General features: G+C 45.1%; 37 protein-coding genes (1 of these 37 cut by a window edge). 15 read left to right on the top strand and 22 right to left on the bottom strand.

The window, feature by feature from the left end; genetic code table 11:
- Positions 1–517: 517 nt before the first annotated feature.
- The 5 genes from FS373_RS24340 to FS373_RS24320 all read right to left on the bottom strand — a co-directional run bounded on the left by FS373_RS24340 (position 518) and on the right by FS373_RS24320 (position 8,068).
- Positions 518–1,960: a phosphomannomutase gene (locus tag FS373_RS24340; RefSeq protein WP_144048401.1), complete on the bottom strand. Its 1,443-nt coding sequence runs from the start codon at positions 1,958–1,960 to the stop codon at positions 518–520.
- 121 nt (positions 1,961–2,081) lie between these two features.
- Positions 2,082–3,521, bottom strand: a complete 1,440-nt coding sequence (locus tag FS373_RS24335; RefSeq protein WP_152830806.1) for a mannose-1-phosphate guanylyltransferase/mannose-6-phosphate isomerase — start codon at positions 3,519–3,521, stop codon at positions 2,082–2,084.
- A gap of 501 nt (positions 3,522–4,022) precedes the next feature.
- Entirely contained in the window at positions 4,023–4,820 is a 798-nt protein-coding gene (locus FS373_RS24330; protein WP_144048399.1) for a substrate-binding periplasmic protein, read from the bottom strand.
- 45 nt (positions 4,821–4,865) lie between these two features.
- On the bottom strand, positions 4,866–6,566 hold the full coding sequence (locus tag FS373_RS24325; RefSeq protein WP_152830805.1) for a ShlB/FhaC/HecB family hemolysin secretion/activation protein: 1,701 nt from the start codon (positions 6,564–6,566) through the stop codon (positions 4,866–4,868).
- Between the two features lie 281 nt (positions 6,567–6,847).
- Positions 6,848–8,068 (bottom strand): threonine/serine ThrE exporter family protein, encoded by a 1,221-nt coding sequence (locus tag FS373_RS24320; protein WP_144048398.1) that lies wholly within the window; start codon positions 8,066–8,068, stop codon positions 6,848–6,850.
- Between the two features lie 161 nt (positions 8,069–8,229).
- Here FS373_RS24320 and FS373_RS24315 point away from each other — a divergent pair, with 161 nt between their 5' ends.
- The 3 genes from FS373_RS24315 to FS373_RS24305 all read left to right on the top strand — a co-directional run bounded on the left by FS373_RS24315 (position 8,230) and on the right by FS373_RS24305 (position 11,908).
- Complete coding sequence (locus FS373_RS24315) at positions 8,230–8,646, top strand: MAPEG family protein (protein WP_144048397.1); 417 nt, start codon at positions 8,230–8,232, stop codon at positions 8,644–8,646.
- 265 nt (positions 8,647–8,911) lie between these two features.
- A complete protein-coding gene (locus tag FS373_RS24310; RefSeq protein WP_144048396.1) occupies positions 8,912–11,212 on the top strand; it encodes a YgiQ family radical SAM protein in 2,301 nt (766 codons plus the stop codon).
- A gap of 348 nt (positions 11,213–11,560) precedes the next feature.
- Positions 11,561–11,908 carry a YkvA family protein gene (locus FS373_RS24305; protein WP_144048395.1) on the top strand — a complete coding sequence of 116 codons (348 nt, stop codon included), beginning with the start codon at positions 11,561–11,563 and terminating at the stop codon, positions 11,906–11,908.
- A gap of 19 nt (positions 11,909–11,927) precedes the next feature.
- On the opposite strand, the gene FS373_RS24300 is transcribed toward FS373_RS24305, so the two are convergent.
- Entirely contained in the window at positions 11,928–12,869 is a 942-nt protein-coding gene (locus FS373_RS24300) for an isochorismatase family protein (protein ID WP_152830804.1), read from the bottom strand.
- A gap of 87 nt (positions 12,870–12,956) precedes the next feature.
- On the opposite strand from FS373_RS24300, the gene FS373_RS24295 reads away from it, so the two are divergent.
- The gene (locus FS373_RS24295) at positions 12,957–13,883 is read left to right on the top strand and encodes a LysR family transcriptional regulator (RefSeq protein WP_227993212.1); all 927 of its coding nucleotides are present in this window, start codon (positions 12,957–12,959) and stop codon (positions 13,881–13,883) included.
- 18 nt (positions 13,884–13,901) lie between these two features.
- On the opposite strand, the gene FS373_RS24290 is transcribed toward FS373_RS24295, so the two are convergent.
- The 6 genes from FS373_RS24290 to FS373_RS24265 form a co-directional block, all read right to left on the bottom strand.
- A complete protein-coding gene (locus FS373_RS24290) occupies positions 13,902–14,960 on the bottom strand; it encodes a porin (protein ID WP_152830803.1) in 1,059 nt (352 codons plus the stop codon).
- 161 nt (positions 14,961–15,121) lie between these two features.
- Positions 15,122–16,087 carry a formate dehydrogenase subunit gamma gene (locus FS373_RS24285; protein ID WP_144048392.1) on the bottom strand — a complete coding sequence of 322 codons (966 nt, stop codon included), beginning with the start codon at positions 16,085–16,087 and terminating at the stop codon, positions 15,122–15,124.
- A 109-nt stretch (positions 16,088–16,196) separates the two neighbouring features.
- Entirely contained in the window at positions 16,197–16,814 is a 618-nt protein-coding gene (locus FS373_RS24280; protein ID WP_322619559.1) for a molecular chaperone TorD family protein, read from the bottom strand.
- Complete coding sequence (locus FS373_RS24275) at positions 16,811–17,356, bottom strand: 4Fe-4S dicluster domain-containing protein (protein ID WP_144048391.1); 546 nt, start codon at positions 17,354–17,356, stop codon at positions 16,811–16,813. The genes FS373_RS24280 and FS373_RS24275 overlap by 4 nt, the downstream gene beginning before the upstream one ends.
- A 10-nt stretch (positions 17,357–17,366) precedes the next feature.
- Entirely contained in the window at positions 17,367–19,583 is a 2,217-nt protein-coding gene (locus FS373_RS24270) for a molybdopterin-containing oxidoreductase family protein (protein WP_152830802.1), read from the bottom strand.
- A 267-nt stretch (positions 19,584–19,850) separates the two neighbouring features.
- Positions 19,851–20,816 (bottom strand): LysR family transcriptional regulator, encoded by a 966-nt coding sequence (locus FS373_RS24265; RefSeq protein WP_152830801.1) that lies wholly within the window; start codon positions 20,814–20,816, stop codon positions 19,851–19,853.
- A gap of 527 nt (positions 20,817–21,343) precedes the next feature.
- Between FS373_RS24265 and FS373_RS24260 the strand changes: the two genes are divergently transcribed.
- The 4 genes from FS373_RS24260 to FS373_RS24245 all read left to right on the top strand — a co-directional run bounded on the left by FS373_RS24260 (position 21,344) and on the right by FS373_RS24245 (position 26,842).
- The gene (locus FS373_RS24260; RefSeq protein WP_144048388.1) at positions 21,344–22,039 is read left to right on the top strand and encodes a 4Fe-4S dicluster domain-containing protein; all 696 of its coding nucleotides are present in this window, start codon (positions 21,344–21,346) and stop codon (positions 22,037–22,039) included.
- Positions 22,040–22,048: 9 nt separating this feature from the next.
- On the top strand, positions 22,049–25,087 hold the full coding sequence (locus FS373_RS24255; RefSeq protein ID WP_152830800.1) for a molybdopterin-dependent oxidoreductase: 3,039 nt from the start codon (positions 22,049–22,051) through the stop codon (positions 25,085–25,087).
- 112 nt (positions 25,088–25,199) lie between these two features.
- Positions 25,200–25,790: a hypothetical protein gene (locus tag FS373_RS24250; protein ID WP_152830799.1), complete on the top strand. Its 591-nt coding sequence runs from the start codon at positions 25,200–25,202 to the stop codon at positions 25,788–25,790.
- Positions 25,791–26,395: 605 nt separating this feature from the next.
- Positions 26,396–26,842, top strand: a complete 447-nt coding sequence (locus FS373_RS24245; RefSeq protein WP_152830798.1) for a hypothetical protein — start codon at positions 26,396–26,398, stop codon at positions 26,840–26,842.
- Between the two features lie 658 nt (positions 26,843–27,500).
- Here the strand turns inward: FS373_RS24245 and FS373_RS24240 are convergent.
- The 4 genes from FS373_RS24240 to FS373_RS24225 form a co-directional block, all read right to left on the bottom strand.
- Entirely contained in the window at positions 27,501–28,067 is a 567-nt protein-coding gene (locus FS373_RS24240; RefSeq protein WP_152830797.1) for a YSC84-related protein, read from the bottom strand.
- Between the two features lie 167 nt (positions 28,068–28,234).
- Positions 28,235–30,298: an alpha/beta hydrolase family protein gene (locus FS373_RS24235; protein ID WP_152830796.1), complete on the bottom strand. Its 2,064-nt coding sequence runs from the start codon at positions 30,296–30,298 to the stop codon at positions 28,235–28,237.
- Between the two features lie 111 nt (positions 30,299–30,409).
- Positions 30,410–31,324 carry a hypothetical protein gene (locus tag FS373_RS24230; RefSeq protein ID WP_144048383.1) on the bottom strand — a complete coding sequence of 305 codons (915 nt, stop codon included), beginning with the start codon at positions 31,322–31,324 and terminating at the stop codon, positions 30,410–30,412.
- 377 nt (positions 31,325–31,701) lie between these two features.
- Complete coding sequence (locus FS373_RS24225) at positions 31,702–32,097, bottom strand: nitrous oxide-stimulated promoter family protein (RefSeq protein ID WP_144048382.1); 396 nt, start codon at positions 32,095–32,097, stop codon at positions 31,702–31,704.
- 381 nt (positions 32,098–32,478) lie between these two features.
- On the opposite strand from FS373_RS24225, the gene FS373_RS31655 reads away from it, so the two are divergent.
- The 6 genes from FS373_RS31655 (at position 32,479) to FS373_RS24190 (ending at position 36,865) form a co-directional block, all read left to right on the top strand.
- Positions 32,479–33,342, top strand: coding sequence for a hypothetical protein (locus FS373_RS31655; RefSeq protein WP_194165928.1), 864 nt, complete (start codon positions 32,479–32,481; stop codon positions 33,340–33,342).
- Between the two features lie 101 nt (positions 33,343–33,443).
- Positions 33,444–33,743 (top strand): hypothetical protein, encoded by a 300-nt coding sequence (locus FS373_RS24210; RefSeq protein ID WP_144048380.1) that lies wholly within the window; start codon positions 33,444–33,446, stop codon positions 33,741–33,743.
- A gap of 132 nt (positions 33,744–33,875) precedes the next feature.
- Positions 33,876–34,169, top strand: a complete 294-nt coding sequence (locus tag FS373_RS24205) for a DUF3630 family protein (RefSeq protein ID WP_144048379.1) — start codon at positions 33,876–33,878, stop codon at positions 34,167–34,169.
- The gene (locus tag FS373_RS24200; protein ID WP_144048378.1) at positions 34,166–35,170 is read left to right on the top strand and encodes a serine/threonine protein kinase; all 1,005 of its coding nucleotides are present in this window, start codon (positions 34,166–34,168) and stop codon (positions 35,168–35,170) included. The genes FS373_RS24205 and FS373_RS24200 overlap by 4 nt, the downstream gene beginning before the upstream one ends.
- A 135-nt stretch (positions 35,171–35,305) precedes the next feature.
- Positions 35,306–35,917: a thiol:disulfide interchange protein DsbA/DsbL gene (locus tag FS373_RS24195; RefSeq protein WP_144048377.1), complete on the top strand. Its 612-nt coding sequence runs from the start codon at positions 35,306–35,308 to the stop codon at positions 35,915–35,917.
- A 735-nt stretch (positions 35,918–36,652) separates the two neighbouring features.
- Entirely contained in the window at positions 36,653–36,865 is a 213-nt protein-coding gene (locus tag FS373_RS24190; RefSeq protein ID WP_077753430.1) for a DUF1107 domain-containing protein, read from the top strand.
- 49 nt (positions 36,866–36,914) lie between these two features.
- Here FS373_RS24190 and FS373_RS24185 read toward each other — a convergent pair whose 3' ends face one another.
- From FS373_RS24185 to FS373_RS24160, 6 genes are all read right to left on the bottom strand, one after another.
- Positions 36,915–37,118, bottom strand: a complete 204-nt coding sequence (locus tag FS373_RS24185; protein ID WP_144048376.1) for a cell division protein ZapB — start codon at positions 37,116–37,118, stop codon at positions 36,915–36,917.
- Between the two features lie 236 nt (positions 37,119–37,354).
- Positions 37,355–37,639: a Rho-binding antiterminator gene (locus tag FS373_RS24180; protein WP_144048375.1), complete on the bottom strand. Its 285-nt coding sequence runs from the start codon at positions 37,637–37,639 to the stop codon at positions 37,355–37,357.
- Between the two features lie 171 nt (positions 37,640–37,810).
- Positions 37,811–38,377 carry an outer membrane beta-barrel protein gene (locus FS373_RS24175; protein WP_144048374.1) on the bottom strand — a complete coding sequence of 189 codons (567 nt, stop codon included), beginning with the start codon at positions 38,375–38,377 and terminating at the stop codon, positions 37,811–37,813.
- 372 nt (positions 38,378–38,749) lie between these two features.
- Entirely contained in the window at positions 38,750–39,292 is a 543-nt protein-coding gene (locus FS373_RS24170) for an outer membrane beta-barrel protein (RefSeq protein ID WP_229381025.1), read from the bottom strand.
- Positions 39,293–39,406: 114 nt separating this feature from the next.
- Positions 39,407–39,982 carry an outer membrane beta-barrel protein gene (locus tag FS373_RS24165; RefSeq protein ID WP_144048372.1) on the bottom strand — a complete coding sequence of 192 codons (576 nt, stop codon included), beginning with the start codon at positions 39,980–39,982 and terminating at the stop codon, positions 39,407–39,409.
- A 257-nt stretch (positions 39,983–40,239) separates the two neighbouring features.
- The gene (locus FS373_RS24160; RefSeq protein WP_185976914.1) at positions 40,240–40,410 is read right to left on the bottom strand and encodes a hypothetical protein; all 171 of its coding nucleotides are present in this window, start codon (positions 40,408–40,410) and stop codon (positions 40,240–40,242) included.
- Positions 40,411–40,634: 224 nt separating this feature from the next.
- Here FS373_RS24160 and FS373_RS24155 point away from each other — a divergent pair, with 224 nt between their 5' ends.
- On the top strand, positions 40,635–41,809 hold the 5' portion of the coding sequence (locus FS373_RS24155; protein WP_144048371.1) for an esterase/lipase family protein. Its footprint extends 184 nt past the window's final position; 1,175 of the gene's 1,359 nt are visible here — the first part of the coding sequence; it begins with the start codon at positions 40,635–40,637; the stop codon falls past the right edge of the window.

Genomic DNA, 41,809 nt, shown 5'->3' with positions numbered 1-41,809 from the left:
CGCCTAATAAACGATAAATCCCCAGCACCTAGTGTTGGGGATTTTTTCGTTTAACAGCTTTTGAAATGAGCTTCTCACATGGGGAATATAGATAGCGCATGCGCAGCATGCATCCTTTTATGTGATAGTAGGGTGATATCGCTGCGTTCAGCAAACGAAGTTTGATGCTGCGGTAGAACGCGGAGGATTTATCCGAAGCTGGGCTATTGGAAGGCGCCTCCGCTTTTTGCGTCTGGATATTTTTAAATATAAATTCTATTGCCCATATCCAACGTCAATATAGGCAGGTGGCTTATCCACTTAAGCACGTACGTGCAATGCCTACTCCCCATGTGTTCGGCCTTCGGCAAGTATCATGACCATTTCAAGCTGGGCCATTGGAATTTGAAGGCACCTTGGTTGCAGGCTACAAAGGAACTAGCCTCGATATTCAATATCGACACTTCCGTATCTGTCCCATAGGGATACGAAGAATGTCTTTGAAGCGTAGGGAATGCTTATACCAATCGGTATAGGTTTATTCGGATAAGAGATCTACAAACCCATTAACGCTGACCTTGCTTAAACAAGAATGTACTAGGAATTTTGCCATGTCGACGGTATCAGCTTCAGCGTAGCATCTGAGTTCAGGCGCATTTCCGGAGGGGCGTAAGTGGATTATTCTGTTGTCGTTGAGGGTCACTCGTAAGCCATCGGTACAATCAAGGGTCTGAATTGATACTTCTTCAAATCCTAAGGCCTTGAGTAGTCGGTTAGGATTGTCTTGGCCTAGAGTCAAAATTATTTGGCTACGTTCCGTGGCAAAGTTTTTTATACGGTCGCTGTATGTCACTCTTTTGGGGAGGGAGTCGACTACGGCTGAAATAGTTTTATATTTAGCCTCTGCAAAAAGCATTAATGCTGGTAAGAGGGCATCTCGAGTCGGCAGGGCTTTAAGTGTATTTTGCTTGAGTCTTACATCACTGCCGAGCAAGAAGCCCCCGTTTGCTTCAAAACCTGCGATTGTTTCATAATTTTCTGCTAGAGCAGAAAACTCAGCAATAACATAGGGCGAGCCAATCTTTGTTCGTTTCACATGAGAGAAGTATGCACAACTCTCGATGGCCGTATTGCTATTAACAGGTATTGAGAGTGCCTCTATGTGTAATGCATTGGCACAGAGTAAGCCTAAAATATCACCCCGTAACCAAGTGCCATTCTCATCGGCAACGAGGGGACGGTCGCCATCGCCATCGGTTGAGAATATGGCATCGAGAGCATATTGTTTTGACCACTTGTTCGCTTTAACTATATCCTCATCGGATACTGCCTCGGTATCGATAGGCACAAAATCATCACTTCTCTCTAAAGCTATGACTTCGGCGCCCAGGGCCGAGAATATCTCAGAATATAAGTCTCGCCCAGCACTTGAGTGCTCATAAATACCAATACGCTTGCCTGTGAGAAGCGAAGCATTAAACAATGATATGTAGCGTTGGACATAAAGCCTTGCAGCACGCGGGTTAACAGCAAGGTTAGGGATGTCTTCTAAGGGGGAAAACTCTGCCCGAGTACACAAGATCTCTTGTTCATCAGATTTGCTTATTTCTCCATCGGGGCGATAGAACTTCAAGCCATTACGGTCAAATGGAATGTGGCTTCCGGTGACCATGATACTAGGTATATTATCTTGCATTGCAGCATATGCTAGTGCGGGTGTTGGAACTACGCCATAGTAAATAGCTTTGATACTCAAGTGTTCCAGTGCCTTGGCACAGGCCATTGCCATCCGAAAACTACTAGGGCGATTATCAATAGCGATGGCGACATGGTTGAAAGTGAAGGTTTGCCGCTGAGTCGCGACAAATGAGTGGGTGAAAGCCGCACAAACTTCATTGGTAAATTGAGTGACCAGCCCACGAGCACCGCTGGTGCCAAAGGCTATACCACTACTTTTAATTACATTTGAACTCAATAACATCAAAAATCCTATAGGTGAGAGTAAGCACTCTCCCATGAAGATGGTATGACTATTTCTTTATTTAGCGTCAATACTAGAGATTCAAATATTGAAGCTAAAGCTTAGAAAGCTGGCCTGTCGTTTACTCCTGCTCATCTTTGCGGCCGTAGCGGTCTTCAAGGCGGACAATATCATCCTCGCCAAGATAGGACCCCGACTGTACTTCGATCAGCTCTAATGGGATTTTACCGGGGTTTTCAAGGGCATGGGTAGTGCCAATGGGTATGTATGTTGACTGATTTTCTGTTAGTAAGATCTCTTGATCACCGTTAGTCACTCTTGCAGTGCCGGATACCACGATCCAATGTTCGGCCCTGTGATGGTGCATCTGAACTGACAGTTTAGCGCCTGGGTTTACCGTGATATGTTTCACCTGAAAACGCTGACCGTAGTCGATGGAGTCATATTTCCCCCAGGGGCGATATACTTCACGATGGTGCTGCCATTCACTTCGTTGGTTTTCTTTTAATTGCTCAACAATCTGTTTAACTTGCTGAACTTCGGTCTGTTTTGAAACTAAAATAGCATCTTTTGTTTCAACGATTATCACATCTTCCAAGCCTACGGTAGCCACTAGCTTGTCGGTAGCGTGAACATAGGAATTTCTGGTGTCTATGCTTATCACATCGCCTTGAAAGGCATTACCGTTACAGTCCTTGTCTTTCACTTCCCAAAGCGCAGACCAGCTACCTACGTCACTCCAGCCACAATCCATGGGAACGACCACAACTTTATCTGAATCTTCGCTATTGCACAGAGGCTCCATTATTGCGTAATCGATAGAGTTATCCGGGCATTCCTCAAATGCGGCCTTATCCACTCGTAAAAAGTCGAAGTCATGGGCAGTATTAGAGATAGCTTTTTCACATGCTGCATAGATCTCCGGGCTATGAGTTTTAAGCTCATCTAAGTAGCGACTGGCTTTAAATAGGAACATACCACTGTTCCAATAGTAGTTCTTGCTATCCATATAGGCCTGAGCCCTTGCTAGATTCGGTTTCTCCACAAACTTTGCCACACAATAGCCTGCGCCTTTACCATAGGTATCGCCGCGTTTTATGTAGCCATAACCGGTTTCTGGCGCCGTGGGCACTATACCGAACGTAACCAGCTTGCCAGCTTGAGCAAATTCAGTGGCCGTTTTAACTGACTGACGAAACGCTCGTTCATTTTTAATCAGGTGATCGGCAGCTAACACTAACAATAAGGGATCATCATTATTTTTAATCGCGGTTAATGCCGCCAGAGCGATAGCCGGAGCCGTGTTGCGCCCTACAGGTTCAAGAATAATCCCGCTATTGGGGATCTTGTTGGCTCGAAACTGCTCTGCAACTGAAAACCTATGTTCTTCATTACAGATCACCATGGCAGGAGCATGTTCAATCCCCTTGAGACGCATAGCCGTGCTTTGTAGCATAGAGCTATCACCGTTTAAGGTGAGAAACTGTTTGGGGTACATTTGTCGCGACAAGGGCCAGAGCCGTGAACCTGCTCCACCTGCCATGATTACAGGTAAAATCATTCTTTCTCCAAAAATAATAATTAAATCTGTTTAATTAGAGTCACATGTTAAATTTATTATAGTTGCAGCATATTTTTTTTAGCATGCTTATTTTCATTTTTCGTCGCTAATATCTCACCAAGTGAGAAGCAGTGATTAATCTATCACTCAGTTTACTCTGCTTTAAGATTAGATTAATTAGAATCGAAGAATATGCGGGCCTGTATGGGCCATGTCCTATGGGTAAAGCAATGGCACCTCTATTATCTAACGGGTTACCGATGGTTTTACTGGTCAACATCCTTGATCTAGCTGTCATAGGCTGTGTGTAATTCATATTGAGGTGGATTAATTAAATTGTGACTATGAAGTATTGACCCTAAAAAGTGGAGTCGAGGCCGAAATGGTACGTGTGCATTATGTTATTCGCAAAGAGACGGTACATGAGCATGTATTCGAGTTCGAGGAGGTGAATGTGATATTGAGAAAACAGCAACAATGAATTTATTCAAGCATAGGTTTTTAGAAAGGAATGTTGAGACTCGGGTATTGCGATGGGTTTAGCTTAGGTGTTTTCACATGCCAATGCTTAAACAGCGGATCGAATACGCCTTGATGTAACAGTGTTGCTAGATGGTGATTGAATGATTTTATGGTGTCGTAGTCGTTGTACTGCATTTTAAAGCCAAGATAATAATGGGTCTTCTCATTACTGCTTAAGTAATCTAGATCTGAGATATTTAGTTGGATGGCGTAGTAAGCACCTACGTCTCTATTGACGAAGTAAGCATCGAAACGTCCAATAGCTAACATTCTTAGAGGTTGTTGATTTGCAGAGTTAAGCATGATGATTTTCATCGGTTCCAGCCCTAGTTGCTGTTGGTTAAGATCTATATTTAGCAAGGATTGGTAAGTATTTGAGGGGGCAAGGACACCTATGGATTTACTTGATAACTGATTTATTTTACTGAGGTTACTTTGCTTGAGAGAGTAAAATCCGTATTCAGTCTCAAGCATTGGTACTGAGAACCATATGGAGGTGGCACGCTCTTCATTCCAGCCCAAAAAATGTCCATTGGCTTGTCCGCTGTGAAAGGCTTTCTTCGCTCGTTTATTCGGGAGTAATTCAATCTCGCAGCCTTGCTGCCAGCTTTTACAAGCGAGTCTGGCTATTTCGACGAGAATGCCAGTGATCTGATTGTTCGAGTCCTGAAAGCTGAAAGGCGCAAATTCATGGCAGACGATCTTCAAAGGCTTAGCATCGACATTGGCGAGCAAGCTGGTGAGAGAGACAAGGAATATGAGGAAGTAGCGAAACATAGATAGCCAAATGATGAGCCTTAACTATCAGTTTAGTCCTTCTCTCTAGAAACGGTTTCTTACCTGGAAGCGCCATTCCCAGCTGTTTACTTCTACTCCTGAGGTGAAAGGGAGGGTGAGGTCTATGTGAGCCACGTTACCGTAACTCGAACGAGATGAATAGATTCTTGCGCCTATGCCTATGCTGCCTATTGGACCCGATACTTCATTATTTTCATCGGGTCCGCCAAAGGCTTGCCCTACATCGACAAAAGCAGCCCAGCCGAGTTCGGCGAGTTGATATAGGTTAATATTCGGGTAGTTACGCAGCTCTGTAGTAAATAACCATTGATTATCACCATGCTGGTAATTGTTAGGGTAGCCACGTATGCCCGTGTCATCGCCCAGGGCAAAGGTCTTATCTAAATAGTTATTTCTAGATGTACTGAGCCTGGTCTTAACGTAAACCGTCCACTTTGGATCTATCTGATAGAAGTATTCCGCCATCATGTTGACCTTATAGAAGTCTTCTTGGCTGGTAGCAAACACCCCCGAACCGTCAAACTCCAGCAAGAGAAGCTCTGCATCGGCCTGATAGCCGTGGGTCGTTTTCCAGTTAAGGTGGTAGCCAAGGGCAGAACCGTCCCCGGTATCTTGGGTTTCCAGGCCCAATTTAAAGTAATGATGCCAGCCTAAGTTAAAGTCTTCGTTATAGTTGATGAGGTGGACATTGTTCAACACCTTGAAGTCATCTTGCAAATACTCATAGGCGAGCCAGGGGTAGAGGAAGTCCCGGTCTTGGGGGATCTCTGAGTCGGGGTATTTTTCTGTGATGGCAAACAAGCTTTGATCTTGGGTGATACCTGTGATGATACGAGTGCGAGAGTTGTCACTCTTGCTCACCCGCCAGCCATACATCAGACTATTGAAGTCATGTTGCTGTTCAAACTCATTGATGTCCATGCCATTTTGCCTAAGGGTATCGATTCTGAGGTCGTCACTGTAGATAGCCGAATACATATCTTGGGTATCTAAGGTATAGAAGGGCTTGTTGAAGTAAAGCTGTGTCGCCTCCCCGTCACTATTGTCTTGATAGTTAAAGGCGACTTTTGAGTGTTTGATAAAACTATCCAGAGGGGCTTCCAGTGAGATTTTATAGCCGCTTCTATCGGCGTCAGATTTGTACTTAATCCGGGTACGTATACCGTAGCCAAGTAAGTTATCTTCCTTAATGCCTATGGAATATTTACTTTCACCGCCGCTATGACTCAGACTCATAGTCGGTAACAGTGACCAGTTATCCCAAGTTTCAACCAAGAGTGTATCCCCTTCTTCGGCAATATCTGAATCGGGACCTTTTTCTACCAGACTGACTTTTGCATCGCGTATGTAGGGCTCGTATCTCAGTAGTCTTTGAGCCTCATCGAGGTCTTTCTGTGTGACACGATTGCCAGCCTCGAAGTTTAACTTGTTGAGAATGATAGATTCACGGGTATTAATATGAAGATAGTTAGCCCAGCGATGGATAAAGAAGGCATCGGGAGCTGACTCATCGAAGATGGGATTACTGGAGACCACTATTTTGCGGATGAGTTTCTTCTGGGTGATCTTTGGGCTGGTGTCCTCTCGAGCAAAAGCCTCATCGTCAGCCAGTATTGAAGGTTCATCTGATGATGTTTCAGTTAACGTCGAATCGTCTCCTCTGCCAGGCATACTGGCCATAAAGCAGACAATAAACAGAGATAAATTCGACGTGCATCTCATCATATAGAGGCCTTTTATAATCTTTTCGTGTGTTTGATTACCTAATAGAATTTTTTGGGCTACAAGTTAATAACACACGCCAGACAGGAGTTAGTCAAGGTTAAAGATGAAATATGTGAGTGATTTAACATAGGTAGAATGGTGGGTTACAAGTGTTAAAAAGGCATAGGTACTGGGAAAAGTCCTACTGGCGGGGCTTGAACTGATTGCGGAAAACCTCTCAGCGCTAAATGCTAGTTTTAACGCTGAGTATGGTAGCTGGATGAGCGAGTGGTGACAGACTTCTAGAGTGTTCTTCGCGGAGGCACGGCAACATTGGCGAAGATGAGTCCGGCAATGAGCGACATAAAGATCAGAAAGACCTGGCTGCCTATGTGTGATTGATTAAGCATGGTCTCACCTAAGATAAGTGTATTCAGGCCTATGTAAGTTTTACTGCCGGGCACTAAGATCACTATGCCTTGTAGCAAGGCAATAGAGGCCGGAGCCTTCATCCAGCGGGCAAATAAATTGGAATAGACTCCAACGGCGAATGCGCCGAAGAAGATGCCGATGGAGTCCCCGAGATAGATACTGCCTAACATGGATGAGAAGAATGCGACTATGCCAGCGAGTATTCCCCAAGGAGCATCTTTCATACGGGCTTTAAAGATGATCACCAATGCCATAGAAAGAATCGGCACTGCCGACCAAATAGCCCATCTGGGTAAAGGTGCGGGCTCGAAGCTGATTGCATCGCCGAAGATGGCTGAGCCTACAACCATGCCCAATATCGCGCCGAAATAGAGCTTAAACAGTAACATGAAGGCATCCATGATACGTGCAGTACCCGAGATCAGATCTCTGGCGGCGAGTTCTGCCATGCCTAATGTTAGTGCCAACCCTGGGATAAAGATGATGATGCCGGAGAGGATCACCACTGGGATATTTATACTCGGGTCGAAATGTGAGATAGCTGTCGCCGAAATGGCACAGAGGATGGCCGCTAAGGGTTCAAGCATCTCGGCCATACGCTTGGATCGCTCGGCGCGGTAGACCAAACCGTAGACCATGAGTCCTAGCATTGCCGACCAGAATACATCATTCCAACTGGTTCCCATCAACATAGCAAATGCGCCGGCTGAGCTGCCGAAGGCCAATAAGGTTTGCTTGGTACCGTAGGGGTTTGGCTTGTTGGCGATCTCTTCGAGGCGTTCTAATGCCTCGGTTAGCGTACGCTTACCTGAGACTAATTCTTCGACCAACTCATCGGTACGAGCCAGAGAGCCAAGATCTAATTCACCGGGGTTTACTCGGGCGACATGGTTATACTCTTGATCTGTATCGTGCTGCAGCACAAAGGTCATCGCCGTTGGCGAAATAAGAAAATATCCTTCTATGCCAAGTAAGCTCGAAACGGCTTGAAGATGGGCTTCCAGTCGATAGGCCGGAGTACCAAACTTATGCAACGACTTACCTAACTTGATAATAAAACGTCGTTTCTCAAGAAATTCTTCGTTGTCCACTAGCGAGGTCCATTTGTGATTTAGATATTGGGGTGTTTAGGCGAGCGCATATTAACCTAGTTTGTAGAAAAAAGGTTAATCGACTGGAAAATATTTACTTAGGCTCAATTAGTTGTAATGCTGGTTTATCAAAAGAAATAGTGCAAGCAAAAGGATGGCATATGTCAGTGGTTATTTCGGGTCTGTATATCAGTTTAACAGCGATATTAGTGGTGGCATTGGCCATGCGGGTGGTTAAGTTACGTCGCAAACATAAGATAGGCATAGGTAGTGCTGATAATAAAGAGCTAGAACTCGCCACTCGAGTCCATGCCAACCTGATCGAGAATGCGCCGATCGCCATGGCCTTGCTGCTGGTGGCGGAATTGAACGGCCTCTCCGGTATCTATCTTCATCTGCTCGGAATTGTCTGGATCGTCGGACGTATCTTACATGCCGTGGGGCTGACCAGAAGTAAGGGTGGATATCACCTGGGGAGGTTCTGGGGTGGTCTGCTTAGTTGGTTAGTCATTTTGATCTTAGCCATTGTTAATATCACTCAGTTTACTCTGGACTCGATAGGCTACCTAGCTAAGTAAGAAGTTGTTAAAATAAGCTGTAGCAAAGTAAGCCATTAGCCGACTATATTCATCTTGGGAAGGACGACTTAAGTGCAAAACCTAGAGCCAGTCCTATTCCCTTACCAGATCTAGGGTTAATGATTTTTCTTGTCTCAAGCCTAATTTTCTTTACACTTGTTCGTTTTTTGTTCGCCTAGATGGTCTGTCCCCTGCTATACTCCGCGTCCCGTTAGTGGGCGCGAATACTCTATTTTCACCGTTTGATAGTCAGGCTTTATTACTCATGCAAGTTGAATCTACCTTATTTACTCATCCCAAATATCGCTCTGAGCAAACGGAGGCGGCCCCATTTCTGCCTATGTCTCGCAAAGAGATGAAGAAACTAGGCTGGGACAGCTGTGACATCATCATTGTGACCGGGGATGCCTATGTGGATCATCCCAGCTTCGGTATGGCCGTGATTGGACGTATGCTTGAGTCTCAAGGCTTCAGGGTCGGTATCATCTCTCAGCCAGACTGGTCTAATAAAGAAGACTTCATGAAGCTGGGTAAGCCAAACCTCTATTTTGGGGTGACTTCGGGCAATATGGACTCGATGATCAACCGTTATACTGCCGAGCGTCGCATGCGTCACGACGATGCTTATACGGCAGGAAATATCGGTGGTAAGCGCCCGGATCGCGCCGTAACCGTTTATACCCAGAGGTGTAAGGAAGCTTACAAGCAAGTGCCGGTTGTCATCGGTGGCATAGAGGCCAGCTTGCGCCGCATGGCCCACTACGATTATTGGTCTGACAAGGTGCGCCGCAGTGTGATCTTAGATGCTAAAGCCGATATTCTGGCCTATGGTAATGCCGAACGCCCTCTGGTGGAGATCTCCCATCGACTGGCGGCGGGTGAGTCTATTGCAGAACTGCACGATATTCGCGGTACCACTGTGATACGTAAAGAGCCACTTGCCGAATGGAAGGGCATGGACTCACGCAAGATAGATCAGCTACATAAGATAGACCCTATTCCTCATCCCTATGGCGCCGATGATGTGGGTTGTAAGAACATGTCCGGCCCGTCGGATGTGAAGATATTCGATAACGAAGCTCCCAAGGCCATCAGCGTACAGGCTCCGAGGCCTAAACCTTGGGAGAAGACCTATGTGTTATTGCCAAGCTTCGAGAAAGTGTCCGAAGACAAATACCTTTATGCTCACGCGTCTAGAATTTTGCATCAGGAGCAGAATCCGGGCTGTGCCCGTGCCCTGTTTCAGCGTCATGCCGAGCGCGCGATCTGGATAAACCCTCCTGCCTGGCCGTTAAATACCGACGAGATGGACGGTGTGTTTGGTCTGCCCTATAAGCGGGTGCCACATCCTTCATATGGTGACGACAAGATCCCCGCCTATGACATGATCAAGACCTCGATAAACATCATGCGTGGCTGTTTCGGTGGTTGTTCCTTCTGCTCCATTACCGAGCACGAGGGACGTATCATTCAGAGTCGCTCCCAAGAGTCTATCGTGAATGAGATCAAAGACATTCAGGATAAGGTGCCAGGCTTCACCGGCGTTATCTCAGATCTTGGTGGCCCGACGGCTAACATGTATCGTCTGGGCTGTAAGAGCGTCAAGGCCGAGAAAACCTGTAGACGACTCTCCTGTGTATTCCCCTCTATCTGCGGTCACTTAGATACAGATCATTCGGCGACGATCGATCTCTATCGTGCGGCAAGGGATGTTCCCGGGATCAAGAAGGTACTCATCGCCTCGGGTGTCCGTTACGATTTGGCCACCGAAGATCCCCGTTATGTGAAAGAGTTGGCGAGCCATCATGTGGGCGGCTATCTCAAGATTGCCCCCGAGCATACCGAAGATGGTCCGCTCAATAAGATGATGAAGCCGGGCATGGGCACCTATGAAAAGTTTAAGGAGTTGTTCGACAAGTACTCCAAGGAAGCAGGTAAAAAGCAGTATTTGATCCCTTACTTTATCTCGGCGCATCCAGGTACGACCAACGACGACATGGTCAATCTGGCGCTCTGGCTCAAGGGAGAGAAGTTTAAGCTGGATCAGGTGCAGAACTTCTATCCATCGCCGATGGCGAACGCGACCACCATATACCATACCGGACTCAATTCGCTGAAGAATGTAAAACACACCAGTGAAAAGGTGACTGTGCCGAAAAAAGGACGTCAGCGTAAGCTGCACAAGGCCTTGCTGCGCTACCACGATCCTGCTGGTTGGCCTATGATCCGCGAAGCGCTAATCGAGATGGGCAGAGAGGAGCTTATAGGCAATAGTCCCAGCTGCCTGGTTCCGACCGAGTCTCGCCATGAACGTGAAGCCATACGTAACAAGGGGAAGGGTGGAGCTAATAACGCTGACAATAAACCGTCTTCTGGTGGCAAGAAGGCCTTTACTCGCTTCTCTGAAGATCAGTTTGCCGACAGAAAGCCTAAGAGCAAGGCTGGCAGCACGTCGAATAAGCAGGGTGGGAAAGCATTTGGCACTCAAGAGAGTAGCGCCAATGGCCAAAGGCAACGTCCGGCGAAGAAGAATGTTTGGGGCACCACACCTAAGCATCAAAGGTAGCGCTGCTCTAGTCTGTTCTAGCTAAATAAGCTGAAATAAGGGAATATCATGGATATTCCCTTATTTGTATTCAGGAGGTAATACCAGTTCCATTAAGTAAGTGAGCATTCAGCGGGAGTTAAAAATGCTGTAGGCAAGTAAGGGAATTGAAGCTAATAGTTATTCTATATCGAAAGCCACTTGTGCGGCATAAAGTGTTTTTAAACCCGCACTACGTGAGCTTCTCAGGACTTCTACTTCTGTGTTGCATTGCCTCAAAAGGGAATAACCATTTCCTCAACAATGCGCCGTGAATTAAAAGCCTTGAGAGAGCTCTGAATTGATCATAAATTTAATGGAATTGGTATTATGTCCGATAATTCAAACCATGGCGCAACCGATGGCTATAGTGATGCAGGCTTCTGGCACAAGCTTAAACTGTTTGCCAAGAAAGCTGGTCTGGAGGTGATAGACAAGGCTCTATGTCTCTATTATGCAGCGCAACGCCCAGACACACCTAAGTGGGCCAAGACAGTGATCTTCGGCGCATTAGCCTATTTTATCGCGCCTATCGATGCCATCCCCGACTTGACTCCTGTGGTCGGCTTCTCAGATGATTTAGGTGCATTGGCTGCTGCGCTTGCTATGGTCAGCATGTATATCGACGACTCGGTAAAGAGTCAGGCGGCAGAAAAGTCCGCCGCCTGGTTTGATTAGCCAGAAGCTCTCGATTGAATTAGCTGTTTTGCGCTAACCAGGCCTGGCTGGTCTTCATCTGAGCGCCGCCGAAGGTGAGGGATAACAGGTTTGCCGCGACAATTTCTGCCCCGCTGAAACTATGCTTTTCGTACTCTAATGTTGGTGCGGCTATTCCATTTTCGATCACTTCACACTCATAACCCTTATTCACTGCGCTGCGACAGATAGTCTGCACACAGGCCTGTGCCATGGCGCCGACGATAACGAGCTTATCTATGCCCAGCTCAACCAAGGTCTGCTCCAGAGCCGTATTGATGAAGCTGTCTATCTGATGCTTGACGATCACGGACTCCGCCTCAATCGGTGCGACACTGTTTTCTATCTCTAGGCCTGTGGTATTGGGCGCAAAGAAGGGGGCGTTATCATCTTCGAAGATATGTTGGATATGGATCACCGGCAAGTGCTTAGCTCTGAAGTGGGTTAGCATAGTTTTGGCTACTTTGTTGGCGTCACAGATACCTTCTAGTTCGAAGCGTCCGCCGGGAAAGTAATCATTTTGCAAGTCGACTAATATCAGAGCGGAACGTTGCTCATTGGCCAAAGGTGCTTCGAGTTGAGTGAGTAGGCTGAAATCATCTTCTTCCAGATACCATTGGCCATCATCGGCTAAGGTCCATAGTTCTTTGGTTATAAAGCCGCTGGCGATATTCATCGACCAATTGGCCGATAGGATGGCCTGCTTGTCGTTAAGCACCTTGATCTCAATATTGCGATAAACGAGTTCCCCTGGCTTGCTTTCGGCGAATTCTAGCCAGAATTGGGCGATGGCCTCTAGACCGTCGAAACGACCGAAGGGCGAGACCTGCATCTTGGCTTCGGGAAAGTAGCGGGCGATGCAGGCTTGGGTGTCGCCTCGGTTGAAATCGGCTATCCAGTCACGACTGGCTTGCATTACGGATTGGCGTATTGATTGAGTCATTTTATTTCTCTCTATGGTTGTTGTGTCCCTATGCAAACCAGTCTATTGTATTTATTATTTATAATAATTAGCCTAAAGGTGAATTTAATGTTCATTAAAAGTGAACAAAGGCGACTGAGCTATCAGATGTTGGTGTTCGATGAGGTCGTCAATCGGGGCTCCTTTACTGCGGCGGCCGAAGCATTAGGCCATACCAAGTCGGCGGTGAGTCAGTATGTGAGTCAGCTTGAAACCGGGCTTGGCGTTCGCCTACTCAACCGCAGTACACGTCAGCTTAACCTCACAGCAGCTGGTCAAAAACTGGCTAGGCGCAGCGAGCAGCTGGTGGATCTGTTGTCGGCGACCCTGGATGAGGTGCAATCTCTCGAGCACGCTCCTGCTGGTCGAATATCAATCACTGCGCCCCATGCCTTTGAAACGAGTATGGTGACGCCCATAGTGGCAGAGCTTTGCAATGAATATCCTAAACTGACCCCTGAACTGATTTTTACCGATGAACGGCTGGATTTACTGGAGCATAAGCTAGATATTGCCATCTCAGTTGGGCCACAGAAAGACAGTAACTATCAAGCCATACCCATAGGGAAATTAGACAGCATCTTGGTGGCTTCGCCGCGCTATTTAGCTAGAGATGGTGAGATACGAGCCGAGCACTTGAGCGAGCAGACTCTGGTGATCTTACCCTGGCAAAATTCGGCAATATTAAAGGCAAAGCAAGGGGTAGAGATAAGTTATAGCAGCGATCAGAGTTTGAGAGTTAACACCTCCATCAGCGCTATCAATGCAGTTAAGTCTGGAGTAGGGATTGGTCTGATGCCGTCAATCTTCGTGCAAGATGAATTGGAAACCGGCGTGTTACAGCGGGTATTACCCGAGTTTGAAGGTGAGGTGCGTGTTGTCTATGCGCTGCACTCCTATCAAAAACAACTCCCGCTAGTCATGCGACGCTTCGTCGATCGTTTAAAGTTGGAATTTCAACAGCAGAGTAAGCTGAAACTCAAGCGCCTCGACTAAATGAGGCGCTTTAGCTTACTAGTCTGTCCAAATTAAGTTGAAGTCGTATCTAAAGCCTATGGTGATGGCTTGGTCATCTTGTTGATGCTCGAAGTTTTTAGCTAGATACTCTAAGTGCAGGCGCACATTATCCATAGGGTTCCACTCGAGAGTCGTATTGAAGCCACTGTAGTCGGCGGAGGTATCATCATTGATGCCATCTTTAAACTGAAAATAGCCTAGTTTTACTTTGTACTCATCACTAATCGGGTAGGCTAGTGCTGTATCTAAGGTACTGCCACTTCTATCTTGGCTTAAGGCATTCAAATGATATTGCTTGTCCTGATAGCTGACAGCGAGATAGAGATCGTTGCTGAAGGTATAAGCGACGACGCCGCCAATAGTCTGGTCATCGCCTTCGCTACCGGCATCTGACATTGTGTTTTGGCTGACATAACCTAAGCCTAGGTGTAACTGGTCTAAATCGTAACCGACACCTAAGTTGACCATATCGGTACCATTCTCACCGCTGTCGCCGTCAACCTGCGCGCCTGCCATCCAGGTGAGACCGCCAGTAATCAGTTTGTAAGTGACGAAGTTATCGACGAAGAATGGGCTCTCGTGATCATAGGCGTATGGGCTGTTACCATGGTTGAAGATATCGACGTACTCGGCAACTAAGGTGTATTGAGCCGGACGCTGCTTACCAATACCCACTTGTCCGTATGGTGAAGCGATAGCGGCATAGGCTAGACGTGCCTTACCGAAGTTACCCGAATTGGCAATATCTATGCTCCACTCACCCTGAGCGATAGCGCTCCAGCCATCGGCAAATTCTGTGCTGGCCTTAATGCCTACACGCGATAGGGCATCACGAACATCCCAGGTTTTATCCTGATCATCATCCAGGTAGCTAAGCGTTGGACGAATGGAACCGTATAGACTGACCTGGCTGTTTTTAAACTGTGATGGTGCGGTGTTGTGTTCGAGTTTAGCAACCCGCTCCTCTAATGATTGAGTCTCATCGGCATAAGCGTTATAGCAGCAAAGAGTAACGGCAATTGCCACGAGTGATTTTAATGTATTCATCGTATTCATCTTCTTTATTTTTTATTTGGGGTGCAGCTAGCCACCATCCTCTTAGGCAAGAGTCGGTTAGTGCACGGCTGAATGTCTAATGTCAGAGCCGAAGCTCTATTTGAGAATGCTCACCAGCACATGAAATCACTGGTGAGCAAGGCTTGATACTCGGGACTCGCTTACTTAAGTTCTTTGAACCAAAGGTTGTGGTGCTGCTTCGCCCAGTTTTCGTCACAGTATCCGGATGTCATGTTTGACATGCCGCCTTCAGACATGACTGTCGCCATGAAGATGTGCACCACAGAGAAGGCGCTGATGATGACAGTAGAGATGATATGTGTGAGTAACATAAGGTTAGCCGTGTTCTTGCTGACCTCGAACGTGGCTGGAAACATCATGATTAACCCGGAAATGATCATGAAGCCGCCGAACAGTGCGAAGACCCAAAACCAGAGTTTCTCACCGGCGTTGGCAAAGCCCGCATCCGGATGCTGTTTCTTACCCATATTGATGTAGCCGCCTAATACGGCAAACCATTTGAGATCGTAGCTTGCGGGAATTTGCTTAGGTGCCCACATTAAGATCATCAGGATGTAACCTAAGATGAATGGGAATGCCATTAACTCATGCAGCCCACTGGATAGCCCAACCAAGGACGCCCAGCTTGAAGCATTCATGCCTGGTTCCATATAGAGTCGACCACCCGCTAAGACCAGACCCGTTAGCATTAGCAGGATGCAGGCAATCGCGCCTAACCAATGCACACTGATGCTTAAGCCTGACCAACGCTTGATCATCTTGCTTGAAAAACCTTTATCCAGGCGAGAGATACCGTTCACCATGATGAAGATGATAAACAAGGCTATCACGCCAAACAGGCTGGCAAAGACTAAAAATGCGATACTGTCGGTCGCACCTAAATAGCCGAGAACAGTTTCATTGGCATCTTCCGGGATGGATGCCGGCAATAGCAATTCTGTTTGTGTTGGCATACCTCTAAGTTCAGGTATGTCTCCTGGTATTGTATGTATCTCTATCGTTTGCCACTGCTGCGGCTGCAGTGTGGCAACGTCGGCAGCCATTGCTGATCCATAGGCAAGCCAACCGACAAAAATACAGCTAAACCAGCGTATTACTTTGTTCATTAATAACTCCTTTGCGACTCGTGTCGCTTAGATGACGCTACCCGGTATACCCGAAGCATGTTGAATTCGGCTATATGTGGATAATGCCGTTTTACTCGGTAGCGATGAGTTAACAGGGCTCGGGGCTGTTAACATCATCATTCATCTGATTGATGATGAAATGATGAAGTTCTATAGCGAACTCACGCCAAAAATTGTGAAAGGCATGTTGGCGTATTCCTTCACAGAAGGGAGCGATCCAATTGCCTAGATGCTTGGTGATAAACTCATTAGCTAATTGCTTGAGTTCTATGGATGCATCAAGATTACTTGCCTGTTTTTGTTCCCAGGCTAAGGCGTGAACACAGTAGAGAAACTCAAGTTCATTACCGATAAAGTCGGCAGGTTCATTAAACTGATCGTCGATAACCAGCCCTATCTCTTGATAAAACTCGGCAACCCTGACGGTTTCATCAGTATTCATGACATGATTACCACTGATATGTACTCCTTCATAAGGTGCTACCAGTAGCTTATATGGCCCAATACACATGCGATTAAAATCAAACTCAAGCTCCGCAGGATCTTCGACAAATTTTCTAGCTTCGATGAGTAGAGGACTTTTGGGTCTGTTTGCACTTAAGTAGTCGATGAGGCCTTTCAATGCCTCTGTTCCCGAAGGATTGAAAATCATCGATTTGTAAGCGAAGTATGCCGTTGTGGTTGAGCCATATTCAGCTTTCATCATGCACGTTCCTTAATGATCACCATGTTAGGTTTCGTAATGCAGTCGCCGTAGCCAATGCCTTCTTTACTTGCCGAAGGCTTTTTCAACACTTCATTGATATTGCCGACTTCTATGCATTGCACCGGACAGCCGGTAACACAGGCTGGTTTCATGCCGCGATCTAGCAGTTCGACACACATGTTGCACTTATCGGCCTTGCCATCATCTTCGCGAATACTGACTGCCGAGTAGGGGCATGCGCTGGCACACAGGCCACAACCTGTGCACTTTTCTCTATCTAGCACGACTATGCCATCGTCTCTGATATGGTAGGCTTTAGCTGGGCAGACAATGAGGCAGGCTGGGTTTTCACAGTGCATACAAGAATGAGATAACCACACATCAATCGCGCCATCTTCGCGCTCGACTTCATAGCGATCGACTTTACGGAATCTGTGGTTTTCAGGCAGCTCGTTGTGAATTTGACAGGCGACAGTACAGGCACCACAACCGACACAGTTTTCTTGTCTGAAGACAAAGCCCACTTTCTGATTAATAGACATCTTTTACTCCTTAGGCTTTTTCTAGCGCGACATTAGTCGAATGGTAGGCAGAGCAGCCGCCCATATCGGTCAATTTGTCGGTGGTGAGGTTGTTGGTACAGCTGGCCTTGCCCTGTGGATCCATGCGGCGCCAGTTGTTCTTCGGTGCCATTACGGTGCCGCGGCCAACCTGACTTGAAACCTGGGCGATGAAGAAAGCTTCGCCTCTGTGGTTGCTGAGTCTGACTCGGTCGTTATTGTTAATCCCAAGCTCTTTGGCATCTTCGGTATTAACCTTGGCAAAATACGCCGGGAAGTTACGAATGTACTTCACGTTATAGAAGGCGCTGTTGGCACGTTGAGGGATCGCCGGAGATAACATGCGGAATGGTAAGTTTCTCTCTTCAGGGGTCATCTCATCTTCAGGCAGACCAAAGTCGATCACCGGGTGGTAGCCCGCGTCCTTCATCATCTGAGAATGGAATTCAATCTTGCCACTGTCAGTCTTATACTTGCCGTCACCGAAGTAAGGACGTTGATCGTAAACCGTGACAAATTTCTCTTTGATGATCTGCTCGTAGGTGATGTTGTTGTGTCTAAATGCTGGTTCATCTGTGTCTAAGAAGTCACGCAGGATCTGTTCATAATCGACCCGCAGCTCGGGGTGATGATCCAGTCCCATATGGGCGGCTAACTCTTTGAAGAAGAACCAGTTATCTTTGGATTCACCCAGAGGTTCGATCACTTTTTCAGACGTTTGCATGTGGTAACAGTTGTAATCGGTACCCATATCCGGGAACTCGAACTGTGTGGTCGATGGCACGATAATATCTGCTAACTCGGCGGTATCTGTCATCAAGAAATCATGAACGACTAAGAATAGGTCATCACGCATCGCACCAAGGCGACAGGCATTTGAATCTGGGGCAACAGATACGAAATTACCGTTGTAGTTAATCACCGCCTTGATTGGCTTGATTGGCTTGCCATAGGCTGTCGGGTTAGTCGGGTGAATGGCCTTGGCGATCTCCGTCATGTTGACGTGACCCACGGTATCCGGGTTCGGGTGAATGTGATCCGCACGACCCTTAGAGTAGTTCAGGCTGTCATCGGCTTGGGTGTTATCGTAAACGAAACCGTTACCAATTTTACCGAATTGACCCGCAACGGCGTGCATCATAGCGATGGCACGAGACATACGGGCGCCGTTGTAGTTGCGCTGCATGCCATAGCCCAGTCGTAATACAGATAGTTCAGATTCACCGTAGACCTTGGCGAACTTGAACATCTTCTCTCTTGGTATGCCTGTGACCTTCTCAATTTCGTCGTAGCTCATTTCGTCTAGACGTTTTAGCAGGTCCTGGTAACCAAGGGTGTTGGCTTTGATAAACTTAATATCGGCTAAGTTGTTCTCGATCAGATACTTCATGATACCGGCAGCGAGATGGGTATCGGTACTTGGTTTTGGCTGTAGCCAGATATCGGCTTGGGACGCGATAGGTGTGCGTATTGGGTTCACTACCAATAGCTTGGCACCCTTATCGCGTGCCTGGTTGATGAACTTGATGCCGTGAACGTTGGTTGCCGTCTCGTTCTGACCCCAAGAGATATAACAATTGGTATAGATATTGTCGTATGGATCTGGACCTTGATAAGTGCCGGTCACAGATTTAAGGCCTTCATAGGCGGCGAATACGCACACCTTACGGTCTAGCTTACGTGCTCCTACGGCGTTGAAGAAACGGCTAGGTCCGCCGTACTTACCGATAACTCCTTCGTGGCCCGAATAGCTGTATGGCAGAATCGAATCCGCACCGTGCTCTTTAATGATAGTCTTCAGGCGCGTGCTGATTTTTGCATAGGCTTCATCCCATGAAATACGACGCCACTTACCTTCGCCTTTTTCACCCGCACGTTCCATCGGATGTAAGATACGATCGGCAGCGTAAGTGTACTGCACATAGGCATGACCCTTAACGCAAGGTGAGGTGCCCATCTTCTTCATCTCTGAAGCACCTTCAACATAGGTCATACGACCATTTTGCACGGTAAACTTCAGCAAACAGCGGTCAGCACAGTTACGTTGGCAAGTGTGATATTTGATCTCACCTTCGCGCTTGAGTAACTTGTCTGGCGCGCCGCCACGTTGTTCCGTAGCACTGGCAATGCCGGGCATCAAGCCTGACAGAGAGCTGACAATGGAGCTGGCTCCAACCCCCTGCAGGAATGCGCGTCTGTTAATCTTCATATGTATTCCCCATCTTGGTAGTTTTGTTCACTACTTAATTTTTATTTGCAAAGTTAGATACTTAACCTTGTGGCTATGTACGGCTCAGGCTTCAGGCGTAGCTTGATGGTGCCGTTACATGCTTTTCTGCTCACACTCTTTATTATTTAGCTCACTCTTTGGCACTGATTTACATGTTTGTTGGACATGCTCCTATTGGTTCAATTGGCTGTAAGTGACTAGACGGTTGCAGGGACTAAGTCATCCATGAGCTGGTGAAAATGTAATTTATTCATCGCTGGCGAGCCGCCATTCTTTTTCTAAGCCACAGATTAGTTTGGATTTTACCCAGTTAAATGCGGCTGAGTTATTGGTATTTCCAAAGAGAATATAGTTACCTATTTCTCGGTTTTCTCTGCGGCGGATACGGCATTTTTGCGCCAGGTTATCGGGTAATTTGATGTATTGGATCTGGGGAAGCATCTTGACGAACTGACGAGTGAATTGATTGCAGCTCAATGTTATGGCATTGCTTTCGCTAAGCAGTCTCATGGCTGATGCTAGGCTATCGGTATAACCTTCAACTTCCATGGTGAGATTTTGTTCGCGGCAAAGATTGACTAACAGCGGGCAAGTCAGGTCGTCATAATTATCTATTTCAAGGCAGGGGTAGTGTGAAATGGCTTCCAAGGTCAGTGTTTGAGATAGTAATGGATGATCTTTTCTGGCTAATATATATAAGCTGTCTGTTTCAGAAAACATTTCATAATTAAGATTTTTACCATTGAATCCTTCGTATACCACCACGAAATCCATATCACCATTGGCCAACTCCATACTGCAATCATGGGTGAGAACGCGAACATCGAAACGAAGATTGGGTGCTTCGAAAAGTATGTCATCACGTATCACCTTCTTCACCGCGTAGACGAATTCATCATAGGCATGAATGATGTATTGGCCCCCTGACTCGGCAGGAGTAAAGACTGAATGCTGCTCCTCTATTTGTTGGTACTGTTCGACCAGGGCCTTGGCCATTGGAATTATCTGATGAGTTTTTTCTGTGGCAACAAATCCGGAGGCACGACGTATAAAGAGTGAATCTTTAAATATCTCTCTTAATATTTTTAAAGTTCGGCTTACAGCAGATGCTGTCATCCCTAATTCATTTGCTGCTTGATGACTTTGACCATGTTCATATACTGAAATAAACACTTTTAGTTGGTTATAATTTAACTGGTCTATTTTATTCATGGTCTATATCGAGTGATTTGTTATTGGCAGGTATCATCTATGTATGTAAGAGTTAATACAGTGCTATATGTCACACTTTTAATGTGGTTATTATTCTTATTTTGATGTTGGTCTCACTTATCAAATATCGATAAATGCAAATATCAATATTCGATATTTGTGTGGAATCCAATAATAGCTTGAATGTCAGAAATTTAATTATTGTGGTTATTCTTATTGGTCACCCTGTGACTTTTGTTAACTTCTTGTTTTTGCGTGTGTCTTTGTGTTTTATATAGGGCGATTTTAATCTTGTTGATTGCTTGTTCGATTGTATGACGTTTAATTTGTTATCGAAAAAATAATTCTTAAATACTAGCTGCTGTTTTATTTCAAAGTTTTGTTTTTTATTTTAAAAGTGTGACCTTTGTTTTATTGTTATATTTTAAATCCAATTCTAGTTATTAATTTAATTTTATTTGTGTATTTTAAAATAAAGGTCAATTCATATTGGCTATATAAATATAGTTTATGTGTAAGGGTGGATTATGCTGGATAGACGTTCGATATTAAAAATGGCTGCTGGTGGTGCCATGCTATCAATTGTGCCGATGGCACAATTACAGGCAAAAACTGCAGGAAAACGTTTGGCTATGGTGTTTGATGTTCGTCGTTGTACTGGGTGCTTATCCTGTACCGTCTCTTGCGCTATGGAGAACCAGACTGATGCTGGTCGAGGAAGAACTCGAGTTAATCAAGCGAGTATTGAGCATCAAGGCCAGATATCAACTTTGGCCGTTCCGAATCAGTGTAATCAATGTGATAACCCTGCATGTGTTTATGTATGTCCGGTAGAGGCAACATATAAGCGCAAGGAAGATGGCATTGTTGTCATTGATCATGACGAGTGTATCTATTGTCAGCTTTGTGTCGATGCGTGTCCATATGGGGCTAGGCGCAAAGATGAGACCTTAGAGTCTCCCCCGGAAAAGTGTAATTTCTGTATTCACCGCGTATCAGTAGGCCTACTGCCTGCCTGTGTTGAGACCTGTATTGGTGAAGCTAGGATATTTGGAGATCTGAATGATCCTGAGAGTAAGATCTCTCGGCTACTTAGAGACAATAAGGCTTATGCCATGCTATCTGAAGCAGGTACTCAGCCCAATATTTTTTATATCGGTTTACCAGAGCAGGCAGATGATCAAGAGATCTTGTCACTTAATTTTCTCGAATGGCAGCGCTAGGAGTTGGCAATGGATAGACGTAAATTTTTAACCCAAGCGGGCGTTGTTTCTGTCGCTGCGGCTACTCTAAGTTGTAGTGAAAAAACTCAACCCATTCACCCTGTGCACAGCGAAGATGTATCCCGTTTCGGTCACCCAATTCCTCCAGAGTGTCTACAGAGTGCTGATGGTCAATGGAGTAAAACGCCTGGAATAAGAACGGCATATTCCCGCTGCTTTAGCTGTTACAACATCTGTGGTTTGCGTGTACGTATAGATGAGAAAAGTGACAAGGTTTTGAAGGTGGGTGGAAACCCATACTGTGAAAATAACTCAGGTTCACCGCTGCCGATGGATACCAGTGTGAAGCAAAGTTATATCGATATGGCGGGTGAGGCGGGGTTGGAAAACCGTGCTACTACCTGTGCTAAGGGAGCGAGTTGTGCCGATTCGGTCGATGATGAACGCCGCGTGACTCAAGTGCTTAAACGCGATGGAAAACGCGGTGAAGGTAAGTGGGTCAGCATCAGTTATGAACAAGCGTTAGAAGAAATATTAAAGGGCGGAGATCTGTTTGGTGAAGGCCATGTAGAGGGGCTACGTAGCTTGCGTCAGCTCGATAAACTGGTCAAGCCGGGATTTCCTGAGTTTGGTAGTGCCGCCAATCATCTGTTCGCGACTTACTGCGCAGAAGATACCTTACGTGGCAGTTTTTATGCGCGCTTTATGCAGCAGTCTTGGGGTACCAGTAATTTAGGGACTAAACATGCTTATTGCGGTGCCGCTCAGGCGACGGGATACAGTCTAGGTATGGCATCGGGCTTCGAAGAGTGGCTCAATGATGTCGACTGGGACAATGTCGAATACGGTCTGTTTATGGGCACCAGCCCGGGATCATCTGGTGCTAGCCTTAACCTAGTTGGCCGTGGTCTTGCCGATAGCCGCGTCGATAGAAAGTTTAAGTATGTGTGTGTCGATCCATTGCTCAGAACGACAGTCGCAGCAGATACTAATGCTAAGTGGTTAGCGGTTAAACCTGGCCAAGATGCGGCGTTCTCCTTCGGTGTTATCCGTACCATGTTAGAAGAGGGCTGGTTTAATAAAATCCACCTCGAAGGCGCGAGTGAGAAAGCTGCCAAGGCTGCGGCTGAACTTAACTATACCAATGCGGGTCATTTAGTCGTCGTCGATCCTAAGCACCCTAAGTATCGTCGTTTCGCGAAGGCAAAAGACTTTGGTCTAGGTGGTGATGAAGCCATTATCATCAAGGCTAATACCCAAGAGTTTATCTCGGCTGAAAGTGGTGATAAGGCGTCACTTTTTGTCAGCAAAGTGCTTAAAGATAAGTCTGGTCGCAGGGTAAAACTTGCTTCGTCTCTCTATCTGCTTAGAGAAGAGTCCCAGCGTACAAGTATGAAAGAGTACGCTGCTAAATCTGGAATTAGCATAGAAGATATGCGTCAGGTTGCAAAAGATCTTGGCCATTACGGCCGCAAAGCTTGTGTTGCGGGTAATGGTGGAACGAATTCATCGGATGGATTTGTGATGGGATGGATCTGGGCAACCTTAAATACCTTAGTGGGCTCCCATGATGCTAAAGGTGGCGCAATTTATGGTAATGGACCGATTGGTGGCATAGAAGGCCGCTACGATCTGGCCAATATCGTCACAGGCGTTAATTTAGAGGGTATCGTCAATGCTTGTCGTGATGGTGCCTATGAGTCTTCGACCGAGTATCGACAGAAGGTGGCTAAGGGGCAAAACCCATACCCTGCGAGTACACCATGGCATGAAGTGCTGCCGGCCATGAACGCGGCGGAGCAGTGGACCAGTCATGCCAACGCCGATCCATATCGAGCTAAAGTGCTGTTCAACTGGCGTAACAACTTCCTCTATAGTGCGGCATCGATCAGCCAGGAGGTGGTGGCGAGTATTGCCGATCCTAAGCGTCTACCGTTAATTGTCGGTATCGATTGTCATATGAATGAAACCAACCGCTATGCCGATTACTTTATTCCAGACCGTTCTATGTTGGAAGAGTATGCAGCCGACCGCATGTGGGGTTCTCACATGCTAGGCGTCGTGGCCGCGGCGCCACTGGTTACTCCTAGAACCGTTAAAAATGAACGTGGTCAACATGTTTGTATGGAGCAACTGTTAATCGATATAGCCCTAGATATGCAGCTCCCTGGTTTCGGTAAAGGTGCTATCGGTCATGAAGATGGGAGTAAAGCCGATCTACTTTGCTTCGAGGACTGGCATGCTAAGTATTTAGCCAACGTAGCATCACAATGTGAAAACTTACCGATTGTTACCGCAGAAGACAGGCTGTGGGCAGGGCTTGAATATGCGATGAAGCCGCTTACTTCAAGATTAACCACAACTGAGGCCAATGAGGTCGAGGCGCTGCTATCTCGCGGCGGTTATTATGTGGCTGATGAACGCTACGAGGGGGAATTCATTAAGGGGGCTGGGTCTAAATGTCTGCAAATTTATCATGAAGCAGTAGCCCAGCTACGCCATGCTTATTCTGGTGAGCATTATCCGGGCATTATTACCTACCAGGAGCATAGATTCTGGAATGGGGATACCTGGGAGAGTCACTGGCCTCAAGCAGAGTTTCCTCTGTTATTTTCAAGTTATAAAGCCACGGTGAGATCTAACTATGCGGTGGCCTATAAGCGTATTGCCGAGATAAGCCCGACTAACTATATCTATATGAATCAAGATACTGCCAGTGAGCAGGGGTTAAGCGACGGCGATAGCGTCAAGCTGATCACGGCTAACGGCAAGCCTGCCATTGGCTTGCTGCAAACTGACTTTGGCGTGGCAAAAGGGGCTGTGTGTGTGTCTCATGGTTTTGGTCACACCCAAGGATTTGGTGGCGATGACAGGATTATCAATGGTCAAAAGCTGGCGGGCTTAAAAGAGCGTGCTGGTGGAGTGGCAATTAACCAGATGATCCCATCGGATCCAACTCGGAAGCAGAGAGCCAGTATGCTCAATGATTATTGGACCGGCGCTAACTGCCGGCACGGGATCCCTGTGAGAGTTGAAAAGCTTAGTTAATCATCCTGCCCTTTTCCCCTCCATGTATTGTTTATGGAGGGGCTTTTAGACCCTTAAGTTAAAATTTATCTGCTTATGTTAGGCTGTCTGGCTCAAATTGACGGAGATAATAATGAAAACAACAAAATACTCACAGCTTGCACTCTTGCTCACTACGACCTCATTTATTACCTTGCCAGCTCTTGCCACTACATCTGAACAGGATGCCTTCTTCGACAGTATAGCCGCCCATTGTGGTAAGGCTTTTGAGGGAACGGTTACTGCGGGTAACTCTGCCGACTCGGCGTTCAGCGGCAAGAAACTCATCATGCATGTGCGCGAGTGTAGCGAGACTGAGCTTAAGGTGCCGTTTCATGTGGGTGATGATCACTCGCGTACCTGGGTGATCACCAAAACCCAATATGGCCTACATTTAGCGCATGATCATCGCCATAAAGATGGCAGTGAAGACAAGGTGACCATGTATGGTGGCATGACAGCAGATATGGGCAGTGCTGAGCAGCAGTCTTTTCCCGTCGATGCATCTTCAATCAATAACTTCAGAGAAAACGGTTTAGATGTTTCTATTACAAATGTGTGGCACATGTATATCGAGCCAGAAGAGTTTACTTACCGTTTGACCCGTGAGGAACGTGATTTTAGAGTGGATTTCGATCTGACTAAGCCGGTAGCACTACCACCGGCTCCTTGGGGGCATAAGTAGTTAGCCTTCGAATGAAGGTTGACCACATTTTTACCTTGGCTCATTTAGCCGGTTTTATGTTTGGGAGTGTGTTTGAAGGTCGCTCCTTCATTGATACCTAACGCCTGTCCGGCGAGGTATGTGCAGATACTTCTGCGAGACGCCGCAAGCACTTCCCTGTGGGCTCTGCCAAAACATCCTTGTTTTGGAAGCTCGCAGCCGCATCGACACTGGATGATTTTTCTCTTCGATTGAGGTTCTATAAAATAACGGGATGGTTGTGCCGTTACTGACAGGAGAAACGCGATACCTTGTTGGTATAAATATCAACGAGGGGAGAGAGTTTTAGACATCAGAAGTTGAAATGTATAACCCCAAAAAGGCGAGGAAAGATGATGAAGGCCATATGTGGATGTGATAAAGATCAAACCATATCAAACAATTAACTGCGAGCTGTATCAAAAACGACTACCCCAGAAAAGCAAATTCCTATAGCATAAAGCATACCAAACAACATGGATGTGGCAGCGGCCAAGTCCAACAAGCGATTTATGCTTTGCAAACAAAACAACACATAAATACTAAGACGTTATATTTTTTAATGGTAATGGAGCTAGTTTTACTTTATGAAAAATTGGATTGTTTTGACTTTTGTTTTGTTTTCCCTACTTCATGGGAATTTGTATGCCAAAACAAACAACCTTCGTTGGGAAGGGGTTGCTTCACTTAATGTTGAATTACTTGAGGAAAAAGCACGGGCTTACATAAATGCAAACATGCCAGAGCTAGAAGGTGTTGAATTTAAGTTGGTTCAGGCAAATGTAGGGTATTATAAAAATAGTAAACCTACATTAGATATTTCATTTATCCATTCAAATTCGTTCAAGTCTATGGACCAAAACAAGACGCTAGGGGACCATAATCAATATTTTATCAAATATTACATGGAGTTTATCTTTGTAGAATTCTCACAAAATGGTGAACCCATAAAAATTAAATTGAATGAGGCTTTACTTGGTGAAGATGAAGCTAATTCAAAAAAACGTTTTTGGGATACTTACAACTCATTTTAAATATTGGTTTTATAGCAATATAACAAGCCTCTGAATTAAGATTCGCCAAGGCTGTCATGCCATTTTCTGAGCAAATCGCCCGCCAGCACATGGTTCACTTATTAGAGGGGCGTTACTGCTAATCCGATGGTCATAATTATTCCTAATAAAAATCCTATGACTTAGAACATGTTTTCTAATTCTGTTCTGTCCCCAAACGAGTTACTAGCCAGTAAAATTGAAATCGAAGAGATAAACACTCAGGTGTGAACGCGGCTGTGACCTTCGACATCAGGGTGAGGTATCGCGAAGTGATACTCTTAGAACGAGAGGCTGGGTGAATATGGCAAGCCATAAGCTCATGAACGAGAAGCATGGAAGCTGAACTGGCATTTGTATATGGACATATTTTGCCGAACTGGCCGTTAAACATGGAGGTTGTTTGATGTCGCAGAGCGTATAGGGACCCTTTCCTTTAATTGAGAGGACAGCGTGTCGCAGAAGTGTTTGCACTATCCTCGCCGGGCAGGCGGTAGATAACAATGAAGTATTGGTATGCAGAATACTGGCAAGTGCCAAATCAGCCCAATGAACCGAAGCTAAAAAGATATTTATGCCACTTGTTATCTAGCAACAAGTGGCAGAAGTCCCTAGTTTCTAGGAACTCGAACCTAGGGCCTTATTTCTCTTCAAAGGTAAACGATTGTCCAGCCAGCGCTGCTTCAAACATCAAGCCGCCCTTAGCTAAAGTATAAACAGCCATACCATTAATGTATGAGGCCTTAGCTGCTGACTTTCCTGCACTACTGGAGTTTCCGGTTGTGCCCGCCTGAGCGTTAGCGCCTATAGTGATGGCTACGGCCGATGCCTGAGCGCCAAATTCGAAGCTGCCGCTGGTAAACTCATCATAAGATTTAGCATCTTTGAAGAAGATGATCTCGCTATAGGCTTGACCGCCAATCTGGAATCCAATGGATATCTGAGTCAGGCTGGTATCACCTGTGTAGTCGTTGCCTTTAAACACTCGCCCCTTGCCGTATGCGGCTCCGATACCGAATCCACCTTTGCCGACGGTAGGAAAGATGGCGTAACCGTAGGCGTTATCGAAAAACTTATGGGTATCATTAGCCTGCTTGAAGTTGGCGACCGTCTCGGCATAGCTTTCATCGGCTAGGGCGACTTGAGACATGAGCAAACTGGCGACAAGGGCGCAGGAAGTGGCAATGATAGAAATGAATTTTTTCATTCTGGACTCCGTTTCGAAAACTATTGGAATACAGCATACCCAGCTATGAAGAGAAATAGAATGCTGTAAAAGATAAAAGCGCCTAAAAATAGGCGCTTTTATCTTACTTGTCAGCTTATGTTCAGGCTAAAAAACACATTTTTGTCGCTCGCTTTAGCCTTGAACTTTTAATCGACAGCCTTGCCTAGAACATAATGTTCGAACCATTTCTGATCCCACTCCATCTTAGCTTTCCTGTGCTGATACTTGCTCAGTCCGTGGCCTTCACCTGGATAGACGATGAGTTCGACTGGCACATTCAGGTAATGCTTGAGGGCACGATAAAGACCTTGTGCATGACCTGCTGGTACGCGTTGATCATTTTCACCTATGTGGATCAGTGTTGGTGTCTTTATCTTGTCCGCATGGGTCAATGAAGAACCATGAGTGTAAGCATCAGGCTTCTCCCAGGGGAGTCCTTGCATAAAGTTGACCACATGACCTGGGGTGTCTTCCAGCATCCATTGCAGGCGTTGGTCGAATACACCAGCACCAGAACTCGCCGCCTTGAAGCGGGTATTTGTGCTGATGATGGCGTTGGTAAGATAGCCACCATTACTCCAGCCCATCACGGCCATCTTATCGCCATCGACAATGCCGTCGGCAATCAGTTGATCTACGCCAGCCATGATATCTTTGACTTCAATATCATGCTCCTTGCCGACCAAGTCAGTGAGGAATTTATCACCGTAGCCGGTGGATCCGCGATAGTTTGGCGACAGTAGCGCCCAGCCTTTTGCTGTAAATGTCGAACGACCATAGGATCTGTGTTGCAGTGCATAGGGTGTGGCAGATGTGGGCCCGCCGTGGATCTGTACGATTAACGGCAGGGGACCGTCTTCTTTCTTGTATCCGGCGGGTAGATCTAATATCCCCTCGACACTCGTTCCATCTGGTGCTTGCCACTTAACTATCTGGATCTGCGGTAATATCCAGCTATCGACCTGAGGGTTGATATTGGTCATGCGTTTATATTTAGCGCGCTTGCTATCGGCGTCGGCGATAAACAGATCATAGAAATGATCCAGTCCATTGTGACTGAAGGCGAGCTTCTTGCCATTATGGCTGAAACTGTAGCTGCCGATGACCAGATCCCCTTTGATCACTGTACGGGTATCGCCCTGTTCATCGTCGTCTATCTCGGTACAGAATAGCTTAACGCGGGCATGATCGGCGCCGCGATAACAGATCTCGTCACTATTGGGACGCCAATGAATATTGGCTGCGCTTAGAGTCATATCATCGGGGCGAGTGATCTCGAGTAATGAACCTTTCGCCGTATTGCTGACGAAGAGTTTGCCCGGATGTCCATCGAAGTCGATTCTAAAGGCGAGTTGTTGATTGTCACTGTGCCAGTCTAAGCCGAGTAACCAGCCGTAGGGTGATGGCGCTTGCTCACGCCACGCCGTGTCTTCTAACACCTTGCTGGTCTTACTCTTGGTGTCATAGATCTCTATATCAGACCAACCTTCCAGATTAACTAGCTCATTATCTGATGTGGTAATACGGGCTATCTTACTGCCATCGTTATTGACGCTGAATTGCCATACCACCTTGTCATCGTCTAATACGAGCTGCTGTTTAAAATGCTGTAGATCGAGTTTATAAAGCGGGTTGGTCTTACGTTCACCATGGGCATATTCAGGTTTATCATGGCTGGCGCGCATGTCAGCCCATAGATCTTCATCTTTAACTGTTTTACTGGTCAGGAAGTAGAGGCTGTTACCATCATTGCTCACTGAGAAGGCGCTGACTCCTTCGACCTCTTTGGTCATAGGTACCGCTTCACCACCATTGTGACTAATTCTAAAAATTTGCTTCTTGCCGTTGAAAGGGGCTTTCTTATCCTCATGGGTGATCTTACTCAAGTAATAGATGTAAGTGCCATCCGGACTCCATTGTGGGCTAGACTCGCTCTCATTAGTAAAAGTGAGTCGAGTTGTCTGGCGGGTCTTAGTATTGACTTGCCACAGGTCTTTTTGTGATTTATCTAATTCTTTGTCCCAACGCGACTCGAGCCAGAGTGCCCGTTTACCATCAGGGCTAAGCTGCACACTGCTCATGCCGCCGATATCGAAGAAATCATCTGTGGTTATCTGATGGCTTCGGTCCGATGCCATTGAATATGATGTGGTAAACAGGAGACCCGCAGTGAGCACCGCAAGCTTAGAAATTGGATATGCCTTTCCCATCTTGATCCCTTATATGACTGGTTTTAGTTATTTTTTATTGCAGTCACCATAGCGTAAAACATCTTGGGCTTAAATGAAGAGAGTTAAAAAGTGTTAATATTTTTATTCAACTTAGCTGGTTTGATTACTGTTTTTATCTATTTGAGATTCCTCCTTTAACAGCTGCTGTAGGTAGTTGAGCTCCTCAGAGCTGAGTAGCTGAGTGCTGGCCTTATTTTTCAAAGCCCCTGAGTTTGTCGTGATGGTGAGGCGACCTCTTAGATAGGCGGCTCTGGTAATTTGTTGGAGCCTATAGATAGCCAGCACATATATTGTCAGTAACAGAGCTAAACGAGTAAAAGCTTGGGTTAACTCTGAGATTTGGTCGCCCAGATAGAAGGGCAATATGACCAAGACAGTACGTATCAGCCAATTTGCCATCATGGCGAACGTGAGCACCAATAACCAGCGAAATTTGATGTCCCGTAAACTTTCCTGATGTGCTTTATGCGTTCTTCCTCGGTACTTTTTGAGCATGCGGATGATTAGAATGAAATAAACGCAGGTCTGTATGGTGAGCAAGCTAGGTAATAATGCGCCTAACTTGCTTATTTGACTCATGTTGGATTCATTGCTGAGTTCGATGATGCTGACATCCGGAGCGAAATTTTTGCTCCATAACGAGGCTATGATGACCACTATGGCAACAATCAGTGCAAGGTAAAAATGTCTGGAGAAGTGAATAGAACGTCTAATATTATGCAGGCTTCTATAGCAGTAGAGGTACAGAAGTGGCATCAGGAGAAAGTATACCGGGATGATGAGAGTAAACAGCAGATGGATTGGTGCCGGAGAGTTATCTCGATTCAACATTCCGGTGAAGAAATACAGTGCCATTAAGCTGAATATGCTACCTAAAAGCTTGTGGTTACCATTGCCCTCTCGATAGATATAGCGGATATAGAGGCCCAAGGCGATACAATGAAGACCGCCCAGAAGTGATAACCACCAATAACTCTGTGAGAAAAAGCTGCTAAATTCATTCATACAAATTCATTGTCATCTCTACAGTAGGCAAGATCAAGATAAACAGGGTAAATAATCATCAATCTATAGAGTTTGAAATATATGTGCCACAAGATGATAATTATATACAAGCTTTGGTAAATGAAGCATTACATTGGCTAATAATGACCATTGAGTAAATTTATCGATCGCGGCTTATTGTTAATTACTGGCTGATGATTCAAGGCGACAGAATCAATCCCAGAATCGAATCTTAATACTGCAGTTCTGCGTTATGTATATTTAGCCGAGTGAGAGCATTCGGGAAGTTTTTTTTTACTTGCTGAATAGATAGGTATCAATATTTCTCGAGTTCAGCGAACTCGAGTCCTGAGAAGCAGGTAAGCAGTTTTTTCCTGCTATTGAGCTTCATCATTCTTTCTAAGGTGGCGGTTTGATTGGTTGAACGGAGGCTTGCCCGGAACCGGATCTCTACCCGATAGTAAGTGGCGTATTGCCATAATCGGATGAGGGAATAACATCTTTGGGCCCGCAAACACCATTATCTCTCTCGCTTTCTCCTTCATGTGGGGCTTGTAGCAATGAACCGGACACTTATTACAGGTTGGTTTATCTTGGCCGTATGGACAACGGTCCAGCTTGGTGTGGGCATAGACGAGAAAGTCTTGGCATTCTTGGCAGTCTGAAACTGGCTTGGCGTTATGCTTATGGGCTTTGCAATATATTTCGACCATGGCTGCGATGGTCTGATATTCGCGAAGTAATTTTCCGCTTAGCAGCTCTGAATTTGCCATATTCAATCCCCTAACGCTATCGATTTAACTGCACTTGTTGAGTCAATACTCAATAACAGTACCTTAGTGGTTTACTCGGTTATTATATCGCTTCATTCGAGTTAGTCTCAAAGTGGGTCGTCTAAACTATGAAGGGGCGCACAAAATGGTGGGTTATTGCCTTGTCACTTTAATTATTTTTCATCTGAGTCGGGTGTAAATAAAGATAAATTACTGCCAGAATAGTGGCTAGGGACTGTAAATTAAGAAAAATATCTAAAAAGAGATATAAATACTTGATTTATAGCAAGAGAATGAATTAATAATATCGGTTACTATCTGTACATGGATAGGGAATATGCAGCCTGATACTAGGCTGGGGTCAATCACTGGTGGACGACAATGAAATATATAGCGATTATTTTGCTAGTTGCTTTAGGCATTTATCTGTACAAACGCGCTAAGAGACTTGCGGAAGATGAACAAGAGCAAAGCAGCATGCCTGCTGAAAAAGAGATATTCGACGAACCTAAGGCGGATGATACTCAGGAGACTGATGTTGATTCTAAGTCTGAAGAGCGAGTAGCTGAAGACAAAACGGCTGAGCAAATCGTTGAAAAAATCGAGTCTGAAGACGTAGAAAGGGCAAAGCCAATAGATGAGGGGCTAACTTTCGAGACTAAAGACTCCCTTGAGGTTAAAGAAGAGCTTGCCCCTTCTGAGCCTGAGGTGAAGCTTGCTGCAGAGCCAGAGCCAGAGCCAGAGCCAGAGCCAGAGCCAGAGCCAGAGCCAGAGCCAGAGCCAGAGCCAGAGCCAGAGCCAGAGCCAGAGCCAGAGCCAGAGCCAGCAGAAGATGAATCTAAAGTCGCAACGGTTGCGGTCACTGATGAGTCTTGGGCAAACGAAAAGTTGACTCTGGCGTTATCTGAATATCGCGGCGCATCGAATAATACGATAAAACATGTCGGCTTACTCGGAGCCATTGCCGAGTGTTATAAGCAACGTAAGCAAGCTCAATATAAAGAATATGGCGCGGCATTATCGCCATATTATTTGTCATTGTTTGCCGTGCTCGAGTCTCCATCATCTTACAAGGGCATAGGTTTCATGCACCTAGCTACTCTACTCAATGATTGTGGTGAGTTTGATAGTGCTATGGATGTTTGTCGTAAAGCTATAGAGTATGGTTTGAGCGATGGCACAGTAACGGGTTTCGAAGGGCGTGTTATACGTATCGAGAAAGCGAAGGCGAAATCATTGAAGTAACTCTTTTACTTAAAGGGGTATAACAAGTGTAAAATAGGCGAACTGAGTTTCGCCTTTTTTATTGGCTCTTGTTAACTTTTAAGAGCATTTATGGAGTTATTATGGGATTTCGTAAGTTAGTTTTTTTGGGGTTGTTGTCTTCATCTTTGACCGCTTGCACACAAAGCCCCGAGTGGACCTTATTCTATTATGCCGACGCTACAGAGATCCCTCAGGGAGCCGTGCAAAGTAAAAATATCTCAGGTTATTATGCCGAAGTAGACCAGTGCCTGATGAAGGGGGCTGGCATGGTAAAGGTCAGTGATTCAGGACAAGGTCGTTATCAGTGCGGTCTGCAATGTGTTACAACCCAAGATAAGGGCTTAAGTTGCAAGGAATTTGTTGATAAACAGGTATTCTAATCAAGTTAACGCATGACAGTGCAGAGAAGTGTTACCTGGTTGCTATTTTGAGGTCGAAATCTTATATGCTGCCCAATCCTCATCGTCTATTTACCGAGTCGCTCTTCATCTGATTTTACAGAGACAATATTAATGAAGTTAGAATCATTACAACTAGATCCAGTTGCAAACAGCTTGTCTATACAAGCCAAAATCGACTTTGAACAGTTTCATCTTTTTGCAGATCCGCTAGCGGCTGCCATGGATGCCAGAGTCATAGAGCGCCATGATGGAGCCGATAGGCATCAATGGTTGCTCATATTTGAAGGTACCCATATGCAACTCAATTATGAGTTTTATGCCGATATCTGCTGGCTCAGTGTTGAGAGTGAAGCCGAGTTTGAGGTGCTAGAGTATTTAGCGAGCTTGTTGAGGAGGTTATTATGAGTCTAGGTCAAACAGGATCTGGATTACATTATCAGGCATTAACTCCAGATCTTATCTTAGATGCAATTGAAAGCTTAGATATATTTCCAGAGACAGGATTATTAGCACTCAATAGTTATGAGAATCGCGTCTATCAGTTTCGTTGTGATAACGGTGTGCGTTATGTGGTGAAGTTTTATCGCCCTGAGCGTTGGAGTAATGCCCAGATCCAGGAAGAGCATGACTTTTCCCAGGCATTATTCGATGAAGAGATACCGATTGCAACGCCGCTGATCATTAATGACCGCTCATTGCATGAGTATAAAGGTTTCAGATTCGCCCTGTTTCCCTCCATAGGCGGTCGTGCGTTTGAGGTAGATAACTTAGAGCAGTTAGAGGCAACAGGGCGCTTCATTGGTCGTATCCATCAATATTCGAAGCAGGGGCAGTTTGCCCATAGGGATCTCGTGAACCCACAGGTCTTGGGGGATGAGTCTCTGCTTTGGTTGAAGGAATCGGGACATGTACCATCATCCCTGGTGTTACCCTATTTCACTATTGTCGAACAGGTATTGGATAAATCGAAGGAGATCTGGAATCAGCAGAATCCCAAGCATATACGTTTACATGGGGATCTTCATCCGGGCAATATCTTGTGGACTCCCGATGGCCCTGGATTCGTCGATCTGGATGATGCGCGCACAGGGCCGGCAATTCAAGATCTGTGGATGATGATCACCGGTGATAGCTCACAGAGGCAACTTCAGTTAGAGATCTTGCTGGAAGCTTACGAAGAGTTTTGTGAGTTTGATGCTAAAGAGCTAAGGCTGATTGAGCCATTAAGAGCTATGCGCATGTTGCATTACAATGCTTGGCTCAGTCGTCGCTGGGAAGATCCGGCATTCCCGATGAATTTTCCCTGGTATGCAGAGGAGAGATATTGGGAGCAGCAGATCCTCTCGTTTAAGGAGCAATTGGCAATCCTGAATGAGCCTGCACTGAGTTTGATTCCAGGCTATTGAGGCTAGTGACTTGTTTGAACTCTCATTTTGTAACAGAAAAATGAACTAATGCTCTTGAGGTACACTCGAAAGAACATTATGTTATTCTCCAAATTATTAAGATCACGCTGCGTAACGCGCGAAAAAGGAATCATCATGAAAAAAGCATTATTGATTGCCCTGGCTCTATTTATGGCCCCTATGGCTGCCATGGCTGTAGATTATAAAGAGGGAGTTCACTACACAGTGATCAATCAGGGGCCTGCGACGGCGAAACCTGAGATTACCGAATTTTTCTCATTCTACTGTGGTCATTGCTACAATTTTTCTAAGACCGAAGTGCCAAAAATTAAGGCTAACCTTCCTGAAGGTGTCGTTTTTAAGCAGAATCATGTGGACTTCATCGGTAGAGAGATGGGCGTCGAGATGTCTCGGGCATTCGCCGTTGCTCACCAGTTAAAAGTCGAAGATAAGATAGAGAAGGCAATTTTTGCAGCGATTCATGATAAGAAGCAACACTTCACTAGTCGTGATGACGTGCGTAAGCTATTTATCGCTAACGGTGTAGAAGGTAAGACGTTCGATGCTGCAGCAGATTCATTTATGGTCAGTGCACAGATGTCACAGATGAAGCGTGCCACGACTAATGCCAAGATCTCAGGCGTACCAACGCTGGTGGTCAATGGTAAGTATCGTGTCGAGACTGGTGCTATCAAGTCTTATGACGAGCTTCTCGACATCGCCTACTACCTGACTTCAATGAAATAAGCTTATTTCAGCCATAATGAGTTTATCCTAAAGGAGCCTATCGGCTCCTTTTTTGTGTCGTGTCTGGACTGCTTGTAATCAAGAGTCGTAATAAAGAGCGGTGTCGATTGCCCATGGGCCGATGATGTTCCCGACATCATTGCGGCATTCCCTTGTCTGCCCCATATGGATATGGGAAATGTCTTCGGAATGTATGGAACATTTAAGACCGTGAGGGTCAAGGTGAACAATCGGCTTTGTGTCTGGACTGCTTGTAATCAAGAGTCGTAATAAAGAGCGGTGTCGATTGCCCACGGGCCGTTGATGCTTTGCTTGAGGGCTTTCTCTGCCTGAATGACACATAATTTTATGAAGAGTTTAGCTATTGGATGCTTGAATGCGTTAAGCAAGACTTGCCTTAGGGTCTTATACTTATTTTAAAAGCATAAAAAAAACCGTATTTCCTGGTCGCAAGAAATACGGTCATCGAGCCATAGGGCTCAGTTTTACCCTGAGTAACCATTCTAATCTAGCAGGGTGTCAATTTATTGGCAAGCGACAATTAAAAATATTTATTGGTTATAGGTCTGATTGACAAGAAAAAGTTTTACCGTTGCGGATACTGTTTCAATTATTTACAAAAAAAACATTTATTAATGAAACTCTCATGGTAAAACATGTGTCCAACTCAGAGTCGAGTTCAAAAAATAATAAAGCGGTTTAGTAGTTAGTAAACAGTTATAACAAGGAGGCCATGTGAGAGTTTTTCCTGTCTATGCACCAAAGCTTATCGTGAAACATGCGCGTATTTTTTTATCTGGAGTGATCTGGGTAAAAGATCTAGGTCGTTTAGAGTTTGAGAAAGGGAGATTTTTATTACCAAGGAAGAGCTTACCGCAAGTAAAACAAGCCATTATAGAACTTAATGAATTGATCGAGGCTCAAACTAGCGAAGCGAAGATGGCTTAAGTCTTCGCTCATGCTATAAAAGGCAGTACAGAGAGTCTGACTCTCTGTACTAGCTCACTTCTTCATTGAGCAAGCCAACGAGTCCGGTGACTTTTTCGTTCCAAGAATTAAGATCTTGGCTCAGCTGTTGGTTTTGCTCAATAAGGCTAATGCCTTTCTGCTTCTCTTCTTCAAGCTCCATTTTCAATAGCTCAATAGTTTCGAGTGTTGCTTGGATTTTTGTTTCCAGCTTGGACAGTAGTTCAAGGCTCATGGGAGTCCTAATAGTTTCTGGATGGTGTGATTATTCTATCAGCGCAGGGACTCTAGTGAATAGTTAATTATGCTCAATGATGAAAAAATTCGTTGAAAACTGAAAGGAAATGGCTTTTTTCTGTGCTTGTTGCTTAAGGGTTAGTAAAAGAGTCATTTTTTAACTAGAAAATTGCGACCCTTATTGGGTATTTACTTACAGGTGTCTTACTGTGGACAGTCAGTAACATAATTTAATTATGTTATCTGGACTTCTATTTTTTCAAAGCTGGCATCTTTAGAGATAGGAGTGAAAGCGACTATCTGATCGAGTCTAATAGAGATTGTTTTCAGCTCTTGCCCCTGATCCTGTTTCAGCTTGATCATCAGGTATTCCGATTTATCCCGGCGAGTTTCTATATTTAATGCAGTGCCTGTTATAGTTTTCTTGCCTGTTAACTCAATAACCAGAGAATAAGATCTCATGCAAGCTAGTTCTAGGTAATCATGAATTCCGCAATCTAATATCTTGTAAGTGCTCATAGTGTTTTCATGTAACAAAGGGAGTAGAACAGATTAGATTGAATTTATCGGGATGAATAGTGTTTGTTATTTCTAGGGGACTTAATGAGGCATTTGAGTAAACAAATACAGGTTGTTCCAGAAATACAGACGTAAAAAAGCCCCTCGCGGGGCTCTTCTTAAAATTATTGTTTAGAAGCGGTAATCAACACCTAGATAAACTTGCTGAGTATCGTTAAGAGAGAAAGTTCCCTTATTGGCACCATTAGATATATCTAGATCATAATCTTGCTTCAGGTAACGGTAGCCTATTTCAGTGCTTAGTTTGTCATTGATCTTGTACATGAAACCTGTCTGGCCACCCCAAACGAAGGTATTCTTAGAGCTGAAGTCTTTAGAGTCAGGGCTAGTGTGATTCATACCAGCTGTAGCACCGACAAACCAGTTAAGTTTGTTACTAGCATCCAGACCGATTAGGTAGTCATATGACATTAAGAAACCTTGTTGCTTTGCAATATCATCTGAGTTGTACGAGTAAGTACCGTAAACACGGTTATTATCATTTAAGTAAGCACCACCGCGTACTTGGTATGTCATATCCTTTTGCTTGTCTTTATCTTTTCCTTCTAGCAAAGAATCTGTTTTGTAGGTGTCTTGTTGGTAACCTACTGCACCACCGATGAACCAGTCTGCAGCCATCGTTGGGGCTGACATTGCTGTGGCGATTACTGCTGCTAATGCTAAAGATTTGGTTTTCATAATATGTTCTCACTCTTTGGAATTATTGTGACTCAAATTTAAGTAACTTATGTTCAGTGACTTAGATTTAAGCGACTTAAATTTAAGTCATTTGTTTTTCGTTGAGGGCATACTAGTCGGATCAGTCTGAACGATAACTGAATGGAATAATAGAACGCTGTTTTATGAGGGATTAGAATAAGGAGTTATTCTTTAGTCGTACTGCTCTATGTTGCTGATTATCTTTGTTTTTTAGTTGTCGTTATGGTTTTTTGTTTTAAATGTTTTTCTTTTTATTAAGAACTTTAATTAAACTTTATATCACATTGATTTTTTGGATTACTGATAAACGAAAAAAGCCCCATAAGGGGCTTTAACAATGTGCTTTCAGAATTAGAAGCGGTAGTCGACGGCAAGATAGATATGATGGTTGTGGTCTGTATTCATTGCGCCTTCAGTCTCTGTCGCTGCAAACTTTATATCTTGTGTCAAGTAACGGTAACCTACCTCTGTGCTAATGCTGTCGGTGATCTTATACATAAGACCTGTTTGACCACCCCAGGCGAAGCCGTTTTTAGAGCTACGTCCATCTTGTTTTGGGTTTAAGTGGGTAACCCCCGCTGTTGCGCCGACAAACCAGTTTAGGCTTTTGCTAGCATTTAGACCGATCAAATAATCATAAGAAACTAAGAAGCTCTGCTGCTTTGATAGATATTCAGAGAAATAGGAATAAGTACCGTAGACACGAGAGTGATCGTTCAGGTAAGCACCACCACGTAGTTCATATGCTATACCTTCCTCAGATGAGTTCCTAGACATGCTATTGTCGGGAGTATCACCTTGTATTTGCAAAGAAGAACCAGTCTTATAGTTGGTCTGATGTTCTGCTATACCGCCACCGACAAACCATTCGGTTGCCATTGTTGGAGCTGACATAATTGTTGCGATTGCTGCTGCTAACACTAAAGATTGGGTTTTCATAAATTACTCTCATTCAGAAATTAAATAGACGAAAGCCCCATAAGGGGCTTTAACAATGTGCTTTCAGAGTTAGAAACGGTAGTCGACGGCAAGATAGACTTGCTGGCTATTGTCTAGGTTGAATGCATGAGTGTCTTCGCTTGCTTTAAATTCATGATCTTGCTTTAGGTAACGATAGCCAAACTCAGTACTTATGTTGTCGGTGAACTTATACATAAGACCTGTTTGCCCACCCCAGACGAATCGATTTTTTGAGCTTAGTTCATCAGTCTTAGGGCTAAAGTGGTTAACACCAGCTGTTGCGCCGATAAACCAGTTCAGCTTGTTACTTTCACCTAAACTAACTAAGTAATCATATGATATTAATAGGCTTTGCTGTCTGGAGAAATGATCAGAGTTGATGGAATAAGTTCCATAAACTCGATTGTTTTCATTCAAGAAAGCGCCACCACGTAGTTCATAGGTGATATTGTTTTCAGTATCTCGAGAGCTTGTAGTGCCATTTCCGGTTACAGATGGAGCTGTACTTTTATGGGTATTTTGTTGTGCACCAAGCCCGCCACCGACAAACCATTCGGTTGCCATCGTTGGGGCTGACATAATTGTTGCGATTGCTGCTGCTAACACTAAAGATTGGGTTTTCATAAATTACTCTCACTCAGAAATTAATATGTTTCGATTTTCGACGGGCGCATACTAGTTTGGTTAGTCTGAACATTAACTGAATGGAATAAGAGGGTTGAGTTAATAATGAACAAGTATAAGGGCTTGTTCCTTAATTATATTTTTGTATGGATTTGATTTTAGAGTATTTAATCTAAAATGTGTTGTTTGTAATAATTTTCATGTTTTAAAATGAATAATGAGAAGCGTAAATAAATAGTGATTAAGTATTCATCAAGTCAGTTTAAAGTTGGTCCAAGTGAAGGAGTGAGTTCCTGTTTATAACCATTTTGTTGTGCACCAACACCACCACCACCAACAAACCAATCGGCGGCCATAGAAGGCATTGCAAATGCGGATGTGATCACAGCCGCTAAAACTAAGGTTTTCTTATTCATCTTGTTGTTCATAAAAGTGCTCTTATTGTGGGTACGGGTCTTGTTGTGGGGGCATAGTAAGTGAACCGGGCTGAACCTTAACTGAATATTAAATTAGTATTAACTGGCTTGTGTTCCCGTGTGGCTTGTGGGAAATCTGTACTTTTTATAAAGCTCAAAGGAAAATATATCAGCTTGTTTTTACTCCCATGATTGATATATTAACTATCTGAAATATAAACTTAATTGAGGTTGTGATGAAGCTGGTTTTTGTTCATGGTTGGAGCGTGACTAGTACTGATACCTATGGTGAGTTACCCCAAGCCTTAACTAAGCTAGCGGATCCTGAACTTAAGCTAGATATCCAACATATTCATCTTGGTCGCTATATCAGTTTCAACGATGAGGTGACGTTAGAGGATATTTCAATTGCCTTCGAAGCGGCGCGCCTTAGAGAGCTGGGTGATGAGACATTTTCTGTTATCACTCACTCTACGGGTGGCCCCGTGATCCGTGCCTGGCTTGAACGTTACTATGGCAAAAGCTTAATCCAAGCGCCCCTCAATCACTTGATCATGTTAGCTCCTGCTAATCACGGTTCGGCATTAGCTCAGATAGGAAAATCCAGAGTCAGCAGGCTCAAGGCTTGGTTCGACGGTGTTGAGCCTGGCCAGAGGGTGCTCGATTGGCTGGAATTAGGCAGTGATGGCCAACATGTATTGAATCTACACTGGTTAAGTTACAGTTTTAGTGAGGCAGGTATTTTCCCCTTTGTGCTCACTGGTGAGAAGATAGACACTAGCTTGTATGACTATATGAATAGTTATACTGCTGAGCCTGGCTCTGACGGTGTGGTGAGAAGCGCCGCAGCGAATATGAATTTCTCATATATACGCCTAGCCCAAGAAGCCGAGCTGACTTGTACGGGATTTGAAGGTGACTGTGTGAGTCGGTTGACTCTGGCCGAGTATAAAGTACCGCTGCAGGAGTGCGCATTCGAGATCATCCCGAGAGCCTGTCATAGTCAGGGTGCTATGGGTATCATGGCTTCAGTGACGCGAAAAAATGCCAGTAAGAAGAGGGTGGTCTCTTCGATACTCGAGTGTTTATCTGTTGGAATTAGCAGTCAATATGCTGCTGTATCTGAGGCTATGGTGTTGCGTTCGGACAAGGTAAAGAAAAAGCTGCGTCATAGCATGTTAGTGGTGCGAGTCACGGATGACCTTGGACATAAGGTGACGGATTTCGATTTATATCTACTCAGTGGAGCTGATTTTAATCCTGGCAAGTTACCTAAAGGCTTTATGCTGGATAAGCAAAAAAATAGCCAAAATTGTAATTGCATTACCCTGTATCTGGATACTAATAAGCTACTATCTGTGGCCGAGGGGAAAATGGGGTTTAAAATTGTTCCCAGGCCAGATTCTGGGTT

The sequence above is a fragment of the Shewanella sp. YLB-07 genome (assembly GCF_009377275.1).
Note: the sequence above shows the minus strand (reverse complement) of the source record. Positions and strands in the feature narration are given on the sequence as shown.

Excerpts from the sequence above, each read along its gene's own strand:
- FS373_RS24340 (WP_144048401.1), bottom strand. The coding sequence starts at position 1,960 with ATGTTATTGAGTTCAAATGTAATTAAAAGTAGTGGTATAGCCTTTGGC.
- FS373_RS24335 (WP_152830806.1), bottom strand. The coding sequence starts at position 3,521 with ATGATTTTACCTGTAATCATGGCAGGTGGAGCAGGTTCACGGCTCTGG.
- FS373_RS24330 (WP_144048399.1), bottom strand. The coding sequence starts at position 4,820 with ATGTTTCGCTACTTCCTCATATTCCTTGTCTCTCTCACCAGCTTGCTC.
- FS373_RS24325 (WP_152830805.1), bottom strand. The coding sequence starts at position 6,566 with ATGATGAGATGCACGTCGAATTTATCTCTGTTTATTGTCTGCTTTATG.
- FS373_RS24315 (WP_144048397.1), top strand. The coding sequence starts at position 8,230 with ATGTCAGTGGTTATTTCGGGTCTGTATATCAGTTTAACAGCGATATTA.
- FS373_RS24310 (WP_144048396.1), top strand. The coding sequence starts at position 8,912 with ATGCAAGTTGAATCTACCTTATTTACTCATCCCAAATATCGCTCTGAG.
- FS373_RS24305 (WP_144048395.1), top strand. The coding sequence starts at position 11,561 with ATGTCCGATAATTCAAACCATGGCGCAACCGATGGCTATAGTGATGCA.
- FS373_RS24300 (WP_152830804.1), bottom strand. The coding sequence starts at position 12,869 with ATGACTCAATCAATACGCCAATCCGTAATGCAAGCCAGTCGTGACTGG.
- FS373_RS24295 (WP_227993212.1), top strand. The coding sequence starts at position 12,957 with ATGTTCATTAAAAGTGAACAAAGGCGACTGAGCTATCAGATGTTGGTG.
- FS373_RS24290 (WP_152830803.1), bottom strand. The coding sequence starts at position 14,960 with ATGAATACGATGAATACATTAAAATCACTCGTGGCAATTGCCGTTACT.
- FS373_RS24285 (WP_144048392.1), bottom strand. The coding sequence starts at position 16,087 with ATGAACAAAGTAATACGCTGGTTTAGCTGTATTTTTGTCGGTTGGCTT.
- FS373_RS24280 (WP_322619559.1), bottom strand. The coding sequence starts at position 16,814 with ATGATGAAAGCTGAATATGGCTCAACCACAACGGCATACTTCGCTTAC.
- FS373_RS24275 (WP_144048391.1), bottom strand. The coding sequence starts at position 17,356 with ATGTCTATTAATCAGAAAGTGGGCTTTGTCTTCAGACAAGAAAACTGT.
- FS373_RS24270 (WP_152830802.1), bottom strand. The coding sequence starts at position 19,583 with ATGAAGATTAACAGACGCGCATTCCTGCAGGGGGTTGGAGCCAGCTCC.
- FS373_RS24265 (WP_152830801.1), bottom strand. The coding sequence starts at position 20,816 with ATGAATAAAATAGACCAGTTAAATTATAACCAACTAAAAGTGTTTATT.
- FS373_RS24260 (WP_144048388.1), top strand. The coding sequence starts at position 21,344 with ATGCTGGATAGACGTTCGATATTAAAAATGGCTGCTGGTGGTGCCATG.
- FS373_RS24255 (WP_152830800.1), top strand. The coding sequence starts at position 22,049 with ATGGATAGACGTAAATTTTTAACCCAAGCGGGCGTTGTTTCTGTCGCT.
- FS373_RS24250 (WP_152830799.1), top strand. The coding sequence starts at position 25,200 with ATGAAAACAACAAAATACTCACAGCTTGCACTCTTGCTCACTACGACC.
- FS373_RS24245 (WP_152830798.1), top strand. The coding sequence starts at position 26,396 with ATGAAAAATTGGATTGTTTTGACTTTTGTTTTGTTTTCCCTACTTCAT.
- FS373_RS24240 (WP_152830797.1), bottom strand. The coding sequence starts at position 28,067 with ATGAAAAAATTCATTTCTATCATTGCCACTTCCTGCGCCCTTGTCGCC.
- FS373_RS24235 (WP_152830796.1), bottom strand. The coding sequence starts at position 30,298 with ATGGGAAAGGCATATCCAATTTCTAAGCTTGCGGTGCTCACTGCGGGT.
- FS373_RS24230 (WP_144048383.1), bottom strand. The coding sequence starts at position 31,324 with ATGAATGAATTTAGCAGCTTTTTCTCACAGAGTTATTGGTGGTTATCA.
- FS373_RS24225 (WP_144048382.1), bottom strand. The coding sequence starts at position 32,097 with ATGGCAAATTCAGAGCTGCTAAGCGGAAAATTACTTCGCGAATATCAG.
- FS373_RS31655 (WP_194165928.1), top strand. The coding sequence starts at position 32,479 with ATGAAATATATAGCGATTATTTTGCTAGTTGCTTTAGGCATTTATCTG.
- FS373_RS24210 (WP_144048380.1), top strand. The coding sequence starts at position 33,444 with ATGGGATTTCGTAAGTTAGTTTTTTTGGGGTTGTTGTCTTCATCTTTG.
- FS373_RS24205 (WP_144048379.1), top strand. The coding sequence starts at position 33,876 with ATGAAGTTAGAATCATTACAACTAGATCCAGTTGCAAACAGCTTGTCT.
- FS373_RS24200 (WP_144048378.1), top strand. The coding sequence starts at position 34,166 with ATGAGTCTAGGTCAAACAGGATCTGGATTACATTATCAGGCATTAACT.
- FS373_RS24195 (WP_144048377.1), top strand. The coding sequence starts at position 35,306 with ATGAAAAAAGCATTATTGATTGCCCTGGCTCTATTTATGGCCCCTATG.
- FS373_RS24185 (WP_144048376.1), bottom strand. The coding sequence starts at position 37,118 with ATGAGCCTTGAACTACTGTCCAAGCTGGAAACAAAAATCCAAGCAACA.
- FS373_RS24180 (WP_144048375.1), bottom strand. The coding sequence starts at position 37,639 with ATGAGCACTTACAAGATATTAGATTGCGGAATTCATGATTACCTAGAA.
- FS373_RS24175 (WP_144048374.1), bottom strand. The coding sequence starts at position 38,377 with ATGAAAACCAAATCTTTAGCATTAGCAGCAGTAATCGCCACAGCAATG.
- FS373_RS24170 (WP_229381025.1), bottom strand. The coding sequence starts at position 39,292 with ATGTCAGCTCCAACAATGGCAACCGAATGGTTTGTCGGTGGCGGTATA.
- FS373_RS24165 (WP_144048372.1), bottom strand. The coding sequence starts at position 39,982 with ATGAAAACCCAATCTTTAGTGTTAGCAGCAGCAATCGCAACAATTATG.
- FS373_RS24160 (WP_185976914.1), bottom strand. The coding sequence starts at position 40,410 with ATGAACAACAAGATGAATAAGAAAACCTTAGTTTTAGCGGCTGTGATC.